At 67.4% G+C, this 57,347-nt stretch carries 48 protein-coding genes and 1 pseudogene (2 of these 49 running past the window's edge); 21 read left to right on the top strand and 28 right to left on the bottom strand.

Annotation, left to right across the window (positions count from 1 at the left end; translation table 11 throughout):
• A protein-coding gene (locus DN412_RS07760; protein ID WP_115013963.1) for a LysR family transcriptional regulator crosses the window boundary here: on the bottom strand, positions 1–290 show its 5' portion. It extends 610 nt beyond the left edge of the window; the window shows 290 of its 900 coding nt (coding positions 1–290); the start codon lies at positions 288–290; its stop codon lies off the left edge, out of view.
• 174 nt (positions 291–464) lie between these two features.
• Between DN412_RS07760 and DN412_RS07755 the strand changes: the two genes are divergently transcribed.
• Positions 465–923 carry a nucleoside deaminase gene (locus DN412_RS07755; protein WP_115013962.1) on the top strand — a complete coding sequence of 153 codons (459 nt, stop codon included), beginning with the start codon at positions 465–467 and terminating at the stop codon, positions 921–923.
• Positions 916–2,174: pseudogene (locus DN412_RS07750) on the top strand (cyanate transporter). Before DN412_RS07755 ends, DN412_RS07750 begins: the two are co-directional and overlap by 8 nt.
• A gap of 15 nt (positions 2,175–2,189) precedes the next feature.
• On the opposite strand, the gene cynS reads toward DN412_RS07750, so the two are convergent.
• Complete coding sequence (gene cynS, locus DN412_RS07745) at positions 2,190–2,633, bottom strand: cyanase (protein ID WP_078198698.1); 444 nt, start codon at positions 2,631–2,633, stop codon at positions 2,190–2,192.
• Between the two features lie 89 nt (positions 2,634–2,722).
• Complete coding sequence (locus DN412_RS45450) at positions 2,723–2,851, bottom strand: hypothetical protein (RefSeq protein WP_279635152.1); 129 nt, start codon at positions 2,849–2,851, stop codon at positions 2,723–2,725.
• A gap of 485 nt (positions 2,852–3,336) precedes the next feature.
• Between DN412_RS45450 and DN412_RS45445 the strand changes: the two genes are divergently transcribed.
• The 8 genes from DN412_RS45445 to DN412_RS07710 all read left to right on the top strand — a co-directional run bounded on the left by DN412_RS45445 (position 3,337) and on the right by DN412_RS07710 (position 11,213).
• The gene (locus DN412_RS45445) at positions 3,337–3,459 is read left to right on the top strand and encodes a hypothetical protein (protein ID WP_272939559.1); all 123 of its coding nucleotides are present in this window, start codon (positions 3,337–3,339) and stop codon (positions 3,457–3,459) included.
• A 29-nt stretch (positions 3,460–3,488) separates the two neighbouring features.
• Positions 3,489–3,806: a YXWGXW repeat-containing protein gene (locus DN412_RS07740; RefSeq protein WP_115013961.1), complete on the top strand. Its 318-nt coding sequence runs from the start codon at positions 3,489–3,491 to the stop codon at positions 3,804–3,806.
• Between the two features lie 708 nt (positions 3,807–4,514).
• On the top strand, positions 4,515–5,498 hold the full coding sequence (locus tag DN412_RS07735; protein WP_115013960.1) for a helix-turn-helix transcriptional regulator: 984 nt from the start codon (positions 4,515–4,517) through the stop codon (positions 5,496–5,498).
• Between the two features lie 74 nt (positions 5,499–5,572).
• Positions 5,573–6,541: a glycosyltransferase family 2 protein gene (locus tag DN412_RS07730; protein WP_115013959.1), complete on the top strand. Its 969-nt coding sequence runs from the start codon at positions 5,573–5,575 to the stop codon at positions 6,539–6,541.
• A gap of 108 nt (positions 6,542–6,649) precedes the next feature.
• The gene (gmd, locus tag DN412_RS07725) at positions 6,650–7,861 is read left to right on the top strand and encodes a GDP-mannose 4,6-dehydratase (RefSeq protein ID WP_208647577.1); all 1,212 of its coding nucleotides are present in this window, start codon (positions 6,650–6,652) and stop codon (positions 7,859–7,861) included.
• A 6-nt stretch (positions 7,862–7,867) separates the two neighbouring features.
• Positions 7,868–8,860: a GDP-L-fucose synthase family protein gene (locus DN412_RS07720; protein ID WP_115013958.1), complete on the top strand. Its 993-nt coding sequence runs from the start codon at positions 7,868–7,870 to the stop codon at positions 8,858–8,860.
• A gap of 25 nt (positions 8,861–8,885) precedes the next feature.
• A complete protein-coding gene (locus DN412_RS07715) occupies positions 8,886–10,136 on the top strand; it encodes a glycosyltransferase WbuB (protein WP_115013957.1) in 1,251 nt (416 codons plus the stop codon).
• Positions 10,137–10,286: 150 nt separating this feature from the next.
• Positions 10,287–11,213 carry an FkbM family methyltransferase gene (locus DN412_RS07710; RefSeq protein ID WP_115013956.1) on the top strand — a complete coding sequence of 309 codons (927 nt, stop codon included), beginning with the start codon at positions 10,287–10,289 and terminating at the stop codon, positions 11,211–11,213.
• A 66-nt stretch (positions 11,214–11,279) separates the two neighbouring features.
• Here the strand turns inward: DN412_RS07710 and DN412_RS07705 are convergent, their stop codons facing one another.
• The 5 genes from DN412_RS07705 to DN412_RS07685 all read right to left on the bottom strand — a co-directional run bounded on the left by DN412_RS07705 (position 11,280) and on the right by DN412_RS07685 (position 17,579).
• A complete protein-coding gene (locus DN412_RS07705) occupies positions 11,280–12,449 on the bottom strand; it encodes a glycosyltransferase (RefSeq protein ID WP_244222588.1) in 1,170 nt (389 codons plus the stop codon).
• Between the two features lie 93 nt (positions 12,450–12,542).
• Positions 12,543–13,907, bottom strand: a complete 1,365-nt coding sequence (locus DN412_RS07700; protein WP_115013954.1) for a hypothetical protein — start codon at positions 13,905–13,907, stop codon at positions 12,543–12,545.
• On the bottom strand, positions 13,901–15,091 hold the full coding sequence (locus tag DN412_RS07695; RefSeq protein WP_115013953.1) for a glycosyltransferase family 4 protein: 1,191 nt from the start codon (positions 15,089–15,091) through the stop codon (positions 13,901–13,903). The genes DN412_RS07700 and DN412_RS07695 overlap by 7 nt, the downstream gene beginning before the upstream one ends.
• A complete protein-coding gene (locus tag DN412_RS07690) occupies positions 15,088–16,353 on the bottom strand; it encodes a hypothetical protein (RefSeq protein WP_115013952.1) in 1,266 nt (421 codons plus the stop codon). The genes DN412_RS07695 and DN412_RS07690 overlap by 4 nt, the downstream gene beginning before the upstream one ends.
• Positions 16,350–17,579 carry a glycosyltransferase gene (locus DN412_RS07685; RefSeq protein WP_115013951.1) on the bottom strand — a complete coding sequence of 410 codons (1,230 nt, stop codon included), beginning with the start codon at positions 17,577–17,579 and terminating at the stop codon, positions 16,350–16,352. The genes DN412_RS07690 and DN412_RS07685 overlap by 4 nt, the downstream gene beginning before the upstream one ends.
• Before the next feature lie 288 nt (positions 17,580–17,867).
• Between DN412_RS07685 and DN412_RS07680 the strand changes: the two genes are divergently transcribed.
• Positions 17,868–18,593: a polysaccharide deacetylase family protein gene (locus DN412_RS07680; protein WP_115013950.1), complete on the top strand. Its 726-nt coding sequence runs from the start codon at positions 17,868–17,870 to the stop codon at positions 18,591–18,593.
• Here DN412_RS07680 and DN412_RS07675 read toward each other — a convergent pair.
• The gene (locus DN412_RS07675) at positions 18,590–19,690 is read right to left on the bottom strand and encodes a glycosyltransferase family 4 protein (RefSeq protein WP_115013949.1); all 1,101 of its coding nucleotides are present in this window, start codon (positions 19,688–19,690) and stop codon (positions 18,590–18,592) included. The genes DN412_RS07680 and DN412_RS07675 overlap by 4 nt on opposite strands.
• Positions 19,691–19,893: 203 nt before the next feature.
• Here DN412_RS07675 and DN412_RS07670 point away from each other — a divergent pair, with 203 nt between their 5' ends.
• The 4 genes from DN412_RS07670 (at position 19,894) to DN412_RS07655 (ending at position 24,550) form a co-directional block, all read left to right on the top strand.
• Positions 19,894–20,448 (top strand): LbetaH domain-containing protein, encoded by a 555-nt coding sequence (locus DN412_RS07670; RefSeq protein WP_115013948.1) that lies wholly within the window; start codon positions 19,894–19,896, stop codon positions 20,446–20,448.
• A gap of 251 nt (positions 20,449–20,699) precedes the next feature.
• Complete coding sequence (locus tag DN412_RS07665) at positions 20,700–21,788, top strand: polysaccharide biosynthesis/export family protein (RefSeq protein WP_115014042.1); 1,089 nt, start codon at positions 20,700–20,702, stop codon at positions 21,786–21,788.
• A 3-nt stretch (positions 21,789–21,791) separates the two neighbouring features.
• A complete protein-coding gene (locus DN412_RS07660; RefSeq protein ID WP_115013947.1) occupies positions 21,792–22,295 on the top strand; it encodes a low molecular weight protein-tyrosine-phosphatase in 504 nt (167 codons plus the stop codon).
• On the top strand, positions 22,292–24,550 hold the full coding sequence (locus DN412_RS07655) for a polysaccharide biosynthesis tyrosine autokinase (RefSeq protein ID WP_115013946.1): 2,259 nt from the start codon (positions 22,292–22,294) through the stop codon (positions 24,548–24,550). Before DN412_RS07660 ends, DN412_RS07655 begins: the two co-directional genes overlap by 4 nt.
• A 135-nt stretch (positions 24,551–24,685) precedes the next feature.
• Here the strand turns inward: DN412_RS07655 and DN412_RS07650 are convergent, their stop codons facing one another.
• The 4 genes from DN412_RS07650 to DN412_RS07635 all read right to left on the bottom strand — a co-directional run bounded on the left by DN412_RS07650 (position 24,686) and on the right by DN412_RS07635 (position 32,193).
• Entirely contained in the window at positions 24,686–26,116 is a 1,431-nt protein-coding gene (locus tag DN412_RS07650) for an aldehyde dehydrogenase family protein (protein ID WP_115013945.1), read from the bottom strand.
• 61 nt (positions 26,117–26,177) lie between these two features.
• Positions 26,178–28,025 (bottom strand): serine aminopeptidase domain-containing protein, encoded by a 1,848-nt coding sequence (locus tag DN412_RS07645; RefSeq protein ID WP_161563990.1) that lies wholly within the window; start codon positions 28,023–28,025, stop codon positions 26,178–26,180.
• A gap of 118 nt (positions 28,026–28,143) precedes the next feature.
• Positions 28,144–30,504, bottom strand: coding sequence for a polysaccharide biosynthesis tyrosine autokinase (locus tag DN412_RS07640; protein ID WP_115013943.1), 2,361 nt, complete (start codon positions 30,502–30,504; stop codon positions 28,144–28,146).
• A gap of 108 nt (positions 30,505–30,612) precedes the next feature.
• Positions 30,613–32,193: a mannose-1-phosphate guanylyltransferase/mannose-6-phosphate isomerase gene (locus DN412_RS07635; RefSeq protein WP_244222587.1), complete on the bottom strand. Its 1,581-nt coding sequence runs from the start codon at positions 32,191–32,193 to the stop codon at positions 30,613–30,615.
• Between the two features lie 353 nt (positions 32,194–32,546).
• Between DN412_RS07635 and DN412_RS07630 the strand changes: the two genes are divergently transcribed.
• Positions 32,547–33,620, top strand: a complete 1,074-nt coding sequence (locus DN412_RS07630) for a DUF1839 family protein (RefSeq protein WP_115013942.1) — start codon at positions 32,547–32,549, stop codon at positions 33,618–33,620.
• Positions 33,621–33,676: 56 nt separating this feature from the next.
• On the opposite strand, the gene DN412_RS07625 is transcribed toward DN412_RS07630, so the two are convergent.
• The 11 genes from DN412_RS07625 to DN412_RS07575 all read right to left on the bottom strand — a co-directional run bounded on the left by DN412_RS07625 (position 33,677) and on the right by DN412_RS07575 (position 45,757).
• Complete coding sequence (locus tag DN412_RS07625) at positions 33,677–34,399, bottom strand: Crp/Fnr family transcriptional regulator (protein ID WP_078198677.1); 723 nt, start codon at positions 34,397–34,399, stop codon at positions 33,677–33,679.
• 438 nt (positions 34,400–34,837) lie between these two features.
• Positions 34,838–37,327 (bottom strand): glycoside hydrolase family 2 protein, encoded by a 2,490-nt coding sequence (locus DN412_RS07620; RefSeq protein WP_115014040.1) that lies wholly within the window; start codon positions 37,325–37,327, stop codon positions 34,838–34,840.
• Positions 37,328–37,443: 116 nt separating this feature from the next.
• Positions 37,444–38,424 carry a DUF1839 family protein gene (locus tag DN412_RS07615; protein WP_115013941.1) on the bottom strand — a complete coding sequence of 327 codons (981 nt, stop codon included), beginning with the start codon at positions 38,422–38,424 and terminating at the stop codon, positions 37,444–37,446.
• Complete coding sequence (locus DN412_RS07610; RefSeq protein ID WP_115013940.1) at positions 38,425–39,420, bottom strand: amino acid--[acyl-carrier-protein] ligase; 996 nt, start codon at positions 39,418–39,420, stop codon at positions 38,425–38,427.
• Between the two features lie 10 nt (positions 39,421–39,430).
• Positions 39,431–40,636, bottom strand: coding sequence for an acyl-CoA dehydrogenase family protein (locus DN412_RS07605; RefSeq protein WP_115013939.1), 1,206 nt, complete (start codon positions 40,634–40,636; stop codon positions 39,431–39,433).
• Positions 40,633–40,884 (bottom strand): acyl carrier protein, encoded by a 252-nt coding sequence (locus DN412_RS07600; protein ID WP_115013938.1) that lies wholly within the window; start codon positions 40,882–40,884, stop codon positions 40,633–40,635. The genes DN412_RS07605 and DN412_RS07600 overlap by 4 nt, the downstream gene beginning before the upstream one ends.
• Before the next feature lie 107 nt (positions 40,885–40,991).
• The gene (locus DN412_RS07595) at positions 40,992–42,395 is read right to left on the bottom strand and encodes an undecaprenyl-phosphate glucose phosphotransferase (RefSeq protein WP_115013937.1); all 1,404 of its coding nucleotides are present in this window, start codon (positions 42,393–42,395) and stop codon (positions 40,992–40,994) included.
• Positions 42,396–42,524: 129 nt separating this feature from the next.
• A complete protein-coding gene (locus DN412_RS07590; RefSeq protein WP_115014039.1) occupies positions 42,525–43,193 on the bottom strand; it encodes a phosphatase PAP2 family protein in 669 nt (222 codons plus the stop codon).
• A gap of 473 nt (positions 43,194–43,666) precedes the next feature.
• Positions 43,667–43,981 (bottom strand): hypothetical protein, encoded by a 315-nt coding sequence (locus DN412_RS07585; protein ID WP_115013936.1) that lies wholly within the window; start codon positions 43,979–43,981, stop codon positions 43,667–43,669.
• A gap of 96 nt (positions 43,982–44,077) precedes the next feature.
• Positions 44,078–44,575, bottom strand: coding sequence for a helix-turn-helix domain-containing protein (locus DN412_RS07580; RefSeq protein ID WP_115013935.1), 498 nt, complete (start codon positions 44,573–44,575; stop codon positions 44,078–44,080).
• 327 nt (positions 44,576–44,902) lie between these two features.
• Positions 44,903–45,757 carry a helix-turn-helix transcriptional regulator gene (locus DN412_RS07575; RefSeq protein ID WP_115013934.1) on the bottom strand — a complete coding sequence of 285 codons (855 nt, stop codon included), beginning with the start codon at positions 45,755–45,757 and terminating at the stop codon, positions 44,903–44,905.
• Between the two features lie 521 nt (positions 45,758–46,278).
• On the opposite strand from DN412_RS07575, the gene DN412_RS07570 reads away from it, so the two are divergent.
• Positions 46,279–47,892 (top strand): phage integrase family protein, encoded by a 1,614-nt coding sequence (locus DN412_RS07570; RefSeq protein WP_115013933.1) that lies wholly within the window; start codon positions 46,279–46,281, stop codon positions 47,890–47,892.
• A gap of 87 nt (positions 47,893–47,979) precedes the next feature.
• Here DN412_RS07570 and DN412_RS07565 read toward each other — a convergent pair whose 3' ends face one another.
• Positions 47,980–48,993 carry a ParB/RepB/Spo0J family partition protein gene (locus tag DN412_RS07565; protein ID WP_078198666.1) on the bottom strand — a complete coding sequence of 338 codons (1,014 nt, stop codon included), beginning with the start codon at positions 48,991–48,993 and terminating at the stop codon, positions 47,980–47,982.
• Between the two features lie 5 nt (positions 48,994–48,998).
• Positions 48,999–49,655, bottom strand: a complete 657-nt coding sequence (locus tag DN412_RS07560) for an AAA family ATPase (protein WP_078198665.1) — start codon at positions 49,653–49,655, stop codon at positions 48,999–49,001.
• A gap of 377 nt (positions 49,656–50,032) precedes the next feature.
• Here DN412_RS07560 and DN412_RS07555 point away from each other — a divergent pair, with 377 nt between their 5' ends.
• Positions 50,033–50,236 carry a cold-shock protein gene (locus DN412_RS07555; RefSeq protein WP_006159056.1) on the top strand — a complete coding sequence of 68 codons (204 nt, stop codon included), beginning with the start codon at positions 50,033–50,035 and terminating at the stop codon, positions 50,234–50,236.
• Positions 50,237–50,362: 126 nt separating this feature from the next.
• Here DN412_RS07555 and DN412_RS07550 read toward each other — a convergent pair whose 3' ends face one another.
• Positions 50,363–51,457: a replication protein RepA gene (locus tag DN412_RS07550; protein WP_115013932.1), complete on the bottom strand. Its 1,095-nt coding sequence runs from the start codon at positions 51,455–51,457 to the stop codon at positions 50,363–50,365.
• 1,670 nt (positions 51,458–53,127) lie between these two features.
• Positions 53,128–53,331, bottom strand: coding sequence for a cold-shock protein (locus tag DN412_RS07545; RefSeq protein WP_022539866.1), 204 nt, complete (start codon positions 53,329–53,331; stop codon positions 53,128–53,130).
• Positions 53,332–53,758: 427 nt separating this feature from the next.
• Between DN412_RS07545 and DN412_RS07540 the strand changes: the two genes are divergently transcribed.
• From DN412_RS07540 to DN412_RS07530, 3 genes are all read left to right on the top strand, one after another.
• The gene (locus DN412_RS07540; RefSeq protein ID WP_115013931.1) at positions 53,759–55,135 is read left to right on the top strand and encodes an NCS2 family permease; all 1,377 of its coding nucleotides are present in this window, start codon (positions 53,759–53,761) and stop codon (positions 55,133–55,135) included.
• A 678-nt stretch (positions 55,136–55,813) separates the two neighbouring features.
• Positions 55,814–56,284 (top strand): hypothetical protein, encoded by a 471-nt coding sequence (locus tag DN412_RS07535; protein WP_115013930.1) that lies wholly within the window; start codon positions 55,814–55,816, stop codon positions 56,282–56,284.
• A 125-nt stretch (positions 56,285–56,409) separates the two neighbouring features.
• Positions 56,410–57,347 carry the 5' portion of a sigma-54 dependent transcriptional regulator gene (locus DN412_RS07530; RefSeq protein WP_115013929.1) on the top strand. The gene runs 430 nt beyond the window's last position, so the window shows 938 of its 1,368 coding nt (coding positions 1–938); its start codon is at positions 56,410–56,412; the stop codon falls past the right edge of the window.

The raw sequence follows: 57,347 nt of genomic DNA, 5'->3' as shown, positions 1-57,347 counted from the left end.
CGGATCTCGCCCTGGCCGGCGCTCTGGCGTAGCTGCCCCACCGCCTCGGCCATCAGCTGCTGCAGGCGGCGCGCGTAGCCCAGTAGCCGCTCGCCTTCCGGCGTGGTCGTCACATAGCGGCCGCCACGGTCCAGCAGCGCGCAGCCAAGCTGGTCTTCCAGGCGGCGCACCTGCTGGCTGACGGTCGACTGGGTCAGGTGCACGCGCTGGGCGGCGCGGGTAAAGCTGCCGCTCTCCGCGACGGCGACAAAGCTCTGCAACAGCACGGGATCAAGGCTAGGGTCCTGCATGGCCGGTTATCCATTGGATTTTCCACTGCCAGCGATTTCATCATTTAATTTCCCAATTACCAAGCCCCGGCGTACAGTTGGCACGCTGCCCCGGCCTGCGCCCCGCCGCCACTGGGCAAGCCCCTCAAAGACCCATGCCGCCCTGCTGGCGAGCATGCACTCACTTTGCCAATCATGACCACTCACCAGGAATTCATGCACGAGGCGGTTCGCCTGGCCGTTGCCAACCGTGACCGCGGCGCCCGCCCCTTCGGCGCCGTGCTGGTGCTCGACGGCGAGACCGTCGCCACCGGCGTCAACGACATCGTCCACAGCCACGACCCCACCACCCATGCCGAAATGGAGGCTGTGCGCGCCGCCGCGCGCAAGCTGGGCCGCCCCGACCTGCGCGGCAGCCTGGTCTATGCCAGCGGCCACCCCTGCCCGATGTGCCTGGCGGCGATGACCATGGCCGGCGTGCAGGCCGTGTACTACGCCTTCGACAACAACGATGCCGCGCCCTACGGCATGTCGAGCGAGGCCGCCTACCAGGCGCTGCGCCTGTCGCTCACCCCGCCGCCGCTGCCGCTCACGCGGGTGCCGGTCGACATCTCCGCCGCGCAGCTCTACGGCATGCGCGCTCCCCGTGGCTGAGGCCGCGCGCGAGGCTGGCCGCGCCGTCGGCACCGTGCGCCCGTCGCCGCCGCGCTGGCTGGTGCTGGCGGCCGTGGCCGGCATCGGCCTGAACCTGCGGCCGTTCCTGACCGCGGTCGGCCCGCTGGCCCCGGCCATCCGCACCGGCACCGGCCTCGGCTACCAGGGCATGGCCTGGCTGACGCTGCTGCCGATGCTGCTGATGGGCGTGGGGGCGTTCTTCGGCCCGGCCATCCGTGCGCGGATGGGCGCGCGCACCGCGGTGCTGGGCGCGCTGGCCTTGCTCGGCGCCGGGTGCGCGCTGCGGCTGGGCGTGGCCGACGGCACCTGGCTGATCGCCTCGGCGGCGCTGTGCGGACTGGGCGTGGCAGTGGTGCAGGCAGCCTGCCCGGGCTTGGTCAAGCAGGAGTTCCCGGGGCGCGTGGCGCCGGTGATGGGCTTGTATTCCGCCGCGCTGATGGGCGGCGGCGCGCTGGGCGCGCAACTGTCGCCCTGTGTGACCGACCTGGCCGGCAGCTGGCGCTGTGGGCCGTGCCCGCGCTGGCGGCGCTGGCCCTGGCCTGGTTGGCGCTGCCGCGTGCCGCGGCTCACATGCCCGCGGCCGCGCCTGCAAGCCGCCCGGCGGGCGCGACCCGCGCGTTGTTGCGGCGTCCGCGCACCTGGCTGCTGATGGCGTGCTTTGGCGTGATGAACGGCGGCTATGCCTCGCTGGTGGCGTGGCTGGCGCCGTTCTACCAGAGCCACGGCTGGAGCGCGCCGGCCAGCGGCTCGCTGGTGGCGCTGATGGCGGTGGCGCAGGCCGCCGCGGCGCTGCTGCTGCCGGCACTGGCGGCGCGCAGCCTGGACCGCCGCGCGTGGATGGCGCTGGCACTGGCGCTGCAGGTGGCGGGCTTTGCCGGGTTCGCGCTGTGGCCCGACGCCGCCCCGCAGGCATGGGCCGTGATCGGCGGCGCCGGCCTGGGTGGCTGCTTTGCGCTGTACCTGGTGGTGGCGCTGGACCACCTGCCGGACCCCGACAGCGCCGGCGCGCTGAGCGCCGTGATGCAGGGCGGCGGCTTCCTGCTGGCATCGCTGGCGCCGTGGATCACCGCCATGCTGCACGAGCATACCGGCGACTTCGCCGCCGGCTGGTGGTACCACCTGGCCTGCGCCGCGGTGGTCGGCGTGCTGACCATGCGCCTGGACCCGGCGCGCTATGGCGTGTCCTTTGCGATGCCGCCGGTGCGCGCGGCCAGCTACGCCCCGCAATAGATCCCAGGCAGGTCGTCAGTACGTCTTGTAGGGCAGGAACTTGCCCGACATCTCGATGCGCACCCGGTCCCCGTTGGGGTCGGGCTCGCGCTGCAGGTCCATGCGGAAGTCGATCGCGCTCATGATGCCGTCGCCAAACTCTTCGTGGATCAGCGCCTTGAACGTGGTGCCGTACACGCTGATGAGCTCATAGAAGCGGTAGATCAGCGGATCGGCAGGCACCTGCGTGGGCAGCGAACCCTTGTACGGCACCTCGCGCAGCCAGGGCTCGGCCTCGGGCGGCAGCCCGAACACCTCCATCACCGCGCGCGCGCCGGCGGCATCGAACGCCATCTGGCCCAGGCACGCCGCGGTTGTCCATTCCTTGCTGCGGCCGACGCGATCGGCCACCTGCGCCCAGGTAATGCCGCGGGTGACCTTGGCTTCGATGATGAGGTCGGTAACGTCGCTGCGGTTCATGCTACCTCCATGACAGGGGTGGGTTGGATGAAACCACTCGGACTGCCACGGCGGCTGGGAGTTGATACCATCCCGGCGGCACTGCCGGGTCAGCGTGTCACGGCCGTCTCGACAATGGCCGTTGCATCCGCGGGCGCCGACTCCTGCGGCAGCGCGAACAAGGCTGCGGCGGGCGGCGACAGCCCTTGCAACCATTGCAAGGCAAGCACGATCAGCATGACGGGCATGGCGCCTCCTTCAAGCACGCGAGGCCACTTCCGATTGGTATAGCCCATGGCGCAAGCTTTATGCCACTGCCAATGGCCGGCATTGCGCCCGTGCACGCACCGTAACGGTTCCCGTGCGCCCACTGTCGCGCCATGGCGAGGCATCGCGCACCGTCCAGGCGTACCTGTTTCTGCGTGCCCGGCGGGGCCGCCCGCAAACGGTGCAGCGGCGAGTCCGCGTCCTGCCGCCTTGCGAGAATTATTTCCGGTGTAACGTCACATTACCTCCGACGTGGCCCGCCCGCGCCCCGCCCCGGGGCCGCCGCCCTGCCCGCAAAGCCTTGACAGGCAAGGGTTTCCAAGGCGCCACGCGCTCGTCACCGGCCTTCGCCAACGGCCACCCCCATGTGAGACAGCCTTACAAGTGCAAGCACCCAGTGCGGGGGGCCGGCCGCTACATTGAAGCCGTGTCCAACGCGAACCCGCCAGGAACCCATATGAAACGCGCCCTCTCCCTGGTCGTGCTGCTGTCCACCACGGCCGCACTGCTTTCCGCCTGCATCGTGGTGCCCCCGCGCGAGGGTCCGCCCCCGCGCTACCACCACTATGACCGCTACTGACTGATCCATCCGCCCAAAGGAGCATCCATATGAAACGCCAACTCCTGCTTGCTGCTGCCGTCCTCGCCACGGGCGGCGCCTTCGGACTGACCGCCCCTGCCGAGGCCCAACCGGTCATGGTCGCCCAGGGCTATGGCCATCCGCCCCCGCCGCCGCGTTATGAGCCACATCCTGCCGCGCGTCGCGGCCAGGTGTGGGTGCCGGGCCACTGGGCAGCCACCGGCGGGCGCTACGCCTGGCGCGGCGGTTACTGGCAGGCCGAGCGCGCAGGCTACCGCTATGTGCCGGAGCGCTGGGTGCGCGGCCCGAACGGCTGGGTCATGCGCCCTGGCCACTGGGTACGGTGATGTCTGGCCGGCCGCACCGGGATTGCACCCCGCCTTCCGGCGGTTGGTGGCAAGCACGGCGCGGCCGGTGCTGCCGGCGCCGCAGCCCTCATCCGCGGTGGTAGCCGGGCCTCATCCAGAAGCATTAGGCCATGCGCCCGACCCGATGAAAAATCAGGCACTTTGATTTCGCAACAACCATCCGCGCCCTCGTTTCATAATTGGAGCAGCGCCGCTGCAGATATATTACGGACACCCCACAATGGGGTTATAAAACCGCCATATTGGGGGTATTGATAATCCAATCTGTTTCAGTCTTGCAACCAATTAAATTCTGAATGTCACATCAGTGAAACCACCGCGAACGGCGCCAGCGCGGCGTTTGCGGAACCTGTTACGACACATTTTGGTGATTTTTGAAAGGATTATTAATGTCCGTTCATTTCCACCCTCTCCCATCCCTAACCCACTCGCTTGCATTCCATTCACTCAGCCCATAAGATGAATTTCAATTGATTTAGGAGTAAGTATCTCCCGGGTTCGGGTCCAGGGTCATCCTTCCAGCTGTCGACAAGTTCCAATCAGAAGAACGGAACCGCCGGGCATGGAAGCATGGGGGTCAGCCACAGTGTCAGTCGCCAGTCACCCCGGTGACTGCCGCCCTGTTATGCCCTCCATACGCAAAGCACCCTGCAGTCCGCCCCCGGGAAAAAACGGGGAGTGAAGTCAATGAATGCCTTGCTGATCGAGGAGCATCCGCTGCTCCGGCTCGGGCTTTTGCAGATGCTCGAGAACATCCAGGAATCCGCTCAGGTTGCGGCCATTGTGCCCGCGGATATCGCCAGGCTGGACGCCCGGCACCACAATGCAGACCTGCTGGTGTTCGGCATGCCGGCCGACACGGGTCCCGGCTGGGCGCAACTGGAACAGGCCCGGCAGGCGCTGGCGCCACAGCGCATTCTCATCCTGGCTGACACCCTGCCCTTGCATGTGCCCACCGCGGACAGCGCGCGCGGCGTATGCGGCTGCCTGCCCAAGTCCGCCTCGCTGGCGGTGATCGAGGCTGCCATCCGGATGGCGGTGTCGGGCGTGCAGGGGCTGCTGTTCGCCGCGGAGACCGGCGCGTTGCCCTCGGCATCGCGCTCGGCCATGCCGGCCACCCAGTCACTCGCCTCGGCCGCGCCGCTGCCGCTCAGTGCCGCGCACGCGGCCCCCCTGCCGGGGGAGCAGTTGTCGCTGGCGTCCTGCGCCAGCACCCCGCGCGCCGCGCTGCGCTCCGCCGTCGCGGTACGGGACCTGACCGACCTCAGGCCGGGCCAGCCACTGTCTGCGCCGACCTCTACGCCTGCCTCTGCGGCAGCCGATGCCGTGTCGCTGACCGAGGAAGAGCCCGGCTACGACGAAGCTGAAATGCTCAAGATCACGCCGCGCCAGTATGAAGTGCTGGTGCTGCTGGCACGCGGCTATCCGATCAAGACGGTCAGCCGCATGCTCAATATCTCGGTGGCCACAGTGAAAAGCCATGCCTGCACGCTCTACCAGCGGCTGAAGGTACGCAACAAGGGCGAGGCGGTGTACGCAGCCTTGCAGCGCGGCGCCACGCTGGAATGGGTCAGCGGCGACGAACGCATCACGCGCGAATCCAACACCGGCGCCGCGGTGGCGCCAAGGCGCAACGAACCGCCGTGCGAGGCGGTCAGGCCAGCGGTCTGAGTGCTTTGCCGCGCCGCGCCCGCACAGACGGGCCGGCGCAAGTGCCGGCAATTGCCGGCCAGGGAGGGGTCATCATGCCAGCCAGCACGTTCTTGCCCAGCTTTTCCGTGTGCGTGAGCACGCGCGACCATCCGGACGGCCTGTGCCAGGCACTGCAGTCGATCGCTGAATCGACCATGCCGCCGCACCAACTGATCGTCTCCGACGACAGCAGCAACTACGCCACCCGCGAACTGATGCGCGCGGCCTATCCGCACATCCCGTACCTGGAAGGACCCAGGCGCAGCGGCGCGGCCAACCGCAACCGGCTGCTGCGCGCGGCGACCGGCTCGCACGTGCTGTTTCTTGACGACCACACCACGCTGGGGCCGACCTTCCTGCAGCAGATGGGAGAGCGCCTGGCCGACGACTTCATCTACCGCGTCGCCGCGGGCGGCAACGCCGACACCCTGGTGCTGACCGGCATTGCCATGTGCGAGGGCGAGTGCCTGCACCCGCTGCACCATGACTTCCTCGGACAGCCTTTGCGCCACCCCTCGCGCCATGGCGCGCGCGCGCGGCCGCTTTGCTCGGTGGTGCTGTCCAGCACCGTCTTTCCGCGCTCGCTGCTGGATCACCTGCCGTTCGACGAGCGCCTGGACTCCGGCTACGACGTTCCCGATCTCGCCGGGCGCGCCGTCTACGGCCACGGATGCTGCATCGAACTGGTCCCCAGCGCGGTGAACCACCTGCACACGGCGCGGCCCGCGCCGTGCGCCGGCAGCCCTGCCGCCGATGCTGCGCGCATGGTCACCATGCTGCACCGGTACGGCCGCAGTCAGCACCGCCCGACCAAGGCAGCGCTGTTCCTGATGCTGGCCTTGCCGCACAATCTCGGCCATCACCTGCATCGCTCCGGCTGGCGCGGCGTGGCACCGTTCTGGGTGACCACGCAACTGCTCTGGCGGCATCTGCGGCTCGCCCCGGACCATGCCCGCCCCGAAGACCAGGAGCGCGCCGATGCCGCGGCGCCGGTATCGCGCACCGAGTCCACTGAATCCTGATCCGTTGCGCCGGGCCCACATCGGCCCGGGGTCCTTGTGTGGGGTAGCAGACGGTCCGCCGCCGGCCCGCGGCGCTACAGTCGCCACACTTGCTAACGGATCAGAGCCATGGGCGCAAACGAGCTGGACACTCTTGGGCATATCACCGCTAGCGGACCGGAACGCTCCGCGCCACGCGGACGCAACGGCATCCGGCGTGCCCTGATCACCGGCATCACCGGTCAGGACGGGGCCTACCTGTGCGAACTGCTGCTGGCCAAGGGCTATGAAGTCCACGGCATCAAGCGGCGCAGTTCGCTCTTCAACACGGAGCGCATCGACCACCTGTACCAGGATCCCCAGGCGCAGGAGCGCCGCCTGATCCTGCACCACGGCGACATGACCGACACCGCCAGCCTGGTTCGGGTGGTGCAGCAGTCGCAGCCGGACGAGATCTACAACCTTGCCGCGCAGAGCCACGTGCAGGTCTCCTTCGAGCAACCGGAATACACCGCCAACACCGACGGGGTCGGCACGCTGCGCTTGCTCGAGGCGATCCGCATCCTGGGGCTGGAGAAGCTCACGCGCTTCTATCAGGCGTCCACGTCCGAGCTCTACGGGCTGGTGCAGGAAACCCCGCAGAAGGAAACCACGCCCTTCTATCCGCGCAGCCCCTATGCCGCCGCCAAGCTCTACGCCTACTGGATCACGGTGAACTACCGCGAGGCCTATGGCATGTATGCCTGCAACGGCATCCTGTTCAACCATGAAAGCCCGGTGCGCGGCGAGACCTTCGTCACGCGCAAGATCACGCGCGCCATTGCCCGCATCGCGCTGGGCCTGCAGGAAACGCTCTACCTGGGCAACCTGTCGGCCCTGCGCGACTGGGGCCACGCGCGCGACTACGTCGAGATGCAATGGCTGATGCTGCAGCAGCCCGCGCCGGAGGACTTTGTCATCGCCAGCGGCGAACAGCACAGCGTGCGCGAGTTCGTGCAGCGCGCGGCGCGCGAGCTGGGCATCACCATCACCTTCCACGGCAGCGGGGTCGATGAGGTCGGCATGGTCGAGCATGTCGAGCCAGACCCGCGGGGCGGCAGGATCGCGCCGGTGTGCAAGCCAGGCGAAATCGTGGTGCGGGTCGATCCGCGCTACTTCCGGCCCACCGAGGTGGAAACCCTGCTGGGCGACGCCAGCCGCGCACGCGAGCGCCTGGGCTGGACCCCGCGCACCGGCTTTGCGGAACTGGTCAGGGAAATGATCGAAGCCGACTACGCCGCCGCGCGGCGCGATGCGCTGGTCAGGCTGGCCGGGTTCCAGGCCTTCAATCACCTCGAGTAGCCCACCATGAACGAGGCCATCGCACCGCGTCCGCGCGTCTTTGTCGCCGGCCACCGCGGCATGGTCGGCTCGGCCATCGAGCGCGCGTTGCGCGCGCGCGGCACGGCCGACATCGTGACGCGCACGCACGCCGAGCTGGATCTGTGCGACCAGCAGCAGGTGCAGGCATTCTTTGCCGCGCAGCGCATCGACGAGGTCTACCTGGCCGCCGCCCGTGTCGGCGGCATCCATGCGAACAACACCTATCCCGCGGAATTCATCCACCAGAACCTTGCCATCGCCACGCATGTCGTCCACGCCGCGTGGCAGGCCGGGGTCCGGCGCCTGCTGTTTCTCGGCTCAAGCTGCATCTACCCCAGGCTGGCGCCGCAGCCGATCCGCGAAGCGGCGCTGCTGACCGGCGCGCTGGAGCCGACCAACGCGCCCTACGCGATCGCCAAGATCGCCGGCATCATGCTGTGCGACAGCTACAACCGGCAGTACTGCACCGACTTCCGCTGCGTGATGCCGACCAACCTCTATGGGCCGGGCGACAACTACCACCCTGAGAACAGCCATGTCATACCGGGGCTGATCCGCCGCTTCCACGATGCGCGCCTGGCCGGTGCGCCGCGCGTGGCGGTGTGGGGCAGCGGCCGGCCCCTGCGCGAATTCCTGCATGCCGACGATCTCGCGCGTGCCTGCCTGCACGTGATGGCCCTGCCTGCACCGGCATACCGCGAGGCAGCCCCCGCGGGCTTTCTCAACGTGGGCAGCGACGACGAGATCTCGATCGGCGCGCTGGCGGAACTGGTGGCACGGGTCACCAACTATCGCGGCACCCTCGGCTTCGAAGCCGACAAGCCCGACGGCACGCCGCGCAAGCGGCTGGACAGCGCCGCCATCATGGGCACGGGCTGGCGCCCGCAGATCCCCCTGCAAGACGGCCTGCGCCGCGTGTACGAGGAGGCCTGCCGCACCGGCATGCTGCCCAGCGGCATCGCGCCCGCGCTGGCCTGACCATGAGCGCGCGCGCGGAGCTGCCATGAAGATCCTGATCTACTGCCAGAACTACGCGCCGGAGCTGACCGGCATCGGCAAGTACACCGGTGAACAGGCGCAATGGCTGGCCGCGCGCGGGCATGAGGTGCGCGTCATCTGCGCGCCGCCGTACTACCCCGCCTGGCGCGTCGGCGAAGGCTACAGCGCGTGGCGCTATCGCCGCGAGATGCATGACCAGGTCACGGTCTACCGCGCGCCGGTCTGGGTGCCGCGCAAGCCCTCCGGCCTGCTGCGCATCCTGCACCTGATGAGCTTTGCGCTGAGCAGCGCGCCATGGCTGGCGGCGCAACTGCGCTGGCGCCCCGACGTGATCTTTGCCGTCGAACCCACGCTGATGTGCAGCCCGGCGGCGCTGCTGCTCGGCAGCTGGACCCGCGCCAGGACCTGGCTGCATGTGCAAGACCTGGAGGTCGATGCCGCTTTCGCCCTGGGCGTGCTGCGGCATCCGCTGCTGCGCGGCCTGGCCACGCGCATGGAGCGTGCGCTGACCACGCGCTACCACCGGGTCTCCACCATCTCGCATGCGATGGCGGATGCCTTGCTCGCCAAGGGCGTCAGCGACGCGCGCCTGAAGCTGCTGCCGAACTGGGCCGACCTGCACGAGGCATCGCCCGACGCCGCGCACGCCTTCCGGCAGACACTGGGGATTCCCGCCGATGCGGTGCTCGCCCTCTATGCCGGCAACATGGGCAACAAACAGGGCCTGGAAGTGCTGGCCGACGCCGCGCAGGCACTGCAGGGCCATCAGCGCATCCACGTGGTGCTGTGCGGCGAGGGCAGCGGCCGTGCCGCGCTGCAGGACCGGTGCGCGGGCCTGGCGCGCGTGCACTTCCTGCCACTACAGCCGCAGGCGCAGTTCCACGCCATGATGGCGGCCGCCGATATCCACCTGTTGCCGCAGCGCGCCGATGCCGCCGACCTGGTCATGCCCTCCAAGCTCACCGGCATGCTGGCAAGCCGGCGCGCGGTCATTGCCACCGCGTTGCCCGAGACCGAACTTGGGCGCCTGGTGGGGCGCGTGGGCGTGCTGGTGCCGCCGGGCGATGGCAGCGCCCTGGCCCACGCCATTGCGACGCTCGCGTGCCAGCCGCAGCGGCGCGCCATGCTTGCCGCCGCCGGCCGCGCATGGGCCGAAGCCCATCTCGGCCGCGACGCCGTGCTGTCAGGACTGGAATCAGCGCTGCAGGAGCTGGTGTCATCATCCGCAGCACCAGACGCCTCGGCGGTCGCCTGAGCCCGAGGCAGAGTGCGATGCCGTACAGACCTCGGCCGCCCCGGCTTTGATAATCCTTGTGCAAGATTTCGCTGGAGGCTGCCCAGTCAAAAAAGACCCTATGCAACGTTCAGCGGCTAGGTCGTCCGATATCTAAAGGAGCGCGCTGCAATGCAAGTCGATCCTCACCAGGCCTACCAGTACAAGCAATCGGTCCTCAACACCGCGCTTCAGCAGATTCAGCTGGCGCTGTTCAGGCAACTGACCCGAAAGAGCCAGAACCTGTTTCTCCGGGGTGCCGATCAGATCTCCGCTGCGCCGCAAGTCACCGGCAACCACGAGCCCCATGTCCGCAGCTTCATCGAGCACTATGCGAATGCCGGCTACGGCGATTTTCTGATCGATATCGGCGCAAATATCGGCCTCACATCATGCCAGTCAGGCGGCAGGTTCCGGCAGGTTCACATGTTCGAGCCCAACCCGGATTGCTTCTCCATCCTCCGGGTCAACGCCCGGATTTCGCTGGCCGGCACCGACTATCGTCTCTATGAATTCGGCCTGGGCGAAGCCAATGAACGCAAAGTCCTGAATGTGCCCCGTCACAACTGGGGTGGCGCCTTTATTGACGACGAGCACAATAGTTACTCGGCAGCCACGCTGGCGAGCAAGGATGGCTTCGATCATATCGACCCGCAACAGTATCTCCGGGTGGAGATCCAGATCGCCGCGGCGGACGAGGTATTTCGGAACCTGTTCTGCGGCCTGATGGAAGCCGGCTTGACCTCCGGCGTCATCAAGATCGATGTCGAAGGCTACGAGCCGACCGTCATTCATGCCATCGCACGCACCATTCCGAAGGAAATCAGTGCTGCGGTGGTATTCGAGAGTTGGGACGATGACCTCGACGTCAGCCAGCTGCTTGACGCGTTCGGCGGTCGGGCATCGGCATTCCGGATACAGTACATCAAGCGATACAAGCAAAGCTGGCCGAAACTCCTCAAGCTCGCGGCCTTTGCCTTGTCGGGCGGATACACCTATACGATTTCCCCCGTCGTGGCGGGAAAGACCAAGGGAGATCTGGTACTGAGTATCCGATAGCGAGAACCGGTAAATCCGGCCCACACCGTCCGCTGCCGCGTTGACCGCCAGCTTCGGTATTTTCCGCTATCCCCGGGCCGGCCCTTCCTGCCCCTGAGCCTCGCCGGCAGGCTCAGGGGCCAGCGCGACACGGTAGATGGCCTCGTACTGGTCCAGCGCCCGGTCCGCCGAGAAATGCCGGGCCCACGACAGCGACTCCGCAGACAGCCGGCCGAGCTTCGCCTCGGGCCACGACAGCAGATCCAGCAGCATCCCCACGTTGCGCCGGGCCCAGGCTTGCGCCTGCCCAGGCACCATCGGCTCCATCAGCAGCGCCAGCCCGCCGCCGATCTCCTGCATCGGCGCACGCGCCGTCGTCAGCACCGGAACGCCGCACGCCATGGCTTCGATCACAGGCCAGCCGAAGCCCTCTTCCAGGCTCGGAAACAGCAGCACCGCCGCCAGCGCATAGACGGCGTGGACAGCCGCGGTGGACATCCCGTGCAGAAAGCGCACCCTGCCCCCAAGCCGCTCCGCGCTGTCGGCCATCTCGCGCATGGCCGGGGTCGGCTCGGGCCCGATCATCCACAGCGGGCGCGGCGCGCCGGATTCGCGGGAAACAACCTCGCAATAAGCCTGGTACAGCGCCAGCACGCCTTCGCGGTTCTTGTACCACTGGTTGCCGCCGATATGGACAAGCATGCCGGGACGGATCTCGTCGACGCTGGCCGCATGTAGCCGGCGTATGGCCACGTCGTGCGAGAGCGGGCGAAACGGGTAATTGAGGCCGTTGTGCACCACCTGGACGTGCGGCGCGGGCGCCGGATGCAGGCGCAGCAAGTCTTGCGCAGTCTTCTCCGAGACCGCGACGAAATTCCGGCCCAGCGCGATGCCCCGCATGATCAGCGACTGGTAGATGCGCCCGCTGACCGAGAGGTTCCGCCCCGGGAATTCGCCGGCGGCAGTGCGCTGGGCGATGAAATCGTGGCAGTGGATCACGTGCGGGCGGCGATGCAGCAGCCACATCCACATGCCCAGCGAATGATCGGTCAGCACCACCAGCGCGCCCGCTCTCTCGCGGCGCAACCGCCACCACGTCAGCGCGGGAAAGATCACGTACTGGTCGATATAGCCCAGCCACTTGCGCAATCCCGGGCGCGCGGACAGCCGCACCAGCACGGCCGGCGGCGTCCACAGCTGCGTATCGTGGCCGCGCTCGCGCATGCCCTCGACGATCATGGCCGCGAAGCGGTCCATGCTGTGGCTGCCGAAAAAGGCAGGATGACCGAACAGAATAAGCCTCATATTGCCTTTCGCAGATCGATGTTGATGCGTACCCACGGCCCGCGGCTAGCGGGCGTGCCCCCGCCGGCGGTCGGGTCGCTTGCGCCCCTCCAGCCGCTCCAGCCGGGTCACCGCCATGGTGAAGCCGATAAAGAGGAAGCCAAGCACATTGGTGGTCAGCTGGCCGATCAACGACCATGACATCAGGCACAGCGTGCCCACCAGCCAGAGCAGGATGGCAAAGCAGCGGCCGGTGCGGCGGGCCACGCCGAAAGCGCGCCAAAGACCGGCCATGCAGACCAAAAATTTCAGCGCCACGAAGACGTAGCCGAGCAGGCCGGCTTCCTCGATGCTCCGGCCGGTCTCGGTTTCCGACAGCATGAAGGTGATCTCGCCGCGCTCGAGATAGCTCGCCAGGTTGCTGCCGCGCCCGATCCCCGCCCCAAGCAGGCTTTGCTTGACGTAGGCTTCGCTCTCGCCAAGGAAGATCGTTTCCATGCGATCGCCGAAGTCTTCGTATTCGGCAGCTTCATGGAAGCGCTGGATGGTGCCCTGTACCGAATCGCTGAACACGGTCATGCCGACCGCGCCGACCAGCACTGCCATGCCAGCCCAGACCAGCACACGCCGCTTCAAGGCCGCGCGCCCGAAGGCGAGCATGCACAGCGCGGCAGCCACGAACAGGGCCGGCATCAGCAGCACCGTGGCGCGCGAGCCGCTTACCAGTGCGCTGATCAGCAGGCTCCCCAGCACCACCAGCGCGTACAGCCAGTGGCGCTTGCCGCCGCCACCGATCACGTACTGCAGTGCGATCGGGGTGGCGATCGCCAGGAAGGTGGTGTAGCCCAGGGTAAAGGAGAACGTGCCGGTGGTGCGCACGATATCGTTCACCATCATGAACACCTTGTCTTCGTCGCCGTCGACCTGCCGGTTCAGGAAGCTGCCAGGCGGCAGATAGTGCTGCAGCACCACAAGGGGCACCATCATCACCATCAGCACCAGGGTGGTCTTGCAGATCGCCGCGACGTCCTCGGGCTCAAGCAGCAGCGCCGCGGCAACGCCGAACCATACATAGAGCAGCCAGAAGCGCAGGCCGACCAGCATGATGGCGAGGGTGCCGTCGCCGGCGATGGCCTGCACCAGCCCCCACGCAAACACCAGGCCGGTCCACAGCAGCAGCAGGCGCACTGCCGGCCGCGCCGGCGTGACGCCGCCGTAGCGCATTGCGTAGTAGATGCCATAGAGCGCCAGCAGGTCCCGCAGCAGTACCAGTGGCAGGCTTAGCGAGCCTGCCACCCATTTGCGCGCCGCGCCTTCGAAGATGGCCACCAGGAACACCAACAGGAAGACGGTGCCGAAGGTGGTGCGTGCTCGCCGGCGGCTGCGCGTACGCGCCGGCGGGCCCAGGTGTATGGCGGATTGGCTCAGCATAGCGTCGCGATGGTTGCGACCGCGGCGCTGCGATACCTTGCCCAGGTGTACTTCTCCCCGGCCAGGCTCGCGTACTGGCGCGCCTCGTCCAGGCTGGCGCGTACCGTGGCAAGCTCCAGCATGCGGTCATACAAGGATTGCGCGCTGACCTGAACGATCCAGCCCGCGCGCGGGAACTCCTGCAGAATCTCTTTCGCTCCCACCCGCTCCGATACCAGCGCCGGGGTGCCGCAAGCGAGCGCTTCGGCCACCACCATGCCGAAGGAATCGAAACGGGACGGCAGCACCAGGCAATCGGCGTCGGCAATCTCCTGGTAGAGCACTGGCTGCGGCAAGGCGCCGAGCAATGTCACCCCCGGAGTCGAGGCCAGCGCCGCTGCCAGCCCGGGCTCGGCACTCCAGCCGGCAATGGCCAGCTCCGCCTCCGGCACACGCGCGCGCACCATGGCAAAGGCCTGCTGCAGCAGGTCGACGGCCTTGAGCGTGGTCAGGCCGCCGGCAAACAGGAAGCGCGTGCCGGCACGCGTGCGCCGGCGCCGCACATTGCCGGGCGGGCTTGCGCCAAGCAGGATCGGCCTGAGCTTCGACGACGGCACGCCGGCATCCGCATAAGACTGCGCCGCGAACTCGGAACAGGTGATGACCAGGTCCGACAGTTCCACCTCGCGGTCCTTGCGCGCATCGATCTGCGCCTGGTAGCGGTCGGGCGGCAGATCCATCATGGCCGCCGCCGCCACGCGATGCACGGCCGGCGCATCGAGCACGCAGCGCGCGCCGATGCGGCGGGCCGCTTCGAAGGTAAGCATGGCCGAGTTCTCGTAGGCCACCACCACGTCCGGACGCAGCGCTTCGATGCGGCGCGCCGCCCAGGCATCGAAGAGGTGAAAGACCCGGTGTGCATAGGCGGAATGCGACATGCCCAGGTAACGGTTGAGGCCGATGCGGCGATGCAGGCCGAGCTTGAGCATGGCCGGGAAGCACAGGGGATGGCGCCGCAGCGCCTCGGGAATGCCGACTTCGCGGACCTTGGCGCCATAGGCTGGCGGCAGCCACCACGGCACCGGCTCGCCCGGGCCGCGCACCGGCACGCCGGACCAGTACTGCCTGAGCAGGCCCTGCTCGTAGAGCGCCTGCGCCATCTGGTGCGAATGCTGCAGGCCGGGATGGGTGACCAGTACCTTCATGGGCGGCTCCCATCGACCGACAACACTGCCGGCGGCAACAGCCGACCGGCGCGGATGGCACCCGCCAGCTCGCACAACACCGCGACGCCGAGCCCCGAGGCCAGGCCGGCCTCGAACCAGAGCACGCCGTCCAGCGTGGACAGGTCGAGCAGATGCGGCGCGGCCAGGCACCAGGCAATCACCACCGGCACCTGCATGAAGTTGAAATGATTCAGCCCGCGGTTGGCCAATAGTTCCCATGCGATGCCGACAATGCTGCAGGCGCCCGCCCCCAGGCAGGCGATCAGCAGCTCCAGGTTGAGGCCGGCGTAGTGCGGTCCGACCAGGCGCAGCAGCAGGCTGGGCCACAGCCAGGCCAGCAGCACCAGTGCGCACGCTGGCAGCGAGCCCAGCAACAGCCAGCCCACGTACTGGCGCAGCACGTGCTCGCGTGCCTGCGCGAAGCGGGGGATGACATAGGCGCCGACCACGATGCTGACTGGCACCAGCAACTGGCCGATGCGAGACAATGCGCCGATCGCCGCGGTCTGGCTGGCGGCACCGTAGTAGGCCACGATGCCGAAGGTGAACTGCGACTGCAGGCAGTAGAACGCATCCATCGGAATCTGCCGGCGCGTGATCGCGCGGATCGAGCGCTGGTCCTCCGCAACCGGTACCGCCGCGGCCGCCGGCAGTTCGCGCCGCAGCCAGCGGCGCACGAACGGCACCCGCAAACCGGCGAAGAGCGTATTGACCAGGCTTGCGGCCAGCGCTCCTTGCAGCCCGAGCAGATAAACCACCCATGAGAGCAGCAGGCGTGCGCCCGACAACCCGACATCCATGGCCTGCAGCGCCGGCGCCCGGTTGGCGAACAGCAGCACCTGGTCCACCACGCGCGACTGCATGTCGAAATACCACATCGCCAGCAGCGTCAGCAGCAGCGCGGCGATCAGTGCCAGCGTGGCGTGGTTGCGGTACATCAGCACGCCGGCGACGATCAGCAGCGGCGGCAACAGGAAGGCCGAGATGCGCTTGCGCTGGTCCAGCGCGGCCCGGATGGCCTGCGCGGCGCGCTCGCGGTCGGGCCACGTGCGCCCCAGGATGGCGTTCAGGCCAAAGTGGATGCCGCCCTTGGTGATGATGGACATGGCGCCCACGATGGCGCCGGTCACGGTATAGATGGCGTAGTCGCCAACGTTGAGCCAGTGCGCCAGCAGCAGCCCGGTGATGGCGCCCAGCCCCTGCGACAGTACGGCATAGACGAAGATGCTGAGCGCTTTCATGGCGTGCGGGCCGGCGTGGAACCCAGGGCCTTTTCGCCCGCTTCCTCACGCGCATCGCGCGCCGGCAGCGCCGCCATAGCCTGCCCGCCAATGATCTCCAGCAGCCGCTGCGCGCTCTGTTGCACCTCGAAGCGCCGGCGGAAGCAGTCTTGCGCCTGCGCTCGCATGCGCGCCCCCCCGGCCGGCTCCGCCGCCAGCCACTGCTGCAGGCATGCCGTGGTGCCGGCACGGGTGTCCGCGCCGGCCAGGCCGGCCCCGTCCGCGACAATCTCGCGCCAGATGTTCACCTTGTCGGAGATCAGCACCGGCACGCCGCAGCCCAGCGCCTCCGCAACGGCAACGCCAAAGTTCTCCTGGTGCGAGGGAAGGCTGAAGACTTCCGCAGCGTGATAGGCCCCCCACTTCAATTCGCCCGACAGCATCCCGGTCCAGGTCACGCGCCGATCCAGCCCGTGGCGCGCGGCCAGCCGCTCCAGGCGCTCGCGCAGCACCGCATCGACCGGGCCCGCCAGCACCAGGTGCAGGCGCGAATCGGCACCGGCAACCTCGGCAAACGCCTCGATCAGGAGGTCGCAGCCTTTCTTTTCGTGGATACGGCCGAGAAACAGCACAATGCGCTTGTCACGCAATGCGGGAAACGCGGCCAGGAACAGATCGCGCAACCGCGCCGCATCCGACGGAGGCTGCGCCGTGCCGTACCCCGCGATCAGCTCGCGGCAGCGGTAGGGCCAGAAGGCATGGCGTGAACGCCGCTGTTCCTCCTCGCAGGTGAACAGCACGCCTTGCGCCTGTCGCAGTACCCAGTAATCACCGAGCAGCCAGTACAGGCTCTTCTTCACATGCTTGAGCGGGTAGTGCTCGCGGAACCACGGATCCAGCATGCCGTGCGTAAAGACGTAGTACGGCACCCTGGCGCCGCGCAGCGCAAGGCATGTGGCCAGCGCATGGAACTGCCACAGGCCTTCGACCAGCACGGCGTCGTAGTCCCCGGCATGCGCCCGCAGCCACGCCAGCATCCTTGGGTTGAAGCCGTACTTCATCGAGGACGGCCCCAACGCAACCACATTCATTTCGCTGCCGCGCACGAACGGGGCATCGGCCGCATCGCCACAGCAGACGTCAACGTCGACGCCGCGCTCGCGCAGGGGCCGGCGCAATTGGCGGATGCCCTCGATGGGGCCGCCCCCGGCGGGGTCGATGGAGGGAATGACGTGCAGCAATTTCATGGTGCAGGGCGATCTCCGGAATCCGCGCCTTATGCCCGCTTTGTGCCTTGCACCAATGTGCCGGTGCCAGTCATCGGGAACAGGTGCCAATGGCAAGTGGGATCACAAGTCCACGTGCCCGAAGCATGGGCCAGGCGGCCCGCAGGCTCTGTTCGCTGCCACACACCCGCACCGTCCAGCGCTGCCGCGGCAAGGCTATGTGAACCAGCGCACCGAGTCCTACCATGCACTGCACCAGAATGGCTCCCATCTGACGGTCGCCTGCCCGCCGGCTTTCGTGCTCTCGCCATGTCGATTCCAATCCTGACGTATCACCAGATTGACGCCCCGCCGCCACGCCGCTCGCCCGGGCGAGGGCTGTGGGTGCCTCCGGCGCGCTTTCACCGCCAGATGCGGCTGATGCACCGGCTGGGCTATCGCGGCCTTTGCATGCGCGACCTGATGCCATACCTGCGCGGCGAGCGCAGCGGCAAGGTATTCGGCATCACCTTCGATGACGGCTTCCGCAATGTGTACGAGTACGCGATGCCCGCGCTGGATGCGCTCGGCTTCACTGCGACCAATTACTTCGTCTCCCGGCAGATGTCCGGCAGCAACGTCTGGGACCGGGGACTGGGCATACGGCCCGCGGCGCTGATGAGCGTGGCGGAGATGCGGCAGTGGCATCAGGCCGGCCATGAAGTCGGCTCGCACACGCTTGACCATGTGGACCTGCGGCGCATGACACCGGGCGAGGCGCGGCGGCAGATCGGCACCTCCAAGGAAGAGCTCGAGCAGTTGCTCGGCGTGCCGGTAACGGCCTTCTGCTACCCGTATGGCAGCCAGGATGCCTCGCACCGGCTGATGGTCCGGGATGCCGGCTACGCCAACGCCACCATCACCGCGCGCGGCCTGGCCCGCGCCAGCGACGACCCGTTCGGACTGCCCCGCATCAGCGTGTATTGCGGCACCGGCATGCTGGGCTTCCTGCGCAAATGCCTGACCGCGCATGAAGACCGCTGGCGCGAAGCCTAGCGGCCTGGCTTCTCCGTGCCCAACGGCACGTTGTCCCAGGGCCCCCGCGGATGCCGCGTGAACCGCGCAATGGCCTCGGCGTAGCGGCGCGCGACAGCCTTGCGCTCATGCTCGCGCAGGAACAGCCGCGTGCCGGGTTCGGTGCGCCGTGACTGGCCCGCCAGCACTGCTTCCATCGCCACATGCAGCGGCCCGATCTCCGGCTCGACGATCCAGCCGAAGCCGCCGACGGCTTCGGGCAGGCCGCCGCGCCGGCTCACGATCACCTCGCAGCCGGCCGCCAGGCCTTCCAGTGCCACGATGCCGAAGGACTCGTAGCCCAGCGACGGCGCTACCAGGCATTGATGCCGCCCCAGCATCGCCGCCACGGCCGCGGCCGGCTGGCCGCCGGCAAAGTGCACCGCGCCGGCACACCCCAGCCCGGCCGCAAGGCGGGACAGCGCATCGCGCTCCGGCCCGTCGCCGACAATGGTCAGGCGCGCCTGCGGCCGCGTTGCGTGCAGCCGGGCAAAGCTGCGCACCAGCAGGTCCACGCCCTTTTCCGTCACCAGGCGCCCGACAAAGATAAAGCTCCCCGCGGGCCGTGCGGCGGCGGGCACCGAGCCCGCGAACAGCTCATCGCGATAGCCGTTGTGGATCACCAGCGGCTTGCCCGGCAACCACCCGGCCAGGTACTGGCTCACGCAGATGCCGTCGTAGAAGCGTGTCAGCCAGCGCTTGACGGCGCCGGCATAAGCCCGGCGCGTGTCGCCATAGACGGTGTAGGGGCCGTGATGCGTCAGCACGATGCGCCGGCGTAGCGCGGTCGCCAGCATCACATCGTAGAAAGTCAGGCCGACAAACAGCACGCGCCGGTGGCGCAACATGGCGCGGGCCAGCTGGAGCTGGCCGTCGATGCGGGTTACGGCAAACGGGAACGCGGTGGCATCGCCGGGCGCGGCCGGCGTACGCGTGGCCACCTCGACCTGGTAGCCAAGTTCTGTCAGCCCGGTTGCGAGTTCCTCGGCAAAGCGCTCCATGCCGCCGACCGCGGGATGGAACGGAGCGCTGTAGATCAGGACACCTGGTGTGCCGCGTGGCCTCAATGGTTGCATCATCTGGTCATGGTTCCGGCGCGCACGCGTTGGCAGCAGGCCTGCGCAAGCTGCTGGTGTGCGTGCAGCATGCGCCGGGGCCGCGTGCATTTCAGTGCGCTGGCGCACGCGCCAGGCCGCCCCCCCCGTTTTGTGGCGCGGCGCACCGATGCGCGGGCCGCTTCGGGCGAGCATGGCCGCAATGCAAGCCGTCCGGGGTCGCCCATATGATCATCCAGCAAACCCGCCGTACTTCCGGTCCCTCCTTTACGCTGTCGAACCGGGTGCGCCGGCAGCTATGGAATTGGGTGTGGCTGTGGCTGTTCCGGCCCAGCCTGCGCCCGATGCATGCCTGGCGCGCCGCGCTGCTGCGGCTGTTTGGTGCCAGGCTGGGCCGCGATGCCCGCGTCTACCCGGCCGCCAGGGTATGGGCGCCCTGGAACCTCGTGATGGGCGACCACACCGCCGTCGCGGACGGCGTGACGCTCTACAACATCAGTCCGATCACGCTTGGCGACTACGCCATCGTCTCGCAGGGCTCGCACCTGTGCACGGGCTCCCACGACTACAACAGCGAAACCTTCCAGCTGATCGCGTCGCCGATCACGCTGGAGCGCCATGTCTGGGTGTGCGCCGAAGCGTTCATCTCGCCCGGCGTGACGCTGCCCGAGGGCGCCGTGATCGCGCCGCGCTCGGTGGTCACCAAGCCACTGCGCGAGGCGTGGACCGTATACGGCGGCACACCTGCGCGCCCCATCGGCCAGCGCCGGCCACAGGCCTGAGCCTTGGGCGCCGCGCGCCCCCGGGCAGTGTGCGGCGCACCACCCACGGCGCTTGCGCGAGTGTGCGAGAGCGCACCGATTCGGGCCCCCACGCAGCCATAGGCTGGGAGCATCGGGGGCATGCCGTGCCCGACACGGACCCAGCCCCAATGTGCAGGAGGAATGTCGTGGAAAACAGTCAATGCCGCACCGCTTGCCTCACCCGCACCGACCGTCATGTCCGGTCGCGCTCGCTGCCGGGCCTGTGCGCCATGCTCGGCGCCGCCCTGCTGCTGGGCGGCTGCGCGGCATCGCCGGGGATGTACTTCAATCCCAGCGCGAACGTGAACGCGGTCGGGCCGGATGCTAAGCCGGACATCACGCCCATCACCATGGACCTGGTGCGCCAGATGCGCGCCAAATCCAAACCCACCAATGACCGCGTCGAGGAACTCTTTGGCAAGGCGAAACCCTACGTGATCGGCCCCGGCGACATCATCTCGGTGGTGGTCTGGGACCACCCCGAACTGGTGTTCCCGACGCAGACCTACAGCATCGGCGCGGCCTTCGAGATCCCGACGTCGACTGGCGGATCGAACATGCCGGGCTATGTCGTCAGCCCCAACGGCGATATCCAGTTCCCCTATGCCGGCGTGATGAAGGTCTCGGGCAAGACCGCCAACCAGGTACGCGACGAAATGGCGCGCGTGCTCTCGCGCGTGGTGCGCAACCCGCAGATGACGGTGCGCGTGCTGGGCTTTCGCAGCCAGCGCGTCTATGTCGACGGCGAGGTGAGGACCCCCGGCATGCTGGCCATCGACGACGCGGCGATGACGCTGGTCGAAGCACTGAACCGCGCCGGCGGCGTGCTCAACACCACCGGCGACAACAGCCGCATTCGCGTCACGCGCGGCGAGCGCAGCTGGTACGTGAACATCCCCGCGATGCTGGCCAAGGGCGTCGACCCCGCGCGCATCCTGCTGCGCTCCGGCGACATCGTGCGGGTCGAGCAACGCGAAGACAGCAAGGTCTTCGTCACGGGCGAAGTGGTCAAGCCGAGCTCGCTGCTGATGCGCAACGGACGCATGACCCTGAACGAGGCCCTCGGAGACGCCGGCGGCGTGAACCCCACTTCGGCCAACGCCGAACAGATCTACGTGATCCGCAAGATGGCCAACGATTCGCCCAAGGTGTACCACCTGGACGGCACTTCGCCGGTGGCACTGGCGATTGCCGAAGGCTTCGAGCTCGAGCCGAAGGACGTGGTGTACGTGGATGCGCGCGGAGTGGTGCGCTGGAGCCGTGTCATGAGCCTGCTGGTGCAGCCGGTGGTTGGCATTGGCGGCCTGGCCAAGCCCTGAACCATGCTGCAGCCGCTGATCCTGGAACCAACCGACGCCGCGATGATCCGCTCGATCCTGGTGGTCTGCCTGGGCAACCGTTGTCGCAGCCCGATGGCCGCCGACCTGCTGCGCCAGGCGTTGCCCGCATGCAGCGTCACCTCGGCCGGGCTGGCGCCGCCGGTCGGCGCGGGCGCCGACCCGCGCGTGATCCGGCTGCTGGCGAAGGAAGGGCTGGACCTGGCGCCGCACCGCGCGCGCGAGCTGGATGCCGGCATGGTGGCCGGCGCCGACCTGGTGCTGGTGATGGACCACGAGCAGCGCGAATGGCTGGAGGCGCAGTTCCCTGCTGCGCGTGGCAAGACTCACCGGTTGTGCGAAGCCGAGCAGGCGGACATCCCTGACCCCTATGGCTGCTCGCAGGCCATGTTCGTGATCGTGCTGGGCCTGATCCGGCAGGGCGTGCAGTCGTGGGCGGCAAGAATTCAATCCGAGGCACAGTCAACCCGTTACGGGGAGGCAACATGAGCAACATCAAGAACTTGCGTGACTACGAGACGCAGACACCGGAAGCGGACGAGCCGGCGGTGGACCTGACCTCGTATGTCGACGTGTTGGTCCGCTATCGCTGGACCTTTCTCCTGGTCGCAGCGGTGGTCATGGCGGCAGGCCTGCTCTTTGCCTTCTTGTCCAAGCCGGTGTTCCGCGCCGACATCCTGGTGCAGGTCGAGGAGCAGAATACTGCTGGTGGCGCCGGCAACAACAAGCAAGGCGCCGCCGTCTCGCCCGTGTATGACGTCAAGCCGGCCCCCTCGGCGGAGATCGAGCTGCTGCGCTCGCGCATGGTGGTGGGCAAGGCCGTGGATGCCCTGCACCTCGACGTCGCGGCGTCGCCGCGCTATTTCCCCGTAGTGGGCGCGGCCCTGGCCAGCTTCAACCGCGAGCTGTCGCAGCCCGGCCTGTTTGGCAAGGGCGGCTATGCGTGGGGCAGCGAAGCGATCGCCGTATCGCGCCTTGACGTGCCGCCGGCGATGGAGCGCCGCCTGATCACCGTCACGGCGCTGGGCCACGGCAAGTACCGGCTGGCGTTCGCCAGCGACGACACCATCGCGGAGGGAGCGGTCGGCGTGCCGCTGACGGTGGCCACCGCCAGCGGCAGTGTCACCATCACGGTGAGCGAGCTCGAAGCGCGCCCGGGCGCGATCTTCAATGTCACGCGCCTGCCGCGCGCCGTCGCCATCTCGGACCTGCAGAGCCAGCTGGTCATCACGGAGCGCGGCAAGCAAAGCGGCGTAATCGGGGTGTCGCTGGAAGGCGCCTCGGCCGAGATGACGGCGGCTATCCTGAACGAGATCGGCAACGCGTATGTCCAGCAGAACCAGGCGCGCAAGGGGGCCGAAGCCGAGAAGTCGCTGATCTTCCTGGAAGCACAGCTGCCGCAACTCAAGCAACAGGTGGAAACCGCCGAGACGCGCTACAACACCATGCGCAACCAGCGTGGCACCATCGATCTGAGCGAGGAATCCAAGCTGATCCTGTCGCAGTCCGTGGCGACGCAGGCCAAGCTGCAGGAACTGCACCAGAAGCGCCAGGAGCTGATCACGCGCTTCACCCCGAACCATCCCGCGATCGAGATCATGGACAAGCAGATTGCCGACCTGAACGCGCAGCTCGGCGCCGTCGGCACCAAGATCCAGCGCTTGCCGGATGTCGAGCAGAACGTGTTGCGGCTGATGCGCGACGTAAAGGTCAGCACCGAGATGTACCAGTCGCTGCTGAACGACGTGCAGCAGCTCAAGCTGGTGCGTGCCAGCAAGGTGGGCACGGCGCGCCTGGTGGACCCGGCCGAGGTGCCGATCCGCCCGGCCAAGCCGAACCGCAAGCTGATCGCCGCGGCCTCGGTGATACTGGGCCTGCTCGCCGGGACCGCCGTGGTGGTGCTGCGGCGCCTGCTGGACGGCGGCGTGGCGGATGCGGATGAGATCGAGCGCGAGACCGGCATGACGGTGTACGCGACGGTGCCCTACAGCGCCCAGCAGGAGCGCTTGCGCGGCGGGCCAGATACCGACAAGCTGCTGGCGCGGCGCATGCCGGACGACCCCGCCGTGGAAAGCCTGCGCAGCTTCCGCACTGCGCTGCAGTTTGCCCTGCTCAACAGCGACGGCAACAATGTGGTAGTGATTACCGGCCCGGCGCCGGAAGTCGGTAAGTCGTTCATCTCGGCCAACTTCGCCACCGTGCTGGCCACGGCCGGGCGCCGCGTGGTGCTGGTCGATGCCGACCTGCGGCGCGGCGGCCTCAACCACCACTTCGGCAAGCCGCGCGTGCCGGGCCTGACCGAGCTGCTGACCGGCACGCCGCTGGACCAGGTGCTGCAGCGCGACGTGGTGCCGGGCCTGGACTTTATCGCGACCGGCTCGGAGCCGCCGCTGGCTGCCGACCTGCTGCAGACCCGCGGCATGGATACGCTGCTGGCAACGCTCAGGAACCGCTACGACGTGGTGCTGCTGGACACGCCGCCGGTGCTGGCCACCTCCGACGCCGGCGTGCTGGCGACCAAGGCGGCCGCGGTGTTCCTGGTGGCCCGCGCGGACCTGAGCACGGCATCGGAACTCAAGGCCACGCGGCGGGCGATCGTGCAGGCCGGCAGCGATATCAAGGGCGTGATCTTCAACGGCCTGAAGGTGGAGGGGCGCTGGTACCGTGCCCACTATCATTTCGGCAAGTACCGCTACATGAATCAGTATGGAGGCGCTCACGCCAAGCGGGCCAAGCGGGCCTGACGCGGGAACCAACGCCTGAAGAACGAAAGGCCGGCAGATGCCGGCCTTTTGCTGTCCCTGACCAGGTGCCGGGCCAGAGCGGGGAACCTGGCACGGCGGCGCGCCTCGTGCAGCCGGCCGGCCCCGACAGCGCCGTCAGGCGGCCGGCCTCTTCAGCTGCAGCGACTTGTACTCCAGGAACTCCTCGAGGCCGTACCTGCCCAGTTCGCGCCCGTTGCCGGACTGCTTGTAGCCACCGTACGGTGCCTGCATGTTGAACGGGCCGCCGTTGATATCGACCTGGCCCGTGCGGATGCGGCGCGCCACCCCGATCGCGCGTGCCTCGTCGCCCGACCAGACCCCGCCGGCCAGGCCATAGATGCTGTCATTGGCAATACGCACCGCGTCTTCCTCGGTGTCATAGCAGATGATGGACAGCACCGGTCCGAAGATCTCTTCCTGCGCCACGGTCGCGCCCGGCTCCACGTTGCCCAGCACGGTCGGCTTGACGAAGAAGCCCTTGTCCAGCCCTTCCGGGGTCTCCGGGCCGCCGGCCACCAGTTCGGCGCCCTCTGCCAGGCCACGGCGGATATAGCCGGTCACCCGGTCCCTCTGCACCGCGGAGACCAGCGGTCCCAGGCTGGTGTCCTGCAGCGGGTCGCCCACGGTAAGGCCCTCGACCACCTTCTGCGCGATCGCTTTCACTTCGTCATAACGGGCGCGCGGCACCAGCATGCGGCTGTGCGCCGAGCAGATCTGCCCGGAATTCAGGAAGCAGGCATCGAGGGTGCCCTTGACCGCCGACAGCAGGTCGGCATCGTCCAGGATCACCGCGGCCGACTTGCCGCCCAGCTCCAGCGCGACGCGCTTGACGGTCTGCGCGGCCAGTTCCGACACGCGCTTGCCGGCGCGGGTCGAACCGGTGAACGACACCATGTCGACTTCCGGATGGCTGGCCAGTACCTCGCCCACCACCGGGCCGTAGCCGGTCACCAGGTTGAACACACCCGGCGGCAGGCCCGCGGCCTCGATCACCTCGGCCAGCACAAAGGCATTGAGTGGCGCCACCTCGGACGGCTTGAGCACCACGGTACAGCCGGCGGCCAGCGCCGGCGCCACCTTCAGCGTGATCTGGTTGAGCGGGAGGTTCCACGGCGTGATGGCGCCCACCACGCCCACGGGTTCACGCACCACCAACGAGTTGCCGACTTCTTCCTCGAAGCGGAAATCCTCGAGCAGCCGGGCGACCAGGCGCCAGTTGTAAACCGGGGTGGCCACCTGGAGCGGGCGCGCCAGCTTGATCGGCATGCCGACCTCGCCGACGATCAGCTGGGCCAGCTCTTCGATGCGCGCCTTCAGCCCTTTCGCAACCTTGGCGATGTAGCCGGCCCGCACCGCCGGCGGCGTTGCCGACCAGCTGTCGAAGGCCGCGCGCGCCGCCTGGATGGCATCCTCGGCGTCGCGCGCCGAGCCTTCCGGAATCGTCCCCATGACCGCTTCGGTAGCGGAGTGGATGACGTCGATCCTGCCGTTGCCGTGGGGAGCGACCCACTTGCCGTTAATGAAGAGCTTGTCTCGTTGTTGCATAGCCACGGTTCTCGGTTTGGTGAATTGGCGCGATCCACGCCGGGTTCTCTGCACGCGGGGATCAGGGCACACCGGGGGACATGGAGTTGCGCTCGGTCGCGAGTTCCGGCGCTTGCGGCAGCTCAGCCTGTGCCGCATCCATGCCAGCCAGCTGCTGCTCGACGTGCTGCACCACATGGTCGCAGAAGGCCTGCCGGCCGCCGCTCAGGAACAGGGCGTGGTCCATGCACGCGTGCCGGTGCACGGCAATATGCGTGAGCCGCGCCAGCGCTTCCAGGTCCTTGCCAAAGCGCAGCCTGGCCTCCGCCAGCCCGATGTCCGCGGCCCCATAGACAAGGTCCGTACGAACGCCCCGGCCGTCCAGGTCGCGCATGGCGGCGCGCGCGTAACCAGTGATCGAAGCCAGGTCTTCGCCGCCGCGCAGGCGGCTCAGCCGGAAGGCAAGGCGCTCGGTGGCGCGGTGGTACGCCTTGCGCGCGATCGCGGCCGCAAGCGGCCCGACCCGCGCATCGCCCTGCAGCAGCCGTTGCCAGTTGCTGGCATGGCGTGCCGCGGACAGCCAGCCCCGCCACGACCGGTTGCCGTGGCCCACGACCACTTTGTCGGCCCGGTCCCAGCGGAACATCACCAGGTTGGCCAGCACCAGGCCGTTGACGCCGCGGTTGGCCAGCGCGGCCTGCAGGCTGAGGAAGGCACCCGAGCACACGCCGGCCAGCACGATGTGGCCGAAGCCGCGCGCGCGCATCCAGTCGACGGCCGCGCTGACATCGGCCCGCGGACCGGACGAATAGATGGCCTGAATGCTCATGCTGCGTTGCGCGCGCGGGCTGTCGCCCAGCGCCGCCACGTCCAGCCGCAGCGAAGCCACGCCCTGCGTGGCCAGCCGGCGCGCCAGCGTGACATACATGCGCCCGTCGCCGACATGATGGTTGCCGCCCGTATTCGGGAAGATCACCGCGACCGGGGCCGGCGCCGCATCCCGCGGCAGGCACAGGATGCCGAACTGCCGCCGGGCGTCGAGCCAGACCGCCTCCTCGACGACGCCATCCACGGCCGCGCGCAAGTCCGGGGCCCCGATGGTGCCGCGAAGGTGGTGCCTGGCCGCCGGCGCCGCGGCCGGCTCAGGCGTCAGCCAGGCACTCACCTGCTGCCATGCCTGCGCCGGCACCGAAGCATTTTCCGCCGACTGCATCATCGCGGGGTATTCAGGAAACGCCACCTGTTCGACCTGCGCGCCATCGTCGGCGTATTGCCGCGCGAGCGCAGCGGCCGCCGAGGTGGTACCGGGCCAGGCATCGAGCAGCAGCACGCGCGGCGTGGGACACGGCGTGACGCGGTCCAGCCGCAGCGCCTCGAGCTCGCGCACGGTGTCCGGCATGCAGCGGAACGCCAGCACGTCGAGCGCACCGGGCGGGGGCGGATGGGGGGTTTCGGCGGGGCCGACGCTGTTCAGCCAGTTCACGTGCAGCGCGCGCAATTCGCGCAGGTAGGCGCGGCCATTGACCACGGGGGCCAGCAGCACCAGCCCGGCCACGCCACCCGGCCATGCCGGGTGCGATTGCATCGCCGCGGCGGCCTGCACCGCCAGGCTCGCGCCCAGTCGCAGGCCGCACAGTACGATCCGGTCGACCCCGGTCAGTGCGCGCAACTGCGCTGCCGCGGCCACGATGCTGGATACGGCGCGCCCGACGAAATGGGCCTCGTCGCAGGCACCGGCCGAATCGCCGGTGCAGGGGTAGTCAAAGCGCAGCGCCGGCATGCCGGCCGCCGCGAGATCGTCGGCCAGGTGTCGCCACGCCCGGTGCGACCACATGGCTTCATGGCCCTGCGGCGCGCACAGGACCACCCCGATCTTTCCCTGTGCCTCGTGCAGCCAGCCGGCACAGCCTTCGAACATAAGCCGCCTCATGTCGCCTCCTGGCGAGCGGATGGTCGGCCGCAGACCGGTGGAGCACACCCAGACGCACACGCAGAAACTGCCCCAGAGACTCTCGCAGAAACGGGTACGCCCCACCGGTAGCGGTCAATTATTCGTTGTTGTCTTCCATTCGCAGCGCCTGCCCGATCCGGCGCGATGGCGGCACCGTCACTGGCATCCCGAGGTAAGGATTGACGCTGTTGAACTCTGCACGGTTGCTGCGCTTGGCGATCACGCAGTTGAGAATGCCGCCCAGCATGCGGGCATCGGCCCGCTGCAGGCGCTTGAGCGTTTCGTCGACCTGCCCGGGCAGGGTGGCGTCGGCGCGCAGCACCACCAGGGTCGAGCCGGCAAGGTTGGCGACCAGGGTGGCATCCGCCACCGCCAGCACTGGCGGGGTATCGATCAGCACCAGGTCGAAGCGGGTGGCGCACAGGCGCAGGGTTTCGGCCATGCCCGGGCGCATCAGCAATTCCGAAGGATTCGGCGGCGGCAGGCCCGCCGGCAGGACCGACAGGCCGTTGACGACCGTGGGCCGTACCGCGGTCGGCAGCGCCACGAGCCCGGTCAGCACCTCTGCCAGCCCGGACTCGGCGGGCAGGTCAAACCAGTTGGCCACGCGGCCGCGGCGCAGGTCGGCGTCGATCAGCAGCACGCGCTGGCCGGCCTCGGCGAACAGCACCGCGAGGTTGACCGAGGCAAAGGTCTTGCCTGCGCCGGGCGCCGGGCTGGTCACGGCAATGACACGGTCCGGCGCATCGCGCAAGGCGAAATGCACGGCCGCGCGGATGCTGCGCAGCCCTTCCACCGCCAGCGAGTGCGGCGCGTTGCGCGCCAGCAGGAACTGGTCGTGCAGCCCGAGGCGCAGCAGCCGGTCGGCGCTGTCATCCTCCAGCGCGGCGACGTCGATCACCGCGCTGGAAGGCCGCGGCCGCTCGAGGCGGGCCGACGGCGGCGTGGCATAGCCCGCGGCCACGCCGAGCAGGGCCTTGGCCGACACCATGCGCTCCAGCACCGCCTGTTCCCGGCTGAAGGCTATGTCGCCAAGCATGGTGATGCCGAGCTTGTCCTCTGCGTCGTTGGCTGTTGCCACGGTCGGACGCACCCGCTGGCGCAGCGTCAGCACGCCCATCGCCAGCAGCATTCCCAGCACGCCGCCGCCCGCGGCCGGCGGCCAGGGCCCCATGCCGATAGGGACCATGGGCGTGAGCGCGTTGTCGACGATGCGGATCTGGCCGGTGCGGTCGAGCTGCGCCAGCGACAGCTGCTCGACCTTGTTGCGCAGCGTCATGTACATGTCTTCGGCGACCTTGACGTCGCGCGTCAGCGCCACCGATTCACGCTCCGTCGCGGACAGGTTCTGCATGCGCGCGTCCATCTCCTGGCGCTCGCGTATCAGCTGCTGGATCTGGCTGTCGACTGTGCGCACTTCGTTGGCTTCGGTGGTAAAGCGCTGCAGCAGCTTGGTGCGCTCCAGGCGCAGCAAGGCAATCTGGCGCTGGTATTCCATGCTGCCGTTCAGGTAGGACTGCACGTCCTGGCTGGGCGCCAGCGAGCCCGAGCGCGAGCGGTAGCGCGTAAGCGCTCCCTCGGCGCGTTCAAGTTCCGCCTTGACGCGCGGCAGCTCGCCCGACAGGAAGGCGAGCGTCGCGGCCGCGTCGTCCTGGCGTTGCTCGGCCTGGCCCTTGATGTAGGAATCGGCAATGCCGTTGACCAGCGCCGCCGCGGTGGCGCCGTCGCTGTTCTGCCAGCTGATGCGCAGCGTGGTGGCATCGGTGGATTCGCTGTCGACGCGCAGCTCGCGCGTGACGGCGTCGACTGTCAGCGTGAGGTCGCGGCGCGTCACCAGGAAGCGCGTGCCCGGACGGGCTTCGATCCGTGCCACCAGCATCGAGATGCCGCCCGACTTTGCGCCCGCCTCGGCCACCTGGCCCTCCCGGCCCTCCAGCAGCACGTCCGTCCCGCGCAGCAGCCGGAAGGCGTTGTCGGGCAGGACCTCCAGTGTCAGCGGCACATTGAGCAGGCGCTCGGGCACGTGCAGGCGTTCCACCGCCAGCCGCTCGCCGCCCCAGGCATAGCCCAGTTCCGCTGGCCACGGCCCGCGCAGCTTGCCGGGTTCGGAGAAATGATTGACCAGGCGGCCCAGCAGCGGCGCGCGCAGCGGCTGGACCTCGATATCCAGATGCAGGCGTTCGACCACCGGGCCGACCACCGCACGGCTCTTCAGCATGCCGAGGTCAAGCTGCGGCGCGACCTGCCTGGCTCCGGCGCCACTGTCCCGGTTTTGCACCTGCACCAGTGCCTTGGCGCGATAGAGATCGGGCGTCGACAGCGACGCCAGCCCGGCAATGGCCGCGCCGGCAAGTCCCGCCGCGATAATCCAGCCTGCATGGTCCAGCAACACACGCGCATTCGCGCTGCTGCGCGGCGACACCTGGTCGGGTACCGGTATGGCACCGGCAAATGACATTCTGCTCACGATATCTCCCGCCACATGCTGCCCTTGCTGTTCATACAGCAACCGCTGCGTGCCTGCTGCACCTGCTGGCGCATGGCGGCACACACCAGCCGCCGACCCCTATTTGCGCCCGTAGTTGTCCTCGAACCTCACGATGTCGTCTTCGCCGAGATAAGCCCCCGACTGCACCTCGATGATCTCCAGCGGCGTCTTGCCCGGGTTCTCCAGCCGGTGCAGGGTGCCGATGGGGATATAGGTAGACTGGTTCTCCGAAAGAATGCTGATGTTGTCGCCACAGGTCACGCGCGCGGTGCCGCGCACCACCACCCAGTGCTCGGCACGGTGGTAGTGCATCTGCAGCGACAGACTGGCGCCGGGCTCGACCACGATGCGCTTGACCTGGAAGCGGTCGCCGTGATCGATGGAGTCATAGCAGCCCCAGGGCCGGCGCACCTTGCGATGGTTCACCACTTCATTGCCATGCTCCGAGCGGATGCGCTGCACGATGTTCTTCACATCCTGCACATGCGCCTTGTCCACCACCAGCACCGCATCGGCGGTTTCCACCACCACCACGTCCTGCACGCCGACGCATGCGATCAGGCGGCCTTCTGAATGCGCCAGGCACGACGTGGCGCCATCGAACAGCACCCGCCCGCGCCCGGCATTGCCGCTGGCGTCCTTGGGCGCGATATCCCAGATCGCCGCCCACGAACCCACGTCGGACCAGCCCGCATCCAGCGGCACCAGCATGCCGGCGATATCCGGCAGCGTCTCGAGCTTCTCCATCACGGCGTAGTCGATGGAATCGGACGGGCAGGCATCGAAGGCTTCCTTGCCGAGGCAAAGCACCTCGCCGGCGCAGGCGGCGCGTTCGCTTGCCTCATAGGCAGCGCGGCATTGCCGGGCCATCTCGGGCTGCAGTTCGGCCACGGCCCTGAGCCAGACCGAGGCCCGCACCACGAAGATGCCGCTGTTCCACCAGAATTCGCCGGACTCGACATAGTGCTTGGCGAGTTCCAGATGCGGCTTCTCGACGAATCGGTCCAGCACGAAGGCGCCGCGATCCGCACCACCCGCTGCGCGGATGTAGCCAAACCCGGTTTCCGGCGCGACCGGCTTCACGCCCAGCGTGACGATGGCGCCCAGGTCGGCGTGCTGTATCGCCGTGGCGATGGCCTGGCGGAACGCCTCGACGTCGGCGACGCTGTGGTCGGCCGGCGTGACCACCAGCACGGCATCGCCACTGTCGCCCGCCGCGGCGAGCGCATGCAGTGCCGCCACCGTGAGCGCCGGCGCGGTATTGCGCCCGCAGGGCTCAGACAAGACCCGTGCCGGCTTGCCGGCGTGCTTCATCATGTCGGTGATCATGAAGCGGTGCTCTTCGCCGCAGACCACGATCTGCGCGGCCTCCATGCCGGCCGGGCGGCCCGCCAGTTCCGCCACGCCCGCCAGGCGGTTGGCGGTCGCTTCCAGCAGCGTGTCTTCGGCAATCAGGTTGAGCAACTGCTTCGGGAACTGCTCGCGCGAGAGCGGCCACAGGCGCGTCCCGGCGCCACCGGCAAGGATGACCGGCTGGACCACCGGCAGCGGTGCGGCGCAACGCACCGGTCTGTCGGTCAGCGCCTGTACGGCTGCATGCACTCCGCCGTTGATCGCCGACGGCGACTGTATCTGGTCCCGGGTCCGAATTCGCATCATGCCTCCTGGCCTGTAGCACGTTCCAAGCGTCCCGGGCGTTCCATTCCGCAACTTGCAGCCACCGCGCCGGCCACGCAGAAACGGGTACGCCCGGCAGCGATCCCTGACCGCCATGACGGGGATGTGAGCCAGTCTAGGCAGGCGGGCTGGCTGAATCTGTTCGATTCCGCACACGCTTCTTGCGCCGTCCTGCCGGGCCGCGGCGCAGTGGGACGTGGGCGCACGCAATCACGCACGCTCTGTTGGAGAGCGCACCGAAGCCGGCGGCCGCAGGCGTTGCAATACAGTGGACCGTGCAAGCGCGCCGCTTGCCATCGCGGTTGAGGGGCATGCGCACACTGCGGAGGAACGACATGGAGCGGGAACTGGCAACAATGGCAACCACGGCGGTGGATACCGGCACCATCGCCGCTGGCAGCGACGCCTACCACTACGCCCACCAGACCCCCTGCCATGTGGCCAGGCCGGTGCAGCGACTGCTGCATGATGAAGCCTCGATCTGGCAGGAGACCAACTGCTATATGGACCTGTGGATCGAGCTGCTGTATGGCTGGGGGCTTGATCCGCGCGCCGCGCTGGCCTTCACCGTGACGCAGGACTTTGAGGGCGACCATTTCACCTTCTTCAAGTATCCGCAGGCGGACCTTGAACTGCTGTACGGCACCGTGGTGCTGGAGATGGCGGTCTACGACACGATGCAGGCGCACGTTGTCGAACAGGTCCGGCGCGGCAATACCGTGCTGGTGGAAATGGACAGCTACTACCTGCCCGACACGCGCACCACCACCTATCGCCAGGGGCATGTGAAGACCTCGGTCGCCATCGACCAGATCGACCCCGTGGCGCAGCGCCTGTCCTACTACCACAGCCTGGGGTATCACAGCGCCGAGGATGAGGATTACCGCGGCCTGCTGCGCCTCACGCCCGAGCTGAGCGATGGCAATATCCTGTTTCCGTATGCCGAATACGCCAAGCGCGTGCGCCCGCCGCTGCGCGGCGCGGCTGCCCGCGACGCGGCCGCCGTGCTGATGCGCCGTCATCTGGGCCGCCGCCCTGCTGTCAACCCGGTGACGCGCTGGCGCGCCGAGTTCGACGAGCATGTCGCAGCCATACTGGCGCGCGGCGATGCCTACTTCCACCTCTACGGCTTCAACCTGCCGCGCCAGCTGGGGGCGAACTTCGAGATGCTGCATCACTGCCTCGTTTGGTTCGGCGAGCATGGCTACGACGTGCCCGCCCGCGTCGCGCAAGCGGCCCACACCATTGCGTCGGAAAGCAAAGTGCTGCAGTTCCGCCTGGCCCGGGCCGTCGCGCGCGGCCGTCCGGACCGCTGCACCGAGTGCCTCGGCACGATGGAGTCCGCCTATGAGGAGGTCATCGCCGGTCTGTTGTCGTCGTTCGGCGCCATGGATCCGGCGCAGGCCTGACGCAATCCGCATGCGCGCAGGGCGCACGGCGCTGAACGCGCCGTGCGCGCCAAGCTTCACGCGTGGGCCAGCGCCGGCAACAGGCGGTCGTACTCGCGCTTGACCAGCTTGTAGCACTCGCAGGAGTGCTTCTCGAGGCCGCAATGATCGAGGATGGTGATATGGCCACGGCTGTGATGGATCAAACCCAGGTTCTCAAGCTTGCCGGCGGCTTCGGTGACGCCCTCGCGGCGCACGCCCAGCATGTTGGCGATGACCTGCTGGGTGATCACCAGTTCGTCCGAGTTCATGCGGTCGCGGGCCAGCAGCAGCCAGCGGCACAGCTGCTTGTTCAGCGAGTGATGGCGGTTGCACGCCGCGGTCTGCGCGATCTGCGTCAGCACCGCCTGCACATACAGCAGCGTGACGCGCTGCAGGGTCGGCAGGTAGGCCAGCTCGGCCCGCAGCGCGCGCGCCGGAATGCGGTAGGCGAAACCCGGGCTGCGCACTTCGACGCGGCTGGGCATGGTGTCGCCGCCCGTGACCACCGGAATGCCGACCAGCCCTTCGTTGCCCACGGCAGCAAATTCGACAGTGGCGCCGTCTTCGAGCAGCGACAGCAGCGACACCACCGACGTCGTCGGAAAATACACATGCACGATGCGCTGGCTGGTGTCAGTCAACAGTTCGCCGGCGCGCAGCCGGACCAGCTCAAAGTGGCGCGACAGCGTTTCCCACTCCTGCCGCGGCAACGCATTGAGCAGATGATTGACATGCAGGTCCGACCGTTGCGTGATCATGTTGTTTCTCCCCGTTCACCCGAGAGCGGCACTGGGCCGCCTGCGCGCACTGGCTGCGTGGTACAGACGACCCGGCGATACCGCTCCACCCGTTACTGACGCTTATCGACTTGTTGACACTGCTGAGGACTGACTCGTGGTTGGCTGCAACCCCTTGTTGCCGTACTGCCGCGCAAGGCTGCGGTGCGCTTTGTGCTGCCTTGTTGACTGTATTAAGGGCTATCGCACACTGAAGCGACAGTAGGCTGACGGTTGGTACTCGCTCATCCATTGGTTGGTTGGTAGCAGGCGGAAGCGGAGCCACGACGGCGTCCTCATGGCGCGTCGTGACGCGTCACGGCACGTCCGGCTGGCGGCAAATGCAAGTGCCTGCCGGCGGCGGCGTGCCGCCAGGCAAGGCATGGCAAAGGGAAGGGACGCCAGGGAGACGCTTGCGCCCTACGCGTCGTAGCTGGCGGGCTGGTCGGCGTTGATGGCGTAGATCTCGCCCGAAGGGATGGCGCCGGCTAGCGTACCCACCCCGCTCTCATTCATCAGGCGGATACGCCGCGTTTCCCCCGGGCCGAGGTGGAACCAGTCCTGCTCCGGCAGGAAGGCGTGATCCTCGATATGGACCCAGCGCGCGAAGCGCCGGGTGCCGACCGTCAGCCACCACTCGCCCTGCACGCATTCGACGCTGCCGCGCAGCTCCGGTGCGCGCAGCGCGCTGGCGCGCCGGTCAGGCAGGTAGACCGCCTGGCTGAGCGGCGCGGCACCACGATCATCGTCCGCCTGGAGGGTGGCCAGCACCACATCATGGGCCGGCGGCCCAAAACGATAGGCGTAGGTGAAATCGAAGAAATGGTCGAGCATGGCCGCCGCCGCGATCCGGCACGATTCGCGCGGCTGCAGCGTCAGCGGCTGCTGCGCTTGTACCGCAACCGCTTCGCCGTCGCGCAGGCAGCGCAGCGTCAGTTGCACGGTGCGTGGCTGCGCGGTTTCGTTGATGACGTGCACGTGCAGGCCGTTGAGGCCTTCATCGGTCAGCAGCACCTGCAATGGCTGCCACACGCTGCGCAAGGCATGCCAGGGCGATTTGGGCCGCCCGCATGCATCGACAATGCCCCAGCCCGCGCCCGGCAGCAGGTCCTGCAGCTGCCACACCAGCCCGCCCGCGCAGGTGGAACCCACGCGGCGCCACTCGCTGAAGACCTCGGTCATGATCTCGGCCACCACCGCGCGCGACAGCGCCAGGTAGCGCGCCGGACGCTCGTAGCGCAGGCGCGGCGGGTCCACCTCGTACAAGGCGCGCAGGTAGAAGTCGCGGATGTCCTCGAAATCCCAGGCTGCGCCGGCATCGCGCGGCACCCGCGCCTTCCAGCGCGGATCGTGCAGCGGCTGGGTCAGGCCGTTTTCATTCAGGGTGCGCGCGCACGGCACGTTGGCAAAGGCCAGGCACTCGGACGTAAAACGCACATTGGCCAGCCGCGCATCCGGCAGCGGGCGTTGGTAGGCGCCCACGCCGTAGTAGTGCGTGATGCCGGTATCGGGCTGGAACGGCCAGGCGCCTTCGCTGGGCGAGTTGCGCACATAGATTGCGTCGGGACGATGCGCGGCCACCAGCGCGGGAATCAGTTCGTCAAAGAGCGGCTGGCGCCAGTCGCCGCGCGGCGTGCCCATCATCGCCGCCTGCTGCTCGGCTTCGCTGCCGCCGCACAACACCGCAATGGCCGGATGCGCGCGCGTGGATTGCAGCCACTGGCCGACTTCGCACGTGGCATCCTCCATCAGGCCCCGCGATGCATCCAGGTCCGCGCCGTAGTCGAAATTGGCGAACATGAAGTCCTGCCACACCATCAGGCCCAGCTCGTCGCACTGGCGGTAGAAGGCCTCGCCGGGGTAGCAGGTCACGCCACTGACCCGCACCATGTTCATGCCTGCATCGCGCGCCAGACGCAGCCAGCGGCCCACGGCCTCGTCGGTGTCGGCCAGTCCGGGCAGGTCATGGCTGGACACACAGGCGCCGCGACAGAACACGCGCTCGCCATTGACGCGCAGCGCAAACGCGCCGGGCTCGCCCTCGCGGTCCTCTTCGATGGTGCGAAAACCCACCTGCGCGCAGTGCAGGGTCTGCCCGCCGAGCCGGGCCTCGACCCGGTACAGGGCGGGTTCTCCATGCGTATGCGGCCACCAGCGCCGGGCTTGCGCCACCCGCAGCGTGCCGGCGAGCACATGCTCCGACATCCGCTCCAGGTTGCCGCGGACTTCGCCGCTGGCATCCACTGCCCGGCAGCGTGCCTGCGCCGGCGCCGGCCCCGGGAAATGCAGCCTCAGCGCAATCACGCCGTCCGCGCCCTCGAGCTGCGTGGACACGTCGGCGCGCACGCCGTGCAGCGCATCGGTACTGGCGGGATCGAGCAGTTCGATGTCGCGCCACGGCCCGACCGCGTGTACCGGCGGACACCAGCCCGGCATGTGGCCGAGCAGCGTGGTGCGCACCGCGCGCAGGGTCGGCGGCACGATCATGCGCGGCTTCCAGCGGACCTGGGCGCGCTGCTTGCGCAGCCACGGATGCAGCGCGCGAAAGCACAGGTGCAGGGTGTTCTCGCCGACCAGCTGCACCTCGACCTGGTGGGCGGCGAACATATGGCGCGTGGTCAGCACCAGCACCCCGTTGAGCCACACTTCGGCCAGCGTGGCCAGGCCATTGAAGCGCAGCTGGCGCCCGCCGCTGCCGGCAAAGCGCAGGCGGTACCAGTAGTCATGCCGATGCAGCGGCGGCGGCGCGCTGTCGTCCCAGCGGCCAGCCGCGCGCATGGCCGCGGCCACCGTGCCGGGCACCGGCGCGGGCAGCCAGGCCGCGTCGGCCGACAGCTCCGCCGGGCCTTGCGCCGCGCCGGCAAGGGTCTCCAGCCAGCCCCACTCGCCGCTCAGGTTGCACGGGCCCATGGCAACGCCGGGCGCAATCGCCAGGGTCGTCGCAGTGGCCGTCGTGGCGGTTGTGGCGGTGGTTGTAGCCGTGGCCGCGGGCTGGGCTTGCGCCAGCTGCGCCACGTCGCGCGCGCTCATGCCACGCTCGCGCCAAAGTGCGAGGCCAGTGCCGGCACCGTGCCCTGGTAGGCCTGCTCGAGCTGGTCCAGGCAGTCCTGGCATGGATCGGACTTGCGGCTGATGACAGCGCGCATCAGGCGGAACTGCATCACCATGGCCTCGGACGCCATGGTGTAGCAAGCCTCGCCGATGGCATCCGGCAGCGCATTGCCGTGCAGCACGAGCCAGCGCAGGTAGCGCCCCAGCAGTTCGAAATTGACGCCGAGCTGGCGCAGCACGCTCGCCGCATAGACCTGGAAGTTGGGCTCGCCGCGTGTCATCAGGTGTTCGAGATGGCCCGGAAACGCCATGCGGAACACGCTGATCGGGTTCTGCTGCGGCCGGCGCGACAGGTGATGGCGCAGCAGTTCCAGCGAGGTGCGCATCAGCGCGGCATCGGCCAGGGCGGAAAAGCGCCGCCGCGCCACCGAAGCATGTGGAAAGCCCGGCGGATCCCCGTACGCGCCCGCCGCCGGGCGAAAGATGGCGGCATAGTCCTCGCCGCTGGCAGTGTGGTAGCCGTCACCGTGGAAATAACCCACGGCGGCGGCCTCGGGCACCAGCACGTCGATACCGATGCACGAACGCATATGCTGGCGGCGATACGTGCCGGCCGGCGGCGGCAGCCGATAGCTGTCGACTTCCAGCAGCACCACGTTGCCGCGCGCGGTCTGCGCGGCAACGTGCGCCTCGAGGCGGTCGTACATCGACAGCTCGTGCGTGACGATGCCGTACAGCTGTTCCAGGTCGTTGACCGGAAACGCGGAGAGCGTGAACTGGTCACCCTCGAAATCCTGGGCCACGGTGAAGGGCAGGGCGGCAATGGGTTCAAGGTCCCAGCCCTGCAGCAGCTCGACCCACAGGTCGATCTGCTGGTTCGCATGGGACCAGACCGGATTGCCGCCATGCCACGCGGCGCGGCCTCCTCGTACCCTCGCCCTGCCGTCGCCGTACATTTACCCCCCCCAGAGCGTGTCGCGTACCGCTTCTGGCCAGCGGGCCGGGTCCAGGCCGTGGTAGCGCAGCAGCGCCAGCGTCATGCGCTCGACACCGATGCCGACGCAACCGGTGTGCGCGATGCCGCCGTCCGCGGTGCGCAGGCCCCACATGGTGCCGAAATGGTCCATGTGGTAGTTGAAGCTCATGCACGCCGTAGGCCCTGCGCCATCGTTGACCGGGATCAGCAGTTCGAACTTGAGCTTGAGCTCGCGCTGGCTTTCGGCCACGAGCTTGCCGCCACGCCCGAAGAACGGATCGTTGGCAACGTCGATCTCCACCGGCAGCTGCAGACTTTCGCCAAGCTGCAGGCCGCGCGCGAGCCACTGCTCGCGGAATGCGGTGATGCGCTCCGGCGTGCCCAGGCAGACATACTCGCGCTGGCGGAACAACTGCATGCGGGTCGGCTCGAGCGACGGCTCATGGCGGAAGCAATACGACAACACGTCCACCACCTTGCCGCCCTCGGGCAGCGGGCCGCGCCGCGCGATCACCGGGTAGATCGGATAGCAGGCCGCGGGGGTCAGGACCACGCCCGTCGGCTGCTGCTGGTCAGTCCAGTCCTCGTTGCTCTCCAGGCGCGCCAGCAGGCGGCGGTGGCCCTTGTCGTCGCCGCAGAAGCTGTGGATGGTGCCTGCCAGCTGCGGGAAGCTCTTGAGGTAGCCGCTGTTCTCGAAGTCCGCCTGGCCCATGGCCGGCGGGAAGCGCAGCGATTCGGCATCCTGATCGTGCCCGAGGCGCGTCATGGCGGCGTTCACGCCGTCACAGATGGATTCGAAGGTCGCGTTGCGGCCGTAGATGCCGCGCACGCCGGTCTCGATCATCAGGCCCTCGGCAAGCAGCCGCTCGAGGAACGTGGGCGTCGATGACGCGGGCTGGATGCCTGGCGCGGGCGCGTGGGCATCGGCCACGGCGCCGCCCATGGCGCCGGTGTCGGTCAGGGTATGAGCGTCCATGTGGCCTCCCTCAGGAACGGTCGGCCAGCAACAGATTGGCCGTGTTGGTCAGGATCCGATCGTTGTTGATCATCAGCGGAGCCGACCACAGATCGCGCAGGTGCCGCCCCAGGCTGAACGGCGTGCCGTGCTTGTATCCGGCCATGCCGCACACCAGTATGGCCTGCTGCACGACCTCCAGCGCCAGCGTGGACACCGCGGTCTTCAGGCCGTTCATGCCGGCGGCCAGCGCGAAGGCCGCCGACACCGACGGCTCGGCATGGCGCCGGCGCTGTTGGTCCAGCGCCAGGTCCAGCCGCCCTTCGATCAGCTGCAACAGGCTGACCGCTTCCGCCACGCGTGCCGCCGAAGGCGGCAGCGAGCCCGGCCGCGCGCGTGCCTGCCCCTGGAAGAAGGCCTTGGCGCGCATCACCGCATCGCTGCAGATGCCCAGCCACAGCGCGCTCCACAGAATGTGCGACACCGGTGTCATGGTGGCGTCCGCGATCTCGCCGAACGGTACCGGCAACACCTGCGCCATGTCGCCCGTGGCTTCGAGCCGGAAACCGTTGCTGCACGTGCCGCGCATGCCAAGCGTGTCCCACGTGCTGAGGCTTTGCAGCGTGTAGTCCGACTTGAGCGCGCACACCAGTACCTGGTCGGACGGCGAGGCATCGGGGTGGCGGCGCGATGTGACCAGAATGCCGTCGGCATGCGCGCCATAGGATATCGTCGGCGCCATCTTGAGCAGGTGAAAGCGCTCGCTCTCCACATTGAGCGCGCAGCCGCTGCTGCGCAGCGCCCCGCCGATCGCTTCTTCGGAAGTGGCCGAGGCCATCAGCAATTGCTCCGCGGCGATCCGTGACAGCAGGGTCTCGTGCCACGCGCTACCGGCGCCGTGCTCGATCACGCACGCCACCTGGATCTGGTGCATGGCGTAGATCATCCCGGTCGACGCGCACGCGGCGCCCAGCACGCGGCAGATCGCGGCCACAGTCGCCAGCGAGGCCCCTGCGCCGCCCTGGGCCACCGGCACCATGGCGCCGATCAGGCCAAGCTGGCGCAGGCTGTCGAAGGCCTCATGCGGGAAGCGCGCGTCGCGGTCGACGGCATCGGCATGCGCCTGCGCGATGCCGGCAGCGGTACGGGCGGCAGCGATCAGTTCTTCGCCGCTCGCCAGCACGGCGTCGGGATCCGCACTGGAATGGGCCAGTGCCACCCTGGCGACGGGGTTCATGCTGCCTCCGGCTGCTGCCGGATCTGCTCGACCGCGGCGGCGAGAGAGTCGACGCTGCGGAACAGCTGGCGCGTCAGCATCTGGTCCGGAATCTCGATATCGAACGCGTTTTCGAGCGCGAGCATCACGTGCACGGTGGCCAGTGACGACAAGCCGGCGGCATACAGGTCATCGCCGTCTGCCAGGTTGGCGACCGGTACATCGAGCCGGGCGACTTCGCCCAGGATGTTGCGGATGGTTGCTTTCATTTAACACCTCCCGTTTTATGGTGCGCCCTATTGCACGCGTATCAGGCCTCGGCTTCGGTACGTTTGCGCACTAAGACAATGCGCCCCCGGGCACCGCCGACGCCGTATCAGTACGCACTCGCGCCGGTCCAGCCGTGCAGCGCGGTGCGCAGGATGATCTGCAGGTCTAGCTGGAACGACCAGTGCTGGATGTAGTAGATGTCGAACTCGATACGCCGGCGCATTTTCTCGACGGTATCGGTCTGTCCGCGCAGGCCGTTGATCTGCGCCCAGCCGGTGATGCCCGGCTTGACGCGGTGGCGCAGCATGTAGCGGTCGATCAGTTCCTTGTAGAGCTCGTTGTGCTCCATGGCATGGGGGCGCGGGCCCACCACCGACATGTCGCCGCGCAGGACGTTGAAGAACTGTGGCAGTTCGTCCAGGCTGGTGCGGCGCAGGAACGCGCCGACGCGCGTAACGCGCGCATCGCCGCGTACCGCCTGCGTCACGCCCATATCGGCGTGCTGGCGCATGGTGCGGAACTTGAAGACATCGAACGGGCGCCCGTCCATGCCAAGCCGTTGCTGGCGGAACAGCACCGGCCCCGGCGACGACAGCTTCACCAGCGCCGCCACCACCAGCAGCAGCGGCGACAGGCCCACCAGCGCGGCCAGTGCAAAGGCTCGGTCGAAGCTGGCCTTGAGCAGGCCGGTGATGCCCGACACCGGCGGGCTGTTCAGGTCGATCACCGGCAGGCCGAGAAACTCGCTGAAGCGGTGACCCAGCAGCTCCACCGACATGACGTCGGGGATCCAGCGGATGTCGATCAGCTCATTGCGGAACTGCCGCACCACGTCATACAGGTCCCGGCACGCTACCATCGGCAGGGTCAGCCAGATTTCCCTGACACCCTGGCTGTGCACGAAGATACTGACCTCGGCCATGGTGCGCAGCGAGCTCACGCCGTCCGGCACGTTGATGGGCTCTTCATGGTAGATGCCGACGACCCGATAGCCCGCGGCGCGGATCTGGTCCACCCGCTGGTACATCTCGCGGCCGAGCGGGCCGTAGCCGAAGATCACCACGCGCTTGGCGTTGATGCCCTGCTCGCGCACATTGCCCAGCATCCGGAACATGACGGCACGCACGCCGGCCAGCGCCAGCATGCTGCAGCCAAACCAGCCCAGCGACCAGACCCGCGACACCGCGGCGATCTGGTGCATCAGGAAGGCCGTCATCAGCCCGACGATGAAGACGGTGCTCCAGGCCGCGAGCAGGCGCAGCACAAGCGCCGCCCGGCTGCGGCCGCGCCACGACTCATAGATGCCGAAGGCGGGAAACACCGCCAGCACGCCGACCGAACACAAGGCGGCCAGGAAGCCATGGACCGGCGCGGCGCCACGGATGCCTTCCGGAAAGTACAGCGCACCGATCACAATCGCACAGGCACCGACCAGCACGGCGTCAGCCAGCCGGTACAGGATGTGCAACGCCGTATAGCGATCTGCCGTAAAGGTTGAAATGGATGCCATGACCGCCCCACCGCGCGCAATTCTTGATGGGACGATAGTTGCCGAGCCACCATGCAGTGTCTGTTGGCGGGCGCACACAGCCCGCGGCAGTGCGGTCGACCTGGGGTGGTCAACCTGGTGCGGCAACCCTCATCGAGGCAGACGTGCGCGAATGGTGACGTGGACGGCAGCGTGCAGATGCGGAGGCGCGCGCATGGCCCACTCGCCGCGCTGGAACGGGCGGTCGCGCCCGGACAGGAACATGGCCAGTTGCTGGATCAGCGTATGCGAGGCGCCCACTGTCGCGGTCATCGGCATGACCAGCGCCGTGCCAAGCGCCAGCCCGGCCAGCACCATCGCCAGCGGGCCGTGCGGCGTTGTGCGGCGCAGGATGAACGGCAGGCTCACGCAAAGGCCCACGGCCAGGCCACCCGCGACTTCGGACACCGAATGCGCATGCAGCGCAAGGCGCGAGACGCCTACCAGGAATGCGAGGCACACCCCTGCCCCTGCCGCCATCCACCCGAGACGCGTCCAGGCGGCGGGCACCGCAAGGTAGAGCATCACCGGCAGGACCGACGCGGCCATCATGGCATGCCCGGAGAAGCCGGTGAAGTCGAGCGCCTCGCTGCCGATACCCCAGCCGAGAAACGCAAGCTTGGATGCCAGCACCAACAGCGCCGCCGGCAGGAACGCCAGCACCCAGTGACGCGCACTGCCGGGCGCGCCGCGCCAGTACAGCCACAGGTACAGGAACACCGCGCACGGCAGCAGGTACGCGGATTCGCCGAAGAGGGAGACAAGATTCCAGTGGCTCATGGGCGTGCGGACGCTGGAGGAGTCAGAAGTCAGGAAGCAATGGGGGTAGCCTACCATCGCGTGGCATGCGGCGGCATCGTCCGCATTGCCTGCGGCGCCGGCTGTACGCATCGTCCGCGCATGAGCAGGCGCCGTCCGGCTTGCCGGTGGAGGTGCAGGGAAGGTTGAGGGCACATTGCGGCATTGGCCTTCTGGTGGATAGAGAGTCTTTGCGCAATTGGATATGTTCAATCGGGATCGCTGCCCATGCTTCACCGGGCAGCGTTTTCAAAGCCCGCATGGTCCCCCGGTCGGCGGGCTTCTTTTTTGGCCAGCCGGCCAGGGAAGCGTTACCGGGCGCTACCAGCGCTACTTGCCGCCACCAGGCCCCACGGCGCCGACAAACGCGCAGACAAGGGACTCACAAACGCACAGCGGCACCGGGCGCTCGCGCCGGGTGCCGCTGCACAAGAGCTACGCGCGTGCCTGCAGGTTCAGGTCACCAGTGACGGCGGCACGCGGAGCCGATGTTGGGCAATGATCAGCGCCTTGAGACTATCCACGCGCAGCAGCGCTTCGCGCTCGCCGGCCGCGCGCGCGGCATCGGCGGCAGCCAGTTCACAATCGAACTGACGCCCGTGCAGTTCTCCCCGGTAGAGCAGCGGTTCATCGCTGCCGGCAGCGCAATCCGCGCCGCAACCTTCTCCACATTGGGCTGCGAGCCTGATCTCGAAGCAGCACGCCCACTTGCCTCGGCCTTCGCGCACGGCAAAGCCGCGCACGACGAGGAATTCCAGTCCGGGCTTCATACGACCCCCTTCCCTCCCGGGGCGGCCGGCCTGCGAATGTGGGCCAGCTTCTGCTCCGGGCGAATCAAGCATAGGCGATCGGCACCGTTACGCCCCTCATCCGGTGGTTGTAGGACGGCTCGCACAAACTAGGGAGGGAGACACCGGGCAAGCCCCGGTAAGCGACAGTGCCATGCGCGGGAAACACTGACCGCCGGCCCACACCAGCGCGGTGGCCGCGCAGACCAGGTCGACCGCTGCCGGCAATGCCAGGCATCCGCTGGCGCCGAGCAGCGCGGCATGCAGGATCAGCGCGGGATCGAGGCGGTCGGACAGCACCAGCCAGCGCCGCGGCGCCAGGCGCGCCTGCAGCTGGTCGAGCAAGGCGCGGGGGTCGCCCTCCAGGCCGGTGCAATCGACCACGGCAATATCGGCAGGGTCTGCGGGCGCCAGCGCCGAAGCGTGCGATGGCGCCGGACGCATCGATGCGTGCTGCGATTCCTGCAACCATTGCGGAGTGCGCCAGGCAATCGGCTGCGGCAAGTTCAGCGTGTTCAGGCGCCGTGCTAGAACACGGCACATCATTTCATTGCTGGCGATCAGGTAGGTCGACATGGACTCGGTCCGGCGGCAGCCCCGGGCCGCAACTGCGCTTGCCACCCGGTCGGGATCCGGGCTGCGGCGCGGCCCGGCTTGCAAGGCATCCACGCAGCGCCAACCCGCCGGCGAAAGTGTCTGCAGATACCTTCCATCAGAAGGTAGCAAGCCGTTGCGACCCCTGCCTCATGCTTTTGGCTGAGAGCCGCGCGCCAGATGGATGAGCCGCCGGGGCCGACGCAGGAGGCTGGCCGCGCGCGCTGCGACCACGCCCTCATCCCCGCACTGTCCGCTTCGCCCCACGCGCCATCATCCCGCCATCACCTCGTCATCGGCCCGGTCGGTTCAGGCAGCCTGGCAGGCTGGTGCCGGCGCTTGCGCGCGCAGCGCCGGCGCGGTGCTCGCCGGTCCCGTCCAGTTGAGCGTGGCGCCTTTTTGCAGGGCGACGTAGACGGCCTCGCCCTTGTTGCGCACATGCAGGCGCTGATACAGCGTGCAGGCATGCGTCTTGGCGGTGGCAATCGAGATGTTCAGCATGCGGCTGACCGTCTTGATGGGATAGCCCCGCGCCAGCAGTGCCAGCACTTCATACTGGCGCTCGGTAATGTTCAGCAGGTGCGCGCCGGCAGACGGGGTCTCGAATTCCGTCGCGTGCGCCTGGAAATAGCGCTGGGGCATCGGCGCCGTGCTGTCGTGCACGGCATCGCCCACGCCGGCGCGCAGCGCCACCACCCGGGCATCACCGTGGCCGGCTGCCGCGGGCACCAGCGCATGCCCGGCATCGTCCCCGGACTGCTGGCCAGGGACGGACTGAGCCCACGCCGGGAAGCATTCGCCGCCGGCCAGCACCAGGCGCACCGCCGCATCCAGCGCATCCGCACTGCAACTCTTGGGAACGAAACCGCGCACCGGTTCAGGCAGGCCGGCATCCGGCAGCCGTGGCGCCGCCTGATCGCTGAGGACCAGCACCCGTTGCGGGCGCAGCCGTCGGCATAGTTCATCCAGCATCGACCATCCGCTGGCCTGATCGGCCGGCAGGCCATAGACCAGCAGGTCGGCCTCGTCCAGCCACAGGTCGGGATCGATGGGCGCCAGGGGATCGATATCGATCAGGTCGCCAGGAATGTGTGCTTGGACCAGCAGATGGCGCAGACCCAGGCGCAGGAGGGGGTGAGGCTCGATCAAGAGGATGGTGGCCATGGCCGCTCTCTTATTATTGCGGCAAGCACGGACCCCGCGAAAATCCGCACTTGCTTGTCGGACGTGCACCGCTATCCTGCGGTTGCACCTCCATACGATCCGCCAGTGCTCCGGGCCGCCGTGCAGCCTTCCCGTCTGGCCGCAGGTCCGTACTTCCCCTGGAGATACCGGATCGCCCCGGTTTGCGTTGTTTAGACGCTTATGTTGAACAGTCTTAGATGTGACTGAAGTCTGATCTAAGTTTTTATAACTCCTGACCTGCAGCATATGAAACGCACCCAGCGATTGCAAGGTGATGGTGCGCTGCGACGGGTAATCCCCAACCCGACGCCGACCCGCGTCAATCCGCCGTTGACCCAAGCATACGGATTGCACAATGCGCCGGGGGATGTCCAGGCAGCGAAAACGCGCATAAAATTATCGGCATTGCATTTTGCTATGCATTTCAGGGCGGATGGATTCTCGCTCTCCTCAAGTGCCTTATAAATCAATAAGTTAGCTATACAGCGCAAGCCTGTCCGATGATTCCCGCCACGACGACCATCAGCCTCACGCGCAGCGAGTTCGCCGCCGTGCGCGCCTATGTCCAGGGCATGCCGGCGGCCATGGTCGTGCCCCGCTACCTGGCCGACGAAGCCGATGACGGCGACGACGGCGCCGAATCGGCGCTGCGGATCCTGCTCGCCTTGCGCGACCGCATGGTCCAGCTCGCGCACCTGCATGGCCGCGCGGACCTGGGCGAATTGCTGCTGGCCGGCCCCGGGCGCTCCAACCGCGGCATGGATCGCCGCGTGGATGCACTGGGCGAGCTGGAAAGGCTGGGTACGGCTGCGCCGCGCGCGCAGCATGGCGTGGAATTGTGGTTTGCGCCTGCCCTGGCCCGACGCTTGCGCAATGCGGAAATTATGACGCTTAGTGCTCTTTTTGAGCAAGCCAATCGACGCGGCGCCGCCTGGTGGCGGGCCGTGCCGCGGATTGGCGCACTCGCCGGCGGCGCGATCAACCGCTGGCTCGGCGAGCATCGCACGGTCTTCAAGGGGGATGATGGCAAGCCGCTGCTGGGCGCGCACGTGGGCAACCGGGTGCCCCTGGCACCGGCAGCGCTGGGCCCTGCCATGCGCCAGCCGCTGCCGCTGGAATGGCTCAGCGAGGCATCCGCTGCGCCTGCACCAGGCGCCGCCAGCGGCTGCCCGTACAGCCAGGGCATCACAGTGGTCAAAGCCTGGTTGCGCGAGGCCGCGGGAGGCCGCGGCAGCACCTTTGCCGCCTATCGCAAGGAAGCGGAGCGCTTGCTGCTGTGGGCGGCGCTGGAACGCCACAAGGGGCTGTCCCAGCTGGACCTGGACGACCGCCAGGCCTACCTTGCCTTCCTCGCGCAGCCCGAGCCCGCCAGCCGCTGGTGCGGCCCGCGGGCGCCGCGGCAGCAGGCAGCATGGCGGCCCCTGACGGGGCCGCTCAGCCCTGCCAGCCAGCGCCACAGCATGCGCGTGCTGGCGGCCCTGTTCCGGTGGATGCACGACAACGGCTACCCGTGCGCCGCGCGCTGGCCGGCGCAAGCCGGGGAGATCGCCGAGGCTTCGATGGCTGCAGCCGCGCCTGCGGCTGCGACCGCACGGCCAGTCCACACACCGCTGTCCGACAACAGCCTGGCCCTCTTCCTGTCATGGCTGGAGAAGCAGGCCGGCGCCAGCGACGGCCTGCGCTACCGCACTGCCCACGCGGCGATCCTGCTGTTGCGGGACCAGGGGCTCAGCCTGGAGCGGCTGACATCGGCCACGCGGCGTTCGCTGGGAGCCCGCGGGCCGGCATCCGGCGCGGCGAACAAGCTGTCCGAAGGCGTGGATGCTGCGAACCATCCGTCTGGTGTTCTTGCCCCCGGCACACAGCGCGCACTGGCCCTGCACTGGCACGACCGGAATCTGCAATGGGATGGCTCGGGCACCGAAGAGGTCTGCCTGATCGGCCCGCCCGCGACGCCACCGACCGGCCGTGCGCAGCGCAAGCAGGCGGCGCAACCGCTCGGTGGCTATTCGGTGCGGGGACTTCACGCGCTGCTCGCGGCCATGCTCGAGCGCTATTGCCAGGCTTGCGATCCAGCGTTTGCGGCCAGGTCGCCGCGCGACCTGCTGGCCTGAAGACGGCGCAGGCAGTGCTGTCACTGCCGCGCGGAGTTGACGCTCAGGGGCTACACCGGGCCGAGGGGAGCCTGGTACGCGCCCGGTTCAGAGCAGCGTCTTGTCCAGCCCAAAGCGGGCCTTGAGTGCTTCGACCAGTGCCTCGCGGGCGCTGCGGTCGGTCAGCTGCACGTCCAGCATCACGCGTCCGGAGTCCCATTCCTTGATGGTACCCAGCAGCTGGCCGCTGTCGGTGCGGATCTTGTACTGGCGGCTGATTTCCTTGACCTTGCGCGACTTGCCTTCCTGCGCGTGCTTGCGGATGGCCTCGACTTCGCGGCTGGATAACCCATCGTTGATAATGCGCGCGGCCAGCTCGCGGGTGCGCTCCTCACCGGCCAGCTTGCAGTACAAAGTCAGTTCGTAGCCCGCGGCAATGCCGATCGCGCTCGGGCGCTCGCGCATCACGCCGAGCACAGACTCCGGCAGGCGCAGCAGCGCCAGGGTCTTGTTTACGGTGCCCGCCGAGATCCCGGTCAGTTCGCAGATCTCTTCTTCCTTCTGGACCTTGCCTTCATCCAGCAGCTGGCGCCAGGCGATGGCGTTGTCGAGCGCCGACTGATCCGAGCGCTGCTCGTTGAGCATGAACGACAGCCGGTAGAAATCCAGGTCGCTCAGGTCGCTTTCGACAAAACATTCCATCTCGAGCTTGCCGGCGGACGCCAGGGCTCGCTTGCGGTAATGGCCGTCGATCAGGATGTAGTGGCCCGGTCGCGCCGGATCCGGCGCCGCCAGGCCGGGTGTCTTCTGGCCATGCGTGGCAATCGACGCGGCCCGCTCCTGCACCACCGCGGGATCGTAGAGACGCCGTGCGTTCAGGGGATTGTCGTGCAACTGCGCCAGCGGAATCCGGATCAGCTGCCTGCCCGCCGCTGCTTCGCCAAGACTTTCAGCGCTGAAAACGGGCACCGCATCCGCTCCCCTGCCCTGCAGCAAACCGTTCGGATGCTGGGAAATGGCCGCTTCCGCGCGGGCAAAGCGGTCCAGGGTTTCGCTGCGGTTCTTTTCGGCCGCCATGCCGGCGAGCATGCCAGCCTTCAGGCTCTTCAGTTTGGTAGCCATGCCTATTACTCAATCAAAGACAACACTTCGTCGACCATCATGTCGACCTCCTGCACCGCTTCGCGCGCGCCCGCGACGCCATGCACGGTGCAGCCGATCGCCTGGCATTCCCGGAATGCCGAGCGCGACCCGATCATCGAATTCAACAGCGGGACGTCACCGTCATCGCCAAGGATTTCAATCGCCTGACGGGCAATCGAAACCCGGCGCTGGACCATATTGGCCATCACCCGAATCAGCAGCGACTCGTTCTGGACCTGGGCATGTCGTGCCAGCGTCTTGGCCGCCACTGCCGCCCACAGATCCGGGGGCGACGGCACCACCGGAATGATGGCCAGGTCGGAAATCAGCAGCGCGCTCGAGGGCGCCGCAGAATGCACCGCCGGCGGGCAGTCCACCACGATGTAGTCATAATCCTGGACAAATTTGCGGACCTCTCGATGCATGGCCCCCCCGGAAGGCGCCAGGCCGATCACGGAGGCGGGAAAAGGCCGTTCGTCGCTGGCCTGTGCGGCCCAGCGGGTGGCGGTGCCTTGCTCGTCCATATCGACCAGCATCGATCGCGCGCCGCGCAGGCCGAGTGTGCCGGCAAGGTGCATGCTGACCGTAGTCTTGCCGCAACCGCCTTTCTGGTTAAAGACTGTGATGATTTTGGCTGGCACTGCGACCTCTCTTTCAGCGCTGAAAGCGCGGTTGATTCTTAAGGCGCAACTGTAGCCAAAACGAGGTGATGCATCAACCGTTTTCCAATTTTACAAAGTTTATGTTTCCTCCCTCCAGGGCAGAAGCCGCCATCTCCGGCACGGAAAGGCGCAAGACCGTAAAATTGCTTGAAAAGCAGGCGGCAATGTGCCTAAAGTATCTGTAGTGCGCATTACGCCGCACATGACACCGCAATCCAAAGTGGTTATGATGCGCGCTACAGTCGAGTCAAGTCATGTCAACCTCGTCGGCTTCCGTTCGGTATCTACGAGAACTCAACGTGCTTGAACGGTTGTTTGCGTTGTGTACAAGAACTTGCTTCGAAAAGGAAATTCCTATGGCAACCGGTACGGTCAAGTGGTTCAACGAGACCAAGGGCTTTGGCTTCATTACCCCGGACGACGGTGGTGCAGACCTGTTCGCGCACTTCTCCGAAATCCAGGGTTCGGGCTTCAAGACCCTGAAGGATGGGCAGCGCGTGACGTTTGAAGTCAAGCAAGGCCCGAAGGGCCTGCAGGCTTCGGCGATCAAGCCGGCCTGATCCAGCCTCGGCTGATCCCCTCGCCCGCTGCGGATCCGTCCGCAGCAAACAAAAAAGGCAAGCGTCCAACGCTTGCCTTTTTTGCATTCAGGGCCGCTCGGTACTGACGCCGGCCGCGCCAGTCACTCAGCCGAGTTTCCGCACACTGGTACGCGACGGCTGCAGGATCAGCGCCTTGGACGAATCCGCATCGACCTTGGCACCGGGGTACACCACCAGCACATCCTTGAGCGCCTTGCGGAACAGCGCGCGGAACTTGCGCTCGCTTTCGGTTTCGGTGCCAAACTGCATCTGCAGCGCTTCCCAGGGGATCTCGGTGCGGCGCTGGATCGTGAAAAAGCGGTAAGTCAGCCACGAATACACGTCAAGCGCGAACGGCGACTGCTTGAGGGCCTTCAGCGCGCGCATGTCGACGGGCACGGGCCGGTTGACCAGTTCGTTGAAGAATGGCTCGGACAGCACCACGAAGCTCTCGAACATCGAACCCTGGCCCGGTTGCATCGGGTCCCACCAGGTCGACAGCTGGTCGGCCAGCAGGTAGCCCACGCGGTCGATCGACAGCGGCTCATGGTTGGGATTCTGGTTCTGGCTGGGCGTCGACTTGTTCTGCACGATCGCAATGGTTGCGGAGAACAGCCGGATCATCTGCTGGCGTACCAGCGTCATGGTGCCGCGCTTGCCCCCGGTGGCCATCGGGATGCCCAGGTTGTACATGAACTCGGACAGCGAATTACCCAGCGAGATACGCCGGTCTTCCACCGTGCCGGTGAATTCGCCGCGCTTCTTCTTCGCCATGATCTCCTTGCCGATCCAGGCAAGCATCAGGCGCGGATAGGAGCCGTAGGGGTAGCCCAGCGACACCGTTTCGGACACCAGCTTCTGGCGGCCGTTGGTGGCACGCTCGGAGCGCTGTTGCGTGAAATAGCCAGGCTGGATCATCAGCGAAATATTGCCGCTGGTGCGGGTCCAGACCGGCGGCGCGCCCTTGGGCGCACGGTACGGCAGCGTGACCTGGACACTGGCGCGGCTCAGAAAGCCGACCTCGCCGCTTTGCCAGGCGTCTTCACGCTCCATGGCCTGCGCTTCGTCGAACAGACGCTGGAATTTCTCGGACGGAACCAGGTTGTTCTCGTTGCCGGGAACAATGATGCGGGAGGGTTCGGCGTCCAGGTCGAGGATGCGGCGATCCCCCGTGGTGGCCGGGGAGCGTTTGATGGGCATATTGGCGTGCTTCGGATTACCCGCCTTTGTACGCGAAGCCGCAAAGCTTGTCACGCAGAAACAGGTACGCAAGCAATTGCGTTGCTGATCGGGGTTTCTGCAAGCCGGTGGATCTAATGGCTGGTCGCATGGTGGCGGACGGTGGGCAACCCGCCAGGGTTGTCCACGGTTCGCCAGCCATCAGCTACCAGTAAACGATACCGATACGGGTTAACTACTTGTAAACCGTATACGTGAAGTTCAGTCCCTTGATTCTTAAGGAGAAAAGAGACCCCGGCGAACCCGATTCTGCGGCGTTCCGTACCCGATTCAGCGAAGGGCCGAACCCGTATCTGCGGCCAACCGAACCCGTATCTGCGGTCGGCGCGAACCGGATTCTGCGGGGATAACCGGGGGCGTCCACAGGCTTTTCCACAGCTGGCGGGCCGCCAGGCGTACCCGTTTCTGCGAAGCCGCTGCACGTAAACGGCGTTTACGCGCAGGTTCCGCCCAAAAACCGGTGGATAACCCCGCGGCAAGGTGGTTATCCACGCAGAAACTAGTTCGCCGACAGGCCGCCTCCAGGCTTGCCTCGGGGCCTGCGCGTACCCGTTTCTGCGCTACACCCCCCGAAAGCGTACCTGTTTCTGCGCCGGCCCTGAATCAGGCCTTTCAGGCGGCACAGCGTACCCGTTTCTGCGGCGTACCCAATTCTGCGAACCCGCCCGGCCGGAGAATTCCTGGGTCAAGCGTACCTGTTTCTGCGTGCATGTCCGGAGACCCGTGCGGCCAGACCGTACCCAATTCTGCGTCGCAGCCATGCTGGTGCCGGGCGAACTTGTCACCAAGTTTCCATGATACACCTTAATTGTAGAAAAAGCTAGCGCTTACACTCTACGTATACGTTGAGGCGATTGGGTTCTGCTCTCCGTACCCGTTTCTGCGCATTCCCTGCCAGCGCTCAGGTCATTCTGGGGCGCGGGCGCAGGGGATGCGCGCAAGGGCGTACCCGATTCTGCGAACGCGAATGCGGATCTACCTGAGCTAATGCGTACCCGTTTCTGCGGGCAGGTCGATGATGCTGGCGGCGGCGAGCGGATATTGCTCCGCAGCATCATGCGTACCCATTTCTGCGTCCTGGCTGCAGGGCCGCCATGTGGATAGATCGGGTGCGGTGTCCTGGCCGGCGAGCGTCGGTCGTGGCATTAATTTCGGCGCAGGATCCACGGGCGTACCCGTTTCTGCGCGACGGCAGGGCGATTCAAAACTCTAGAAACAAGCCGGGCGTACCCGTTTCTGCGAGGCCGGGCCTGTGCTGATCTGTCGAGGGCAAGCGCATGCGTACCCATTTCTGCGAGGCGGCAAGAAGGGCGAGCGGGCTTGCAGCGCAACAATGCGTACCCGTTTCTGCGTGCTGGGGGGCGGGAGGGAGGGGTCGGCTGACGCGCACTGCTGGGCAGTGCGCGTCAGCCGCGTACGCCGCGAGCATGGCCGGCTGCCGGCAAGCCGAGCGTCGAGGGGAAGCGGAGAGGCCCGAAGCGAAGAGGCCCGAAGCGGCGGGTGCGGAAGCGGTCGAAACGCTGGAGCGAAGGCGACCCGCATACGCGATACGGCGCCAGAAAACAAAAAACCCCGCCATGTGGCGGGGTTTTACGTTGTCGGCGCGCGCAAGGCGCGCCGGCGGTCAACGCTTACAGCGGGGTGATGTTCGCTGCCTGCAGGCCCTTCGGGCCGTTCTTGACTTCGAACTGCACGCGCTGGTTTTCCTGCAGCGACTTGAAGCCGTCGGAGCGGATTTCCGAGAAATGGGCGAAGAGGTCGTCACCACCCGCGTCCGGCTTGATGAAGCCGAAGCCCTTGGCGTCGTTGAACCACTTGACGATACCGGTTTGCATGATTTGCTTTCCAGAAAAAGGACATAAAAGATCGCATGACGAAAACGTCATCCGACACGGGGAACTCAAGGAAAGGACACCATGGACAACCGAAGTACCAGACGGTGGCTAACGAATGAACTGTTGCCTCGTCGCTTGAATCTAGGCGGGTTTATACGGGGGATTGCCGCCACCGTCAAGATGGGAACGCCCCGGATCCGGGGCTGGCATCGCGCGTGCACGCCATGGGATCATCACGCCTTTTGCATGTCGCTTATTCGTGCACACCGTGGCGAAGCGTGGACGGCCTGTACCAGAGTACGCTTGCCGCATCGTGGGGCGCAGGACGAGACAGCCAGGCTGGTCCGGGCCGCCCAGGCGGGCCATACAGCCCATCGCGCCCCGCGCCAGTCGCCGCGGACACGATAACGATATCAGGAGACCATTCATGTCGATGCCGGAACCCGCTTCCAAGCCGGGCACGTCAACCGCCAATGTGCCGCAGGGCCAGCCCCGGGCCGCGCCTTCAGTGATCGAACGCGTATTCAGGCTGCGCGAGCACGAGACGGATGTCCGTACCGAGATCCTCGCCGGCATCACCACGTTCCTGACGATGGCGTACATCATCTTCGTCAATCCCTCGATTCTCGGAGATGCAGGCATGCCCAAGGACGCGGTGTTCGTCGCCACCTGCGTGGCCGCGGCGATCGGCACCCTGATCATGGGCTTCTATGCCAACTACCCGATCGCGATGGCGCCCGGCATGGGCCTGAACGCCTATTTCGCCTACACGGTGGTCAAGGGCATGGGCTTCCCGTGGGAGGCAGCGCTCGGCGCAGTCTTTATCTCCGGCTGCCTGTTCCTGCTGGTGACGCTGTTCCGCGTGCGCGAGATGATCGTCAATGGCATTCCGCACTCGATCCGCGTGGCGATCACCGCGGGCATCGGGCTGTTCCTGGCGATCGTCGCGCTGAAGAACGCCGGCATCGTCGCCGCGAGCCCGGCCACGCTGGTGACCATCGGCGACCTGCACCAGCCTTCGGCGGTGCTGGCGATCATCGGCTTCTTCGTGATCGTGGCGCTGGACCACCTGCGCGTGAAGGGCGCGATCCTGATCGGCATCCTGCTTACCACGCTGCTGAGTTTCGCGTTTGCCGGCAACACGTTTCACGGCGTGTTTTCCGCGCCGCCTTCGCTCAGCCCGACGCTGTTCAAGCTCGATATTTCCGCGGCGCTGTCGATCGGCATCATCAACGTGGTGCTGGTGTTCTTCCTGGTGGAGCTGTTTGACGCCACCGGCACGCTGATGGGCGTGGCCAATCGCGCGGGCCTGCTCAAGGCCGGCAAGATGGACCGGCTGAACAAGGCGCTGATGGCCGACAGCACCGCGATCATGGCGGGCTCGTTCCTGGGCACGTCGTCGACGACCGCGTATATCGAAAGTGCGTCCGGCGTGCAGGCGGGCGGGCGCACCGGCCTGACCGCGGTGACGGTGGCCGTGCTGTTTCTTGCCGCGCTGTTTATCGCGCCGCTGGCGGGCACGGTGCCGGCCTATGCCACTGCGCCGGCGCTGCTGTATGTGTCCTGCCTGATGTTGCGCGAGCTGCTGGAGATCGACTGGAACGACGTCACCGAGGTGGTGCCCGCGGTGATGACCGCGCTGGGCATGCCGTTCACGTATTCGGTCGCCAACGGTGTCGCGTTCGGCTTTATCAGCTACGCCGTGCTCAAGCTGCTGACCGGGCGCGCGCGTGGCGTGCCGGTCATGGTTTGGATCATCGCCGCGGTGTTCATCTTCAAGTTCTACTATCTGCCGGGGCACTGAGCGCTGGCTGGCGGGCGGTAGCCGGGGCGGATGCAGAAGGGCGGCGCAGGCTGCCCTTTTTTCATGGCGTGATGATGTCGCTCCGATGACAGCGACCTGGCGCAGCGGCCGCCGCCGTCCGTACCCGTTTCTGCGTGCCGGCGATTGCGGCACCGGGTTGCCACGGCGTACCTGTTTCTGCGTGCCGGTATGGGTGGCAACGTCCCTGGCACCTGGCCCGAACCCACCACCAGTGGGGTGTCAAAGCGTACCCGTTTCTGCGTAGTATGGTTGGGCTATCGGGCTGGCTGCAAAGCCCGATGGTGTGCCTTCGCCAACGCATTCGCAAGTGTTGGCGGGGACTCATACCAAAGGATGAGATTGGCTGTAAGTCACCCACGCGGGGCTGGACAAACCGCCGCAAATGCACTGAACTATAGACGTGGCAAAGAGGGGCGCGGCAAGCGCCCCTTCTTGACTCCGGTGCATGCGGCAGGATGCCGGAGCAGACTGAAACGCTCCGGTACCGCCCCTCGGTTCCGGGGACCTTTCGGGATCAGACCGCCAGCAAGGCGGCGTGGGCCACCATCCGGGAGCGTGCGGAAAACACGCGCGCCACGCAGATAAGAACATTCCAAGACTGACAAGTGGTAACCGCAGACGTGTAGTGCCGGGGGATGTTGTTCAACGGGGATAATCATGACCGCAGGAGAGATCCGGCGACCCGCCATCGGGCCTGTCAGGGAGTCCAGTAACCGATCCATCCGATCCATTCATCATGCCTGGGCTGCCGTGGGGGAAGCCGCAGGTGAAGTGCCCGCCAGGCGGACTGTGCGTGAGGCTGCCACCGCCGATGTGGACGCCCTGCTTGCCGAAGACAGCGAACTGAGCGACAGCGCCCGCGCGGCCGTGGCAAACCTGCTGCGCCGCCATCGCCTGCTCGAAGGAGAACTGGCGCGCCAGCGCGCGCTGCTGCAGGAATGGATCCTGAGCCAGCTGACCTACAAGACGCTCTACTATCAGTACTCCGGCCAGTCGCCGCAGGCGCCACGCGTGGAACTGATGCGCGAGAAGGAGGCGGTGCGACGGCGCATCCGCGAGCAGCTCCAGCCAGGCACGGACTATCCTGGCGCGCCTGACGAAGCATCCCGCAGTCTGTCCAGCTCGTGACACCGACGTCGACCGCGGGCCCATGCCCGCTGCCAGTTCAGCCCCACCGCCCGCCCCGGCCGCGCGCCGAGGCGGCGGCCACGGGTGCCGGAACCAAGAACAAGCCTAACGTCCGGGAGATCGTGATGGACCGACTGTGCAAGGCGTCACGCACTGCACAGATCGTGGTCGTGTCGCGTCATGAAGATTTTGGTTTTGACCCGTCCGGTAGCGGTACCGAATGGGAAATCCGCCGCGTGCAGCAGATTCGCGACGTCGAGCGCGTGGTGCGCGCCTGCCCGCCAACGGCCGGCGTGATCGACCTCCAGTCCGACTACAGCGAGGCCGAGTTCACGCAGCTCGAACAGGCGCTGCAATACCTGCATATCACCTGGGTCGCCATCACCTCCGATACGATGCTTGCGCATGAGCGCGTGCGCCGGCTGATCCGCGATTACTGCGTCGACTACGTGCGCATGCCGTTCTCGATGCCGGATCTGCTGTACTCGCTGCGGCATGCGCAGGGCATGGCGTCGCTGCACGGCACGCGTGCGCCGGAGAGCGCGTCGCGCGGCACCATGATTGGCGAATGCGCCGCCATGCGGGCGATGTTCCGCTCGCTGGCCAAGGTGGCGCACAACGAGGCGCCGGTCTTCATCTCCGGCGAGTCCGGCACCGGCAAGGAGCTGGCCGCGCAGGCGATCCACGATGCCTCGAGCCGGCGCAAGGGTCCGTTCATTGCCATCAACTGCGGTGCGATTCCCTCGCACCTGGTGCAGTCCGAACTGTTCGGCTATGAGAAGGGCGCGTTTACCGGCGCGAACCAGCGCAAGGTCGGCTGGATCGAGCAGGCGCAGGGCGGCACGCTGTTCCTGGACGAAATCGGCGACCTGCCGCTGGAAAGCCAGGTGGCGCTGCTGCGTTTCTTGCAGCAGGGCATGATCACCCGCCTGGGCGGACACCAGTCGATTCCGCTGAACCTGCGCATCATCTCGGCCACGCACGTGGACCTGGTGGTGGCGCAGACCGACGGGCGCTTCCGTTCCGACCTGTTCCACCGGCTGTGCGTGCTGACGCTGACCAT

Source organism: Cupriavidus lacunae (assembly GCF_003353055.1).
GTDB classification, from domain to species: Bacteria; Pseudomonadota; Gammaproteobacteria; order Burkholderiales; family Burkholderiaceae; genus Cupriavidus; species Cupriavidus lacunae.
Note: the sequence above shows the minus strand (reverse complement) of the source record. Positions and strands in the feature narration are given on the sequence as shown.

Excerpts from the sequence above, each read along its gene's own strand:
- DN412_RS07755 (WP_115013962.1), top strand. The coding sequence starts at position 465 with ATGACCACTCACCAGGAATTCATGCACGAGGCGGTTCGCCTGGCCGTT.
- cynS (WP_078198698.1), bottom strand. The coding sequence starts at position 2,633 with ATGAACCGCAGCGACGTTACCGACCTCATCATCGAAGCCAAGGTCACC.
- DN412_RS45450 (WP_279635152.1), bottom strand. The coding sequence starts at position 2,851 with ATGCTGATCGTGCTTGCCTTGCAATGGTTGCAAGGGCTGTCGCCGCCC.
- DN412_RS45445 (WP_272939559.1), top strand. The coding sequence starts at position 3,337 with ATGAAACGCGCCCTCTCCCTGGTCGTGCTGCTGTCCACCACGGCCGCA.
- DN412_RS07740 (WP_115013961.1), top strand. The coding sequence starts at position 3,489 with ATGAAACGCCAACTCCTGCTTGCTGCTGCCGTCCTCGCCACGGGCGGC.
- DN412_RS07735 (WP_115013960.1), top strand. The coding sequence starts at position 4,515 with ATGAATGCCTTGCTGATCGAGGAGCATCCGCTGCTCCGGCTCGGGCTT.
- DN412_RS07730 (WP_115013959.1), top strand. The coding sequence starts at position 5,573 with ATGCCAGCCAGCACGTTCTTGCCCAGCTTTTCCGTGTGCGTGAGCACG.
- gmd (WP_208647577.1), top strand. The coding sequence starts at position 6,650 with ATGGGCGCAAACGAGCTGGACACTCTTGGGCATATCACCGCTAGCGGA.
- DN412_RS07720 (WP_115013958.1), top strand. The coding sequence starts at position 7,868 with ATGAACGAGGCCATCGCACCGCGTCCGCGCGTCTTTGTCGCCGGCCAC.
- DN412_RS07715 (WP_115013957.1), top strand. The coding sequence starts at position 8,886 with ATGAAGATCCTGATCTACTGCCAGAACTACGCGCCGGAGCTGACCGGC.
- DN412_RS07710 (WP_115013956.1), top strand. The coding sequence starts at position 10,287 with ATGCAAGTCGATCCTCACCAGGCCTACCAGTACAAGCAATCGGTCCTC.
- DN412_RS07705 (WP_244222588.1), bottom strand. The coding sequence starts at position 12,449 with ATGGACCGCTTCGCGGCCATGATCGTCGAGGGCATGCGCGAGCGCGGC.
- DN412_RS07700 (WP_115013954.1), bottom strand. The coding sequence starts at position 13,907 with ATGCTGAGCCAATCCGCCATACACCTGGGCCCGCCGGCGCGTACGCGC.
- DN412_RS07695 (WP_115013953.1), bottom strand. The coding sequence starts at position 15,091 with ATGAAGGTACTGGTCACCCATCCCGGCCTGCAGCATTCGCACCAGATG.
- DN412_RS07690 (WP_115013952.1), bottom strand. The coding sequence starts at position 16,353 with ATGAAAGCGCTCAGCATCTTCGTCTATGCCGTACTGTCGCAGGGGCTG.
- DN412_RS07685 (WP_115013951.1), bottom strand. The coding sequence starts at position 17,579 with ATGAAATTGCTGCACGTCATTCCCTCCATCGACCCCGCCGGGGGCGGC.
- DN412_RS07680 (WP_115013950.1), top strand. The coding sequence starts at position 17,868 with ATGTCGATTCCAATCCTGACGTATCACCAGATTGACGCCCCGCCGCCA.
- DN412_RS07675 (WP_115013949.1), bottom strand. The coding sequence starts at position 19,690 with ATGATGCAACCATTGAGGCCACGCGGCACACCAGGTGTCCTGATCTAC.
- DN412_RS07670 (WP_115013948.1), top strand. The coding sequence starts at position 19,894 with ATGATCATCCAGCAAACCCGCCGTACTTCCGGTCCCTCCTTTACGCTG.
- DN412_RS07665 (WP_115014042.1), top strand. The coding sequence starts at position 20,700 with ATGCTCGGCGCCGCCCTGCTGCTGGGCGGCTGCGCGGCATCGCCGGGG.
- DN412_RS07660 (WP_115013947.1), top strand. The coding sequence starts at position 21,792 with ATGCTGCAGCCGCTGATCCTGGAACCAACCGACGCCGCGATGATCCGC.
- DN412_RS07655 (WP_115013946.1), top strand. The coding sequence starts at position 22,292 with ATGAGCAACATCAAGAACTTGCGTGACTACGAGACGCAGACACCGGAA.
- DN412_RS07650 (WP_115013945.1), bottom strand. The coding sequence starts at position 26,116 with ATGCAACAACGAGACAAGCTCTTCATTAACGGCAAGTGGGTCGCTCCC.
- DN412_RS07645 (WP_161563990.1), bottom strand. The coding sequence starts at position 28,025 with ATGAGGCGGCTTATGTTCGAAGGCTGTGCCGGCTGGCTGCACGAGGCA.
- DN412_RS07640 (WP_115013943.1), bottom strand. The coding sequence starts at position 30,504 with ATGTCATTTGCCGGTGCCATACCGGTACCCGACCAGGTGTCGCCGCGC.
- DN412_RS07635 (WP_244222587.1), bottom strand. The coding sequence starts at position 32,193 with ATGATGCGAATTCGGACCCGGGACCAGATACAGTCGCCGTCGGCGATC.
- DN412_RS07630 (WP_115013942.1), top strand. The coding sequence starts at position 32,547 with ATGGAGCGGGAACTGGCAACAATGGCAACCACGGCGGTGGATACCGGC.
- DN412_RS07625 (WP_078198677.1), bottom strand. The coding sequence starts at position 34,399 with ATGATCACGCAACGGTCGGACCTGCATGTCAATCATCTGCTCAATGCG.
- DN412_RS07620 (WP_115014040.1), bottom strand. The coding sequence starts at position 37,327 with ATGGGCCCGTGCAACCTGAGCGGCGAGTGGGGCTGGCTGGAGACCCTT.
- DN412_RS07615 (WP_115013941.1), bottom strand. The coding sequence starts at position 38,424 with ATGTACGGCGACGGCAGGGCGAGGGTACGAGGAGGCCGCGCCGCGTGG.
- DN412_RS07610 (WP_115013940.1), bottom strand. The coding sequence starts at position 39,420 with ATGGACGCTCATACCCTGACCGACACCGGCGCCATGGGCGGCGCCGTG.
- DN412_RS07605 (WP_115013939.1), bottom strand. The coding sequence starts at position 40,636 with ATGAACCCCGTCGCCAGGGTGGCACTGGCCCATTCCAGTGCGGATCCC.
- DN412_RS07600 (WP_115013938.1), bottom strand. The coding sequence starts at position 40,884 with ATGAAAGCAACCATCCGCAACATCCTGGGCGAAGTCGCCCGGCTCGAT.
- DN412_RS07595 (WP_115013937.1), bottom strand. The coding sequence starts at position 42,395 with ATGGCATCCATTTCAACCTTTACGGCAGATCGCTATACGGCGTTGCAC.
- DN412_RS07590 (WP_115014039.1), bottom strand. The coding sequence starts at position 43,193 with ATGAGCCACTGGAATCTTGTCTCCCTCTTCGGCGAATCCGCGTACCTG.
- DN412_RS07585 (WP_115013936.1), bottom strand. The coding sequence starts at position 43,981 with ATGAAGCCCGGACTGGAATTCCTCGTCGTGCGCGGCTTTGCCGTGCGC.
- DN412_RS07580 (WP_115013935.1), bottom strand. The coding sequence starts at position 44,575 with ATGTCGACCTACCTGATCGCCAGCAATGAAATGATGTGCCGTGTTCTA.
- DN412_RS07575 (WP_115013934.1), bottom strand. The coding sequence starts at position 45,757 with ATGGCCACCATCCTCTTGATCGAGCCTCACCCCCTCCTGCGCCTGGGT.
- DN412_RS07570 (WP_115013933.1), top strand. The coding sequence starts at position 46,279 with ATGATTCCCGCCACGACGACCATCAGCCTCACGCGCAGCGAGTTCGCC.
- DN412_RS07565 (WP_078198666.1), bottom strand. The coding sequence starts at position 48,993 with ATGGCTACCAAACTGAAGAGCCTGAAGGCTGGCATGCTCGCCGGCATG.
- DN412_RS07555 (WP_006159056.1), top strand. The coding sequence starts at position 50,033 with ATGGCAACCGGTACGGTCAAGTGGTTCAACGAGACCAAGGGCTTTGGC.
- DN412_RS07550 (WP_115013932.1), bottom strand. The coding sequence starts at position 51,457 with ATGCCCATCAAACGCTCCCCGGCCACCACGGGGGATCGCCGCATCCTC.
- DN412_RS07545 (WP_022539866.1), bottom strand. The coding sequence starts at position 53,331 with ATGCAAACCGGTATCGTCAAGTGGTTCAACGACGCCAAGGGCTTCGGC.
- DN412_RS07540 (WP_115013931.1), top strand. The coding sequence starts at position 53,759 with ATGTCGATGCCGGAACCCGCTTCCAAGCCGGGCACGTCAACCGCCAAT.
- DN412_RS07535 (WP_115013930.1), top strand. The coding sequence starts at position 55,814 with ATGACCGCAGGAGAGATCCGGCGACCCGCCATCGGGCCTGTCAGGGAG.